General features: G+C 48.7%; 59 protein-coding genes, 2 tRNA genes, 1 other RNA gene, 1 pseudogene and 1 other annotated feature (1 of these 64 only partly in view). Of the genes and pseudogenes, 31 read left to right on the top strand and 32 right to left on the bottom strand.

Translation table 11 applies throughout. The features are described 5' to 3' along the window. A protein-coding gene (locus ACJHXB_RS15445; RefSeq protein ID WP_001088604.1) for a DNA-binding transcriptional regulator YciT crosses the window boundary here: on the top strand, positions 1–606 show its 3' portion. It extends 144 nt beyond the left edge of the window; 606 of the gene's 750 nt are visible here — the last part of the coding sequence; its start codon lies beyond the left edge, outside the window; the stop codon is at positions 604–606. Between the two features lie 268 nt (positions 607–874). Continuing rightward, entirely contained in the window at positions 875–1,093 is a 219-nt protein-coding gene (gene osmB / locus ACJHXB_RS15440) for an osmotically-inducible lipoprotein OsmB (RefSeq protein ID WP_000498253.1), read from the top strand. 125 nt (positions 1,094–1,218) lie between these two features. On the opposite strand, the gene yciH is transcribed toward osmB, so the two are convergent. From yciH to pgpB, 5 genes are all read right to left on the bottom strand, one after another. Next, positions 1,219–1,545, bottom strand: a complete 327-nt coding sequence (gene yciH, locus ACJHXB_RS15435) for a stress response translation initiation inhibitor YciH (RefSeq protein WP_001353236.1) — start codon at positions 1,543–1,545, stop codon at positions 1,219–1,221. Further along, positions 1,545–2,282 (bottom strand): orotidine-5'-phosphate decarboxylase, encoded by a 738-nt coding sequence (gene pyrF / locus ACJHXB_RS15430; protein WP_021501139.1) that lies wholly within the window; start codon positions 2,280–2,282, stop codon positions 1,545–1,547. The genes yciH and pyrF overlap by 1 nt, the downstream gene beginning before the upstream one ends. Before the next feature lie 191 nt (positions 2,283–2,473). After that, positions 2,474–3,643, bottom strand: coding sequence for a lipopolysaccharide assembly protein LapB (lapB, locus tag ACJHXB_RS15425; protein WP_410233510.1), 1,170 nt, complete (start codon positions 3,641–3,643; stop codon positions 2,474–2,476). A gap of 6 nt (positions 3,644–3,649) precedes the next feature. Then, the gene (lapA, locus tag ACJHXB_RS15420; protein WP_000876284.1) at positions 3,650–3,958 is read right to left on the bottom strand and encodes a lipopolysaccharide assembly protein LapA; all 309 of its coding nucleotides are present in this window, start codon (positions 3,956–3,958) and stop codon (positions 3,650–3,652) included. A gap of 148 nt (positions 3,959–4,106) precedes the next feature. Then, on the bottom strand, positions 4,107–4,871 hold the full coding sequence (pgpB, locus tag ACJHXB_RS15415; protein WP_001256550.1) for a phosphatidylglycerophosphatase B: 765 nt from the start codon (positions 4,869–4,871) through the stop codon (positions 4,107–4,109). Between the two features lie 169 nt (positions 4,872–5,040). On the opposite strand from pgpB, the gene ribA reads away from it, so the two are divergent. Then, positions 5,041–5,631, top strand: a complete 591-nt coding sequence (gene ribA, locus ACJHXB_RS15410) for a GTP cyclohydrolase II (RefSeq protein WP_001176295.1) — start codon at positions 5,041–5,043, stop codon at positions 5,629–5,631. Between the two features lie 63 nt (positions 5,632–5,694). Here the strand turns inward: ribA and acnA are convergent, their stop codons facing one another. The 6 genes from acnA to topA form a co-directional block, all read right to left on the bottom strand. After that, positions 5,695–8,370, bottom strand: a complete 2,676-nt coding sequence (gene acnA, locus ACJHXB_RS15405) for an aconitate hydratase AcnA (protein WP_000099525.1) — start codon at positions 8,368–8,370, stop codon at positions 5,695–5,697. A gap of 163 nt (positions 8,371–8,533) precedes the next feature. Further along, positions 8,534–8,629 carry a small membrane protein YmiC gene (gene ymiC / locus ACJHXB_RS15400; protein ID WP_001605341.1) on the bottom strand — a complete coding sequence of 32 codons (96 nt, stop codon included), beginning with the start codon at positions 8,627–8,629 and terminating at the stop codon, positions 8,534–8,536. Between the two features lie 113 nt (positions 8,630–8,742). After that, the gene (gene yciX / locus ACJHXB_RS15395) at positions 8,743–8,910 is read right to left on the bottom strand and encodes a protein YciX (protein ID WP_001469241.1); all 168 of its coding nucleotides are present in this window, start codon (positions 8,908–8,910) and stop codon (positions 8,743–8,745) included. Positions 8,911–8,912: 2 nt separating this feature from the next. Further along, positions 8,913–9,053 (bottom strand): YmiA family putative membrane protein, encoded by a 141-nt coding sequence (locus tag ACJHXB_RS15390; RefSeq protein WP_001300896.1) that lies wholly within the window; start codon positions 9,051–9,053, stop codon positions 8,913–8,915. 318 nt (positions 9,054–9,371) lie between these two features. After that, a complete protein-coding gene (gene cysB, locus ACJHXB_RS15385; protein WP_000776253.1) occupies positions 9,372–10,346 on the bottom strand; it encodes an HTH-type transcriptional regulator CysB in 975 nt (324 codons plus the stop codon). Between the two features lie 210 nt (positions 10,347–10,556). Continuing rightward, a complete protein-coding gene (topA, locus tag ACJHXB_RS15380) occupies positions 10,557–13,154 on the bottom strand; it encodes a type I DNA topoisomerase (protein WP_001295576.1) in 2,598 nt (865 codons plus the stop codon). Positions 13,155–13,533: 379 nt separating this feature from the next. Here topA and ACJHXB_RS15375 point away from each other — a divergent pair, with 379 nt between their 5' ends. Next, the gene (locus ACJHXB_RS15375) at positions 13,534–13,785 is read left to right on the top strand and encodes a YciN family protein (protein ID WP_001031530.1); all 252 of its coding nucleotides are present in this window, start codon (positions 13,534–13,536) and stop codon (positions 13,783–13,785) included. Positions 13,786–13,820: 35 nt separating this feature from the next. On the opposite strand, the gene sohB is transcribed toward ACJHXB_RS15375, so the two are convergent. Further along, complete coding sequence (sohB, locus tag ACJHXB_RS15370; RefSeq protein ID WP_000422045.1) at positions 13,821–14,870, bottom strand: protease SohB; 1,050 nt, start codon at positions 14,868–14,870, stop codon at positions 13,821–13,823. Positions 14,871–15,089: 219 nt separating this feature from the next. Between sohB and ACJHXB_RS15365 the strand changes: the two genes are divergently transcribed. Further along, entirely contained in the window at positions 15,090–15,848 is a 759-nt protein-coding gene (locus ACJHXB_RS15365) for a YciK family oxidoreductase (protein WP_000559277.1), read from the top strand. Continuing rightward, on the top strand, positions 15,845–16,435 hold the full coding sequence (cobO, locus tag ACJHXB_RS15360) for a cob(I)yrinic acid a,c-diamide adenosyltransferase (RefSeq protein ID WP_001278909.1): 591 nt from the start codon (positions 15,845–15,847) through the stop codon (positions 16,433–16,435). Before ACJHXB_RS15365 ends, cobO begins: the two co-directional genes overlap by 4 nt. Before the next feature lie 52 nt (positions 16,436–16,487). Here cobO and ACJHXB_RS15355 read toward each other — a convergent pair whose 3' ends face one another. From ACJHXB_RS15355 to rnm, 6 genes are all read right to left on the bottom strand, one after another. Beyond that, complete coding sequence (locus ACJHXB_RS15355) at positions 16,488–16,796, bottom strand: hypothetical protein (protein ID WP_001000714.1); 309 nt, start codon at positions 16,794–16,796, stop codon at positions 16,488–16,490. A gap of 12 nt (positions 16,797–16,808) precedes the next feature. Then, positions 16,809–17,831 (bottom strand): hypothetical protein, encoded by a 1,023-nt coding sequence (locus tag ACJHXB_RS15350; RefSeq protein WP_000622015.1) that lies wholly within the window; start codon positions 17,829–17,831, stop codon positions 16,809–16,811. Positions 17,832–18,000: 169 nt separating this feature from the next. After that, entirely contained in the window at positions 18,001–18,876 is an 876-nt protein-coding gene (gene rluB / locus ACJHXB_RS15345) for a 23S rRNA pseudouridine(2605) synthase RluB (RefSeq protein ID WP_001291206.1), read from the bottom strand. 210 nt (positions 18,877–19,086) lie between these two features. Then, positions 19,087–20,982, bottom strand: a complete 1,896-nt coding sequence (locus ACJHXB_RS15340; protein WP_001605340.1) for a DUF2207 domain-containing protein — start codon at positions 20,980–20,982, stop codon at positions 19,087–19,089. A gap of 27 nt (positions 20,983–21,009) precedes the next feature. Beyond that, complete coding sequence (locus ACJHXB_RS15335; RefSeq protein WP_001295575.1) at positions 21,010–21,630, bottom strand: L-threonylcarbamoyladenylate synthase; 621 nt, start codon at positions 21,628–21,630, stop codon at positions 21,010–21,012. Continuing rightward, complete coding sequence (gene rnm, locus ACJHXB_RS15330) at positions 21,627–22,508, bottom strand: RNase RNM (RefSeq protein ID WP_410233509.1); 882 nt, start codon at positions 22,506–22,508, stop codon at positions 21,627–21,629. Before rnm ends, ACJHXB_RS15335 begins: the two co-directional genes overlap by 4 nt. Before the next feature lie 137 nt (positions 22,509–22,645). Here rnm and trpL point away from each other — a divergent pair, with 137 nt between their 5' ends. The 9 genes from trpL (at position 22,646) to ACJHXB_RS15285 (ending at position 31,010) form a co-directional block, all read left to right on the top strand. Continuing rightward, a complete protein-coding gene (trpL, locus tag ACJHXB_RS15325) occupies positions 22,646–22,690 on the top strand; it encodes a trp operon leader peptide (protein WP_001700591.1) in 45 nt (14 codons plus the stop codon). Continuing rightward, positions 22,667–22,760 (top strand) — a sequence feature (Trp leader region). (Overlaps the previous gene by 24 nt.) Positions 22,761–22,781: 21 nt before the next feature. Continuing rightward, positions 22,782–24,344, top strand: coding sequence for an anthranilate synthase component I (gene trpE, locus ACJHXB_RS15320; RefSeq protein WP_001194614.1), 1,563 nt, complete (start codon positions 22,782–22,784; stop codon positions 24,342–24,344). Continuing rightward, entirely contained in the window at positions 24,344–25,939 is a 1,596-nt protein-coding gene (trpD, locus tag ACJHXB_RS15315) for a bifunctional anthranilate synthase glutamate amidotransferase component TrpG/anthranilate phosphoribosyltransferase TrpD (RefSeq protein WP_000763524.1), read from the top strand. The genes trpE and trpD overlap by 1 nt, the downstream gene beginning before the upstream one ends. Then, positions 25,940–27,301 carry a bifunctional indole-3-glycerol-phosphate synthase TrpC/phosphoribosylanthranilate isomerase TrpF gene (trpCF, locus tag ACJHXB_RS15310; protein WP_000983873.1) on the top strand — a complete coding sequence of 454 codons (1,362 nt, stop codon included), beginning with the start codon at positions 25,940–25,942 and terminating at the stop codon, positions 27,299–27,301. It begins immediately after the preceding gene. An 11-nt stretch (positions 27,302–27,312) separates the two neighbouring features. After that, positions 27,313–28,506, top strand: coding sequence for a tryptophan synthase subunit beta (trpB, locus tag ACJHXB_RS15305; protein WP_000209513.1), 1,194 nt, complete (start codon positions 27,313–27,315; stop codon positions 28,504–28,506). Continuing rightward, a complete protein-coding gene (gene trpA / locus ACJHXB_RS15300; protein ID WP_000443071.1) occupies positions 28,506–29,312 on the top strand; it encodes a tryptophan synthase subunit alpha in 807 nt (268 codons plus the stop codon). Before trpB ends, trpA begins: the two co-directional genes overlap by 1 nt. A gap of 380 nt (positions 29,313–29,692) precedes the next feature. After that, on the top strand, positions 29,693–29,872 hold the full coding sequence (locus ACJHXB_RS15295; RefSeq protein ID WP_000807651.1) for a general stress protein: 180 nt from the start codon (positions 29,693–29,695) through the stop codon (positions 29,870–29,872). 85 nt (positions 29,873–29,957) lie between these two features. Then, on the top strand, positions 29,958–30,458 hold the full coding sequence (locus tag ACJHXB_RS15290) for a ferritin-like domain-containing protein (protein WP_001056498.1): 501 nt from the start codon (positions 29,958–29,960) through the stop codon (positions 30,456–30,458). 45 nt (positions 30,459–30,503) lie between these two features. Next, the gene (locus ACJHXB_RS15285; RefSeq protein ID WP_034173126.1) at positions 30,504–31,010 is read left to right on the top strand and encodes a ferritin-like domain-containing protein; all 507 of its coding nucleotides are present in this window, start codon (positions 30,504–30,506) and stop codon (positions 31,008–31,010) included. Positions 31,011–31,069: 59 nt separating this feature from the next. On the opposite strand, the gene ompW is transcribed toward ACJHXB_RS15285, so the two are convergent. After that, positions 31,070–31,708 (bottom strand): outer membrane protein OmpW, encoded by a 639-nt coding sequence (ompW, locus tag ACJHXB_RS15280; RefSeq protein WP_000737226.1) that lies wholly within the window; start codon positions 31,706–31,708, stop codon positions 31,070–31,072. Positions 31,709–31,947: 239 nt separating this feature from the next. Between ompW and ACJHXB_RS15275 the strand changes: the two are divergent. The 4 genes and pseudogenes from ACJHXB_RS15275 to yciA all read left to right on the top strand — a co-directional run. Continuing rightward, a pseudogene (locus ACJHXB_RS15275) lies at positions 31,948–32,037 on the top strand (YkgJ family cysteine cluster protein); the annotation flags it as partial. Between the two features lie 27 nt (positions 32,038–32,064). After that, on the top strand, positions 32,065–32,808 hold the full coding sequence (locus tag ACJHXB_RS15270) for a YciC family protein (RefSeq protein WP_000028546.1): 744 nt from the start codon (positions 32,065–32,067) through the stop codon (positions 32,806–32,808). A gap of 29 nt (positions 32,809–32,837) precedes the next feature. Further along, positions 32,838–33,377, top strand: a complete 540-nt coding sequence (locus ACJHXB_RS15265) for a septation protein A (RefSeq protein WP_000808667.1) — start codon at positions 32,838–32,840, stop codon at positions 33,375–33,377. A 104-nt stretch (positions 33,378–33,481) separates the two neighbouring features. Continuing rightward, complete coding sequence (gene yciA, locus ACJHXB_RS15260; protein ID WP_000108160.1) at positions 33,482–33,880, top strand: acyl-CoA thioester hydrolase YciA; 399 nt, start codon at positions 33,482–33,484, stop codon at positions 33,878–33,880. 39 nt (positions 33,881–33,919) lie between these two features. Here the strand turns inward: yciA and tonB are convergent, their stop codons facing one another. Further along, the gene (gene tonB / locus ACJHXB_RS15255; RefSeq protein ID WP_000171276.1) at positions 33,920–34,639 is read right to left on the bottom strand and encodes a TonB system transport protein TonB; all 720 of its coding nucleotides are present in this window, start codon (positions 34,637–34,639) and stop codon (positions 33,920–33,922) included. Between the two features lie 223 nt (positions 34,640–34,862). Here tonB and ACJHXB_RS15250 point away from each other — a divergent pair, with 223 nt between their 5' ends. Continuing rightward, the gene (locus ACJHXB_RS15250) at positions 34,863–35,159 is read left to right on the top strand and encodes a YciI family protein (RefSeq protein ID WP_000967595.1); all 297 of its coding nucleotides are present in this window, start codon (positions 34,863–34,865) and stop codon (positions 35,157–35,159) included. Between the two features lie 300 nt (positions 35,160–35,459). Then, complete coding sequence (kch, locus tag ACJHXB_RS15245; protein WP_001306570.1) at positions 35,460–36,713, top strand: voltage-gated potassium channel protein; 1,254 nt, start codon at positions 35,460–35,462, stop codon at positions 36,711–36,713. 54 nt (positions 36,714–36,767) lie between these two features. On the opposite strand, the gene ACJHXB_RS15240 is transcribed toward kch, so the two are convergent. Then, positions 36,768–36,941, bottom strand: coding sequence for a YciY family protein (locus ACJHXB_RS15240; RefSeq protein ID WP_001309467.1), 174 nt, complete (start codon positions 36,939–36,941; stop codon positions 36,768–36,770). Positions 36,942–37,083: 142 nt separating this feature from the next. On the opposite strand from ACJHXB_RS15240, the gene cls reads away from it, so the two are divergent. Both cls and ACJHXB_RS15230 read left to right on the top strand, forming a co-directional pair. Beyond that, a complete protein-coding gene (cls, locus tag ACJHXB_RS15235) occupies positions 37,084–38,544 on the top strand; it encodes a cardiolipin synthase (protein ID WP_000214516.1) in 1,461 nt (486 codons plus the stop codon). Positions 38,545–38,578: 34 nt separating this feature from the next. Beyond that, positions 38,579–38,908: an HI1450 family dsDNA-mimic protein gene (locus tag ACJHXB_RS15230; RefSeq protein WP_000366959.1), complete on the top strand. Its 330-nt coding sequence runs from the start codon at positions 38,579–38,581 to the stop codon at positions 38,906–38,908. 52 nt (positions 38,909–38,960) lie between these two features. Here ACJHXB_RS15230 and oppF read toward each other — a convergent pair whose 3' ends face one another. The 5 genes from oppF to oppA all read right to left on the bottom strand — a co-directional run bounded on the left by oppF (position 38,961) and on the right by oppA (position 44,547). After that, complete coding sequence (oppF, locus tag ACJHXB_RS15225) at positions 38,961–39,965, bottom strand: murein tripeptide/oligopeptide ABC transporter ATP-binding protein OppF (protein WP_000994905.1); 1,005 nt, start codon at positions 39,963–39,965, stop codon at positions 38,961–38,963. After that, on the bottom strand, positions 39,962–40,975 hold the full coding sequence (oppD, locus tag ACJHXB_RS15220; RefSeq protein WP_000110954.1) for a murein tripeptide/oligopeptide ABC transporter ATP-binding protein OppD: 1,014 nt from the start codon (positions 40,973–40,975) through the stop codon (positions 39,962–39,964). The genes oppF and oppD overlap by 4 nt, the downstream gene beginning before the upstream one ends. A gap of 11 nt (positions 40,976–40,986) precedes the next feature. Beyond that, positions 40,987–41,895: an oligopeptide ABC transporter permease OppC gene (gene oppC / locus ACJHXB_RS15215; RefSeq protein ID WP_000979667.1), complete on the bottom strand. Its 909-nt coding sequence runs from the start codon at positions 41,893–41,895 to the stop codon at positions 40,987–40,989. 14 nt (positions 41,896–41,909) lie between these two features. Beyond that, positions 41,910–42,830 (bottom strand): oligopeptide ABC transporter permease OppB, encoded by a 921-nt coding sequence (oppB, locus tag ACJHXB_RS15210; protein WP_000911112.1) that lies wholly within the window; start codon positions 42,828–42,830, stop codon positions 41,910–41,912. An 85-nt stretch (positions 42,831–42,915) separates the two neighbouring features. Continuing rightward, entirely contained in the window at positions 42,916–44,547 is a 1,632-nt protein-coding gene (gene oppA / locus ACJHXB_RS15205) for an oligopeptide ABC transporter substrate-binding protein OppA (RefSeq protein WP_024185227.1), read from the bottom strand. 283 nt (positions 44,548–44,830) lie between these two features. Here oppA and ACJHXB_RS15200 point away from each other — a divergent pair, with 283 nt between their 5' ends. Continuing rightward, positions 44,831–45,127 carry a hypothetical protein gene (locus tag ACJHXB_RS15200; RefSeq protein ID WP_001211512.1) on the top strand — a complete coding sequence of 99 codons (297 nt, stop codon included), beginning with the start codon at positions 44,831–44,833 and terminating at the stop codon, positions 45,125–45,127. 157 nt (positions 45,128–45,284) lie between these two features. Here ACJHXB_RS15200 and ychE (ACJHXB_RS15195) read toward each other — a convergent pair whose 3' ends face one another. Together ychE (ACJHXB_RS15195) and ychE (ACJHXB_RS15190) are read right to left on the bottom strand one after the other, a co-directional pair. After that, a complete protein-coding gene (ychE, locus tag ACJHXB_RS15195) occupies positions 45,285–45,932 on the bottom strand; it encodes an NAAT family transporter YchE (protein WP_000616773.1) in 648 nt (215 codons plus the stop codon). Between the two features lie 30 nt (positions 45,933–45,962). Further along, positions 45,963–46,016 (bottom strand): protein YchT, encoded by a 54-nt coding sequence (gene ychE / locus ACJHXB_RS15190; protein ID WP_211180492.1) that lies wholly within the window; start codon positions 46,014–46,016, stop codon positions 45,963–45,965. A gap of 392 nt (positions 46,017–46,408) precedes the next feature. Here ychE (ACJHXB_RS15190) and adhE point away from each other — a divergent pair, with 392 nt between their 5' ends. Further along, a complete protein-coding gene (adhE, locus tag ACJHXB_RS15185) occupies positions 46,409–49,084 on the top strand; it encodes a bifunctional acetaldehyde-CoA/alcohol dehydrogenase (protein WP_000301651.1) in 2,676 nt (891 codons plus the stop codon). Between the two features lie 301 nt (positions 49,085–49,385). Here the strand turns inward: adhE and tdk are convergent, their stop codons facing one another. Then, positions 49,386–50,003: a thymidine kinase gene (gene tdk / locus ACJHXB_RS15180; protein ID WP_000068076.1), complete on the bottom strand. Its 618-nt coding sequence runs from the start codon at positions 50,001–50,003 to the stop codon at positions 49,386–49,388. 603 nt (positions 50,004–50,606) lie between these two features. Between tdk and hns the strand changes: the two genes are divergently transcribed. Continuing rightward, positions 50,607–51,020: a histone-like nucleoid-structuring protein H-NS gene (hns, locus tag ACJHXB_RS15175; protein WP_001287378.1), complete on the top strand. Its 414-nt coding sequence runs from the start codon at positions 50,607–50,609 to the stop codon at positions 51,018–51,020. Positions 51,021–51,163: 143 nt separating this feature from the next. On the opposite strand, the gene galU is transcribed toward hns, so the two are convergent. From galU to rssA, 3 genes are all read right to left on the bottom strand, one after another. After that, on the bottom strand, positions 51,164–52,072 hold the full coding sequence (gene galU, locus ACJHXB_RS15170) for a UTP--glucose-1-phosphate uridylyltransferase GalU (RefSeq protein ID WP_000718995.1): 909 nt from the start codon (positions 52,070–52,072) through the stop codon (positions 51,164–51,166). A 201-nt stretch (positions 52,073–52,273) separates the two neighbouring features. Then, positions 52,274–53,287, bottom strand: a complete 1,014-nt coding sequence (rssB, locus tag ACJHXB_RS15165) for a two-component system response regulator RssB (protein WP_000193447.1) — start codon at positions 53,285–53,287, stop codon at positions 52,274–52,276. A 91-nt stretch (positions 53,288–53,378) separates the two neighbouring features. Continuing rightward, positions 53,379–54,284, bottom strand: a complete 906-nt coding sequence (gene rssA / locus ACJHXB_RS15160; RefSeq protein WP_001226476.1) for a patatin-like phospholipase RssA — start codon at positions 54,282–54,284, stop codon at positions 53,379–53,381. A gap of 112 nt (positions 54,285–54,396) precedes the next feature. Between rssA and ACJHXB_RS15155 the strand changes: the two genes are divergently transcribed. The 5 genes from ACJHXB_RS15155 to ACJHXB_RS15135 form a co-directional block, all read left to right on the top strand. Further along, complete coding sequence (locus tag ACJHXB_RS15155) at positions 54,397–54,855, top strand: YchJ family protein (protein ID WP_001602321.1); 459 nt, start codon at positions 54,397–54,399, stop codon at positions 54,853–54,855. A gap of 49 nt (positions 54,856–54,904) precedes the next feature. After that, positions 54,905–55,747, top strand: a complete 843-nt coding sequence (gene purU / locus ACJHXB_RS15150) for a formyltetrahydrofolate deformylase (protein ID WP_000555849.1) — start codon at positions 54,905–54,907, stop codon at positions 55,745–55,747. Between the two features lie 159 nt (positions 55,748–55,906). Next, positions 55,907–55,991, top strand: a tRNA-Tyr gene (locus ACJHXB_RS15145). Positions 55,992–56,025: 34 nt separating this feature from the next. Further along, positions 56,026–56,110 (top strand) — tRNA-Tyr (locus tag ACJHXB_RS15140). A 46-nt stretch (positions 56,111–56,156) separates the two neighbouring features. Beyond that, positions 56,157–56,280: non-coding RNA, RtT sRNA (locus ACJHXB_RS15135), on the top strand; the annotation flags it as partial.

Below are 56,280 nucleotides of genomic sequence, written 5' to 3'. Positions count from 1 at the left end.
CGTGCACATGGTTTTGCAGTTTCGCTTGATAGTGATGACGTCGAAACCCGTATGATGAACAACTATACGCTGAAGCGTGAACTCGCCGAGTTTGCCGCGTCACTGGTTCAACCGGGCGAAACCATCTTTATCGAAAATGGCAGCAGCAATGCCCTGCTCGCCCGGACTCTGGGCGAGCAGAAGAAAAATGTCACGATCATCACGGTCAGCAGCTACATCGCGCATTTGCTGAAAGACGCGCCTTGTGAAGTCATTTTGCTCGGTGGCGTGTACCAGAAAAAAAGCGAAAGTATGGTTGGTCCTTTGACACGCCAGTGCATCCAACAGGTGCATTTCAGCAAAGCATTTATTGGGATTGATGGCTGGCAACCTGAAACTGGGTTTACCGGTCGCGATATGATGCGTACCGATGTGGTCAATGCCGTGCTGGAAAAAGAGTGCGAAGCGATAGTCCTGACTGACAGCTCGAAATTTGGTGCTGTACATTCATACTCCATCGGCCCCGTTGAGCGATTCAATCGCGTGATTACCGATTCGAAAATACGCGCCAGCGATCTGATGCATCTTGAGCACAGTAAACTCACCGTTCACGTCGTTGACATTTAACCATTTCCCTTCTCCACGGATGATTTGCTGTTTTGCAAATCATCCGCTCTAAGATGATTCCTGGTTGATAATTAAGACTATTTACCTGTTATTAACACTCTCAACATATAAAATTATTATCAGCGATATAACAGGAAGTCATTATCACCTGCGTGATATAACCCTGCGCGCGAGCGGATTTCACGGAATAATTTCACCAGGCTTATTCTTAGCTATTATAGTTATAGAGAGCGTACTTCCGTGAATCATAAATTCAGGAGAGAGTATTATGTTTGTAACGAGCAAAAAAATGACCGCGGCTGTTCTGGCAATTACCCTGGCAATGTCTCTGAGTGCCTGTTCTAACTGGTCTAAACGAGACCGTAACACCGCAATTGGCGCGGGTGCAGGTGCATTAGGCGGTGCAGTACTGACCGATGGCAGTACGCTGGGTACATTAGGTGGTGCAGCCGTCGGTGGTGTTATTGGTCACCAGGTCGGTAAATAATCGTAAATAAATGTCGATTATCGACTCGCAATTATAATACGCTTGATTCTGTTCAGTACGAAATAAGTGAATAATACACACAGTAAAATATTCTAAAGCCACGGATATATCCGTGGCTTTTTATGTTAACCACCGGCGAGTTTTACCTTCATCCCTTTCGCTTCAAGCAGTGATTTTAATAAATCGCGCTTATCACCCTGGATTTCAATAATTCCATCTTTAACTGCCCCACCGCAGCCGCATTTTTTCTTCAGTTCCGCTGCCAGTTTTGTCAGTTCGGCATCATCGAGATCGACACCGGTAATCAAGCAAACGCCCTTACCTTTACGTCCACTGGTCTGACGCTGAATACGCACCACACCGTCGCCTTTAGGGCGTACAGGGGCCGCTTTTGGCTCATCAATACGTCCGGTTTCCGTTGAGTAGACCAGACGGCTGTTGGAATCACTCATCATGCACTCCGCTGTAAAGAGGCGTTGATCGCTTTCAGCGTTTGCGCTGGATCTACCGATTGCGTTACCGGGCGACCAATCACCATATAATCAACACCAGCCGCCAACGCCTGTTCTGGCGTCATAATGCGGCGCTGGTCACCAGCTTCACTCCCCTGCGGACGAATGCCCGGTGTAACCAGTTTGAACTCCTGACCAAATACCTGTTTAAAGCGCACTGCTTCCTGAGCAGAACACACCACACCATCAAGGCCACATTTTTGCGTCAGTGCTGCCAGACGTTCTGCATAATCTGCAGGTGACAGTGTCATGCCAAGATCGGCCAGGTCGCTGGCTTCCATGCTGGTCAATACTGTCACAGCAATCAAAAGCGGTGCATCTTTGCCAAACGGAACCAGTGCCTCACGCGCTGCGGTCATCATACGCGCCCCTCCGGAGGCATGAACATTCACCATCCACACGCCTAAGTCAGCTGCAGCAGCGACAGCGTGCGCTGCAGTGTTGGGAATATCGTGAAATTTCAGGTCGAGGAAGATATCAAAACCACGCTGTTGAAGTTCGCGTACAAATTGAGGTCCAAACAGCGTAAACATCTCTTTGCCGACTTTCAGACGACAATCGCGTGGGTCGATCTTGTCGACAAAGGCCAGCGCGGCATCACGATTATGATAATCAAGGGCAACAACCACAGGAGAATTCGTAACAGCGCGGGAAGAAGATGAAGCAGTTAACGTCATGACCAGACCTTCTTGATGATGGGCACCGGAAGTGGCGCGAAACAGGTAAACGGCGAGCATTCTACCCGTGGAAATAAAAAATTAACAGTTGCGATTTCTCCCCTGGCAGGCTTTTCTGCGCCCGAGTTACCGGAGCACGATGGAACATCAATAATTAGTATGTTGTAACTAAAGTCGGATTTTTTTAAAAATTACAGGCCATCAAGACCGCGAATCGGTTTAATGGTTGACCAAGCCCGACAAGACGGACAATGCCAGTAGAGGGTGTATGCGGTAAAACCACATTTCTGGCAGCGATAACGAGGCTTACTACGCACCTTCTCGCCAACCATGTCACGCAGCACCATCAGACTCTCTTTGGCACGCCCTTTTTCCGCTTCATTTAAGTGGTAATTCATTAGCTTATGGAACACACGCATGGTCGGATGACGCTGAAGTTGACGCGTAATATAGACCTGTGCGGCCTCACTACCATCGCGCGCTTCGATGATATCCGCAAGCATCAGTTCAGCATCGGCACCGGTGTTCTCTTCCACCGCGCGCTGCAGGAACTCTGCCCATTCGGCAGTTTTACCCAACTGCTGGTAGCAGGTTTGCAGCATTTCCAGCGTTTCGCTGACCAGTTCTCTGTCCTGGGATATCACGCGTTGCAGACTTTCGACGGCTTTGGCGTATTCTCCTTTCGCCATAAATACGCGTCCCATCATGATGGATACGCGGGCGCTGTTTTTATCTGCCGCCGCACCTTTTTTTAACAAGGCCATGGCACGATCGAGATCGTCGCTGGCCATATGCTGTAGGGCTAACTCGCAGTAGAAATGAGCAATTTCGACGCGCTGATTATCTTTACCCAGCTTCACCAGGCGTTCGGCAACATCAATTGCTTTCTGCCACTCGCTGGTAGCCTGGTAGATTTGTAGCAACTGTTGCAGCGCGCCAATGCGGAAGTCAGTTTCATCGGTCAGTTGATTGAACATGTCTTCCGCGCGGTCGTATAACCCGGCGGCCATGTAATCACGCCCCAGTTGTTGAATCGCCAACAGACGCTGTTCATAGGTCAGCGAGGCGCTTTCCATTAGGGTCTGATGGATGCGAATAGCGCGATCAACTTCGCCACGCGAACGGAACAGGTTTCCGAGCGTAAGGTGGGCTTCAACAGTACCCGTATCCTCTTTAAGCATATCGAGAAACAGGTCTACCGCTTTATCCTGTTGATTACTAAGCAGAAAATTAACCCCCGCTACGTAATCACGCGACAAGCGGTTGGCTTCATCTTGCTTGTTTTGTTGCGCACTTCTGCGGCCCATATACCAGCCATAGGCAGCGGCTACAGGCAAAAGCAGAAACAACAACTCCAGCATAGAAAGTTATTCCTTCGCCGCTGACGAATGCGGCGCTACAGCCACGTCAGTCGCGGGTGAAAGCTGGTTTTCCAGTCGCTTTATTTTACGTTCAGCGCGCGCCAGGGAAACACGAACTCGCAGCCAGAACAGACCGCAAATCAGCCAACCGATAGCAAACCCCGCAGCAAACAATACCGCCAGCAATGTGGAAATACGGTACTCCCCTTGCGCTAACAGATAATTAAACGTCACCTGTTGATCGTTCTGCGCACCTAACGTGACCGAAATCACGAAGATCGCTAACACCAGTAAGAAAATGAGTAAATATTTCACATTACTTCCCGTTATGTGGTTAGAGCGAATAAATTATGGTCAACTTACCGCAATAGCCCTTTAAAGTACCATTTTCGCGCCGTCTGCGAAATGGCATCCACGCGCATTGTTGATGATTTAAGGGCTAAATTCGGAAAATCAACCAGCGTTAACTTTCTTGTTCCCGTTGTGCAATTTCGCGATTTTCTTCCGCAGGTGGTGTTAATGGCCCACAAATTCGTTGCGCAAGCCACGTTGCCACCGCCACCAGCGCCCACGAAATCAACGTAGCTACCACCAGATCGCGTGGCCAATGCATCCCGAGCAGCAGGCGGCTTCCCATGACTCCCGTTGCCCAGACCAACAAGATAGCAATGGTTAACGTTCGCCGACGCGGCCACAGCAAACCAACGGCCAGCAGCGCCCAACTGGCAGCAAACATCGTGTGACCGGAAGGAAAGGCAAACCCCGTCTCTTTCTGCCAGTGTGAACGCAAATATTGTGGGATATTTTTCTCTTCAGCCAACTGTTCTTTCACTAGATTTCCGCGTTCTGCTCGCTTTAAAGTGTAGAACTCATCAACCGGAATATGATGTGTTTTTTCCAGCCAGATAACAAAAGGTCGTGGTTCCTGGACTTTGTCTTTGATCCAGGATTTAACGCCTTGTCCCACAAGAATTGCCGCCGCCAGAATGGCAAATAACATAATGGCAGCCTTAATGCGAAAACGCAGACACCAGAGAAACCAACCGAATAAAATCAAATGTGTAATGACGCCCCAGGGCTGGGTGACAGTTTCAGTAACCCAAAAAGCCGCTTTTAGTAGCCAACTTTGTTCTCCAGGTTGCCAACGCCAGCCAGAAATCCATACGGCTACTGGCATAACAAGCAATAGTGCAGCTCCCACTGCGGTACGTCTGGCAATCGAACGCATGGCCTCTCCTTTTTGATAAGTCCCACAATCATAACTGAAAATGCCAGTTCCAGGAAAAATTGACAGATTTGTGCCATTCCGTGAACGATCGACGCGTCGTGATTAGGTGAACCCCTTCTCGTTATGGCAAAATAAGCCAATACAGAACCAGCATTATCTGGAGAATTTCATGCAGCTTAAACGTGTGGCAGAAGCCAAACTGCCAACCCCATGGGGCGATTTCCTGATGGTGGGATTTGAAGAACTGGCAACCGGACACGATCATGTCGCGCTAGTCTATGGCGATATTTCCGGGCATACCCCGGTACTTGCGCGCGTCCATTCCGAATGTCTGACCGGTGACGCCCTGTTCAGCTTGCGCTGCGATTGTGGCTTCCAGCTCGAAGCGGCACTGACGCAAATTGCCGAAGAAGGCCGTGGTATTTTGCTGTATCACCGTCAGGAAGGTCGTAACATTGGTCTGCTGAATAAAATCCGCGCTTATGCACTGCAGGATCAAGGTTACGATACTGTAGAGGCTAACCACCAGTTAGGCTTCGCCGCTGATGAGCGCGACTTCACTCTTTGCGCTGATATGTTCAAACTCCTTGGCGTCAATGAAGTCCGCTTGTTAACCAATAACCCGAAAAAAGTCGAAATTCTGACCGAAGCAGGGATTAATATTGTTGAACGCGTACCGTTGATTGTAGGTCGTAACCCCAATAACGAACATTATCTCGATACCAAAGCCGAGAAAATGGGTCATTTGCTGAACAAATAACCCTCTTGCATTGTGTAATTCATTTGCTTGCCGGAAGCAAAATAACCGGCAAGCAAATACTCGTTACTTCAACATATTACGAATGACATAATGCAAAATGCCGTCGTTCTGGTAGTAGGTCAACTCCGTCGCGGTGTCGATACGACAACGGCAGAGTACGACTTCCTGGCTACCATCCGCGCGCGTAAGCGTCACCGGAACCGTCGCGCCGGGTTGTAGATTTTGCAGATCGCCAATATCAATCTTCTCTTCCCCGGTTAGCCCTAACGTTTTACGCGTTACGCCTTGCGGAAATTCCAGCGGCAGGATGCCCATGCCAATTAAATTCGAACGGTGAATTCGTTCAAACGATTCGGCAATCACCACACGAATTCCAAGCAGACGCGGACCTTTTGCCGCCCAGTCACGGCTGGAGCCTGATCCATACTCTTTCCCGGCAATCACCGCCAGCGGCGTTTGCTCCTGCTTATAGCGCATCGCAGCATCATAAATAGAGACTACGTCGCTGTCAGGTAAATGCCGCGTCATCCCCCCTTCAACACCAGGCACCATTTCATTACGGATGCGAATATTGGCGAAGGTGCCGCGCATCATCACTTCATGGTTACCACGCCGCGAACCGTAGGAGTTAAAGTCTTTTCGCTCAACACCCCGGCCTTGTAGATATCGACCCGCTGGGCTGTCGGGCTTAATGCTGCCCGCCGGAGAAATGTGGTCAGTGGTAACCGAGTCCCCCAGCATTGCGAGGATCCGCGCACCGTGAATATCTTCCACAGGTGCTGGTGTTGCCTGCATTTCATCAAAGAAAGGCGATAAGCGAATATAGGTTGAATCTTCCTGCCAACCGTAGGTATCGGATCGTGCGACGTTAATTTCCTTCCACTCTGCTGTGCCTTCAAAAACTTCTGCGTACTCTTTGCGGAACATTTCTGTGGAGACTTGTTCTACCGCACGGGCAATTTCTTGTGCCGAGGGCCAGATATCTTTCAGATATACCGGGTCGCCTTTACGATCGTGACCAATAGGCTCAGAAGCGAGGTTAATATTCATATTTCCCGCCAGCGCATAGGCAACCACCAGCGGCGGCGAGGCCAGCCAGTTAGTTTTAACCAGCGGATGGATACGGCCTTCAAAGTTACGGTTGCCGGACAGCACCGCACCGACGGTTAAATCGCCTTTTTTGATTGCCGTTTCGATAGGATCGGGCAATGGACCAGAGTTACCAATACAGGTGGTACAACCGTATCCCACAAGGTTAAATCCCAGTTCATCGAGATACGGTGTCAGTTTCGCTTTTGCCAGATAATCAGAAACGACTTTCGAGCCTGGTGCCAGCGACGCTTTGACCCACGGTTGCCGCTTGAGGCCCAGAGTTACAGCTTTTTTCGCCAGCAAACCTGCGGCCATCAGCACACTTGGGTTAGAGGTGTTGGTGCACGACGTTATCGCAGCAATGACCACCGCGCCATCAGGTAACTGATACTGATGTCCGTTCATAACATAATCGACCGGCTGGCGATCTTTATGCGTGGCATTCACTTCCAGTTCGTTACTGGCGGCAAATGCTTTTGGTACATCGGGCAGTGCAACGCGATCCTGTGGGCGTTTTGGCCCTGCCAGGCTCGCTTCAACGTCATTCATATCCAGTTCTAACGTACTGGTAAAAATCGGTTCATCGCCCGGGTTACGCCACATGCCCTGCGCTTTGGCATATTTTTCGACCAACTCGACCTGATCTTCGCTGCGCCCGCTTAAACGCATGTAATCGAGGGTGACAGCATCGATTGGGAAGAAGCCACAGGTGGCACCATATTCTGGCGACATATTGGCAATGGTGGCGCGATCCGCCAGCGGTAGTGAATCCAGCCCATCACCATAAAATTCGACGAATTTCCCAACCACGCCATGTTTGCGCAGCATTTGGGTAACGGTGAGAACCAGGTCTGTGGCGGTAATACCTTCACGTAATTTTCCGGTGAGTTTAAAGCCCACTACGTCCGGGATAAGCATGGAAACCGGCTGTCCTAACATTGCGGCTTCGGCTTCGATCCCACCAACGCCCCACCCCAGCACGCCAAGGCCGTTGATCATGGTGGTGTGCGAGTCAGTACCAACGAGTGTATCCGGATAAGCAATCCATTCACCGTCCTGCAATTCGCTCCACACTGCTTTGCCGAGATATTCGAGGTTAACCTGATGGCAAATGCCTGTGCCTGGCGGCACGACGCTAAACCGACTGAACGCTTGCTTTCCCCATTTCAGGAACACATAACGTTCGTGGTTGCGCTCCATTTCCAGGCGTACGTTTTCTTCAAATGCCTCATCATCACCAAAACGATCGACGGTCACCGAGTGGTCAATGACCAGGTCGACCGGTGAGAGCGGGTTAACCTTTGCAGTATCGCCGCCGAGGCGTTTAACCGCTTCGCGCATTGCCGCCAGATCAACAACGGCAGGTACGCCGGTAAAGTCCTGCATCAGCACCCTTGCCGGGCGGTAGGCAATTTCACGGTCAGCATGGGCATTTTTCAGCCATCCCGCCAGCGCGTGGATATCCTCTTCGGTAACCGAGTTACCATCCTGCCAGCGCAGCAGGTTTTCGAGCAAAACTTTGAGTGACTTAGGCAGACGGGTGATATCGCCCAGTGATTTGGCAGCAAGCGGCAGGCTGTAGTAGTGGTAAGTTTTATCTTTGGCCTGCAACGTGTCCTTACTGGCTTCTCGTAGGGTTGACGACATAGCTCCTCCTTAATGACAGGGTTGCGAAGCCCTGATTCTCTTCAGGGTGAATATTAAAGATAACACAAACATCGCGTAACGATTTGATAACAACCCAAATTGATAAAAGAGGAGAAACCTTGTGGCAAAGCAAATGAAAACCCCGCCGCAGCGGGGTCAGGGATCAGTGAGTAATGATACAGAGGAATTCGGCCCAGAAGAACATCGACAGAGAAAACGCGCCCATCCAGGACCAATATTTCATATTTGTGTTGATCATAGGCTACACCTTTAACGGTTATTACTTTGTGTTGAGATAACTCAACCTGTTATTGCTGCGGTGTATTAAAAGCCCTTTAATTCATTAAAAATGGGTAATAAGAATGATGATAATTATTGTTTCGGCTGATCATCTTCAGCAAACAGTTCTATAAAGGCTTGCTGCTGCGTTGTTAGTTGCCAGTCGTCTGGAATAACGACGGAACATTCCCGTTTCGTTTCTGGTTCATTGTCACTATGCTGACATAATGGTGACGACTCCAGTTGCTCCTGACCGACCATAGTTATCCCCACACTTTCCAAATCAGCAGTGCGACAACCACCCAGAAAAGTGCAGAACCAAGAAATACCGCCAGCCAGGCTTTGCGTTTTAATTCAGGGTCCCGGCGGGGTTCCTGATTTCCAGAAGGCATTGCTAACCTCATATAATCGCCATCATTTATCAGCAAGACGTTGAACGATTGGTGTAATTAATCATACGATGAGACAAATCCTAAAGAAACTTTAGTCAAAAATCCAGCGAATTTACGAATCGTCTCCAGTGAATAATTCAATCTTTTGACCTGAAATAGATATTTGAAAACTCGAGTTTGCGAGGCGGGTAATTAGACACTACTTTACAGGTGATTTACCCTATAAATATGAGGGATAAAAATATTGTGCACGGTATACAAATAAGCAACAAAAGAGAATATATTCCGGCACCTTCGCTACATAAAAGGTGCCGAAAATAACGCAAGAAATTATTTTTCCGGCAGTTTTATATCTTTAAACATGACCTCAATTTCTTCATTAGAGCGTAATGCGACAGCCGCATCAACGACATCACGCGTTAAATGCGGTGCAAAACGCTGAATGAAATCATACATATAACTGCGCAAAAAAGTACTACGGCGAAAACCAATTTTGGTTGTACTGTGGCTGAAGATATCGTGAGCATCAACGCGCACAAGGTCCGGATCGGCGACCGGATCCACCGCCATGCTGGCAATGACCCCTACCCCCAGCCCTAACCGGACGTAAGTTTTAATGACGTCAGCATCCGTTGCCGTGAAGACGATACGTGGCGTTAACCCTGCGCGGTTAAAGGCAGTATCCAGTTCTGAACGTCCGGTAAAGCCGAAGGTATATGTCACCAACGGATATTGCGCCAGTTCTTCAATGGTAATGGCTTTTTTGCCTGCCAGCGGGTGATCCGGAGTGACTACAATAGCCCGATTCCAGTGGTAGCACGGTAACATCACTAAATCTTCATACAGATGTAGTGCTTCTGTGGCGATCGCGAAATCGGCATTGCCTTTAGAGACGGCATCAGCAATTTGCGTCGGCGAGCCCTGGTGCATATGCAAAGAAACGCGAGGATAACGCTCAATAAAGCCTTTGATGACGTTTGGTAACGCATAGCGTGCCTGGGTATGCGTGGTGGCGATATACAGCGAACCTTTATCCGGCCAGGTGTGCTCTCCGGCGACCGATTTTATGGCATCGACTTTCGACAGGACTTCACGAGCGATACGAATTATTTCTTGTCCTGCTGGCGTTACCTGCGTCAGGTGCTTGCCGCTTCGGGAAAAAATTTGAATGCCTAGCTCGTCTTCCAGCATTCTGACTTGTTTACTGATCCCGGGTTGTGATGTGTAAAGTCCTTCCGCCGTTGATGAGACATTCAGGTTATGATTGACCACCTCAACAATATAGCGAAGTTGTTGTAATTTCATGTTAAACCATCCACTTAGACGCCATCAGAACATCGTTTTTTCGTCACACCAGGCGGCGTGACTAATACGATTTAATAATAAAAAAGGTGCTAACTATAACCACTATATCATTTATAGCCTTAGTGTATAGGTGTGAAGAAAAAATAATATGCAATAAAAAAGGGCCGCTTTCGCGACCCTTTGTTTATAAAAACCTGACAGAATTAAAGGTTATTTTTTCCCTTCAACCCATTTGCCATCAACATAAAATGCTGACCAGCCAGTCGCCTTTCCGTCTTTTTCCGAAGAGACATATTGCTGTTTGGTTTTACGGCTAAAGCGAACCATGGTCTTATTACCTTCCGGATCCTGCTGTGGCGCATCGGCCAGATAACGCAGTTTTTCCGGCAGACGGTCGCGGAAGCGATAAAGCTCTTCCACCAGTGGCGCACGTGTTTCACGCGATTTCGGGAAGGTATTGGCCGCCAGGAACACACCGGCAGCACCGTCACGCAGCACGAAATAGGCATCTGATTTTTCGCACGGCAGCTCCGGTAATGGCACCGGATCTTCCTTCGGTGGTGCCACTTCGCCGTTACGTAAAATCTTACGTGTGTTTTTACACTCTTCGTTAGTGCAGGCCATGTATTTACCGAAACGCCCCATTTTCAGGTGCATTTCAGAGCCACATTTTTCACACTCAACGATCGGGCCGTCATAACCTTTAATGCGGAATTCGCCCTCTTCGATCTCGTAACCGTCGCAGGTTGGGTTATTACCACAGACATGCAACTTACGTTTCGGATCGATGAGATAGCTGTCCATCGCCGTGCCGCATTTCGGGCAACGACGTTTTGCGCGCAGCGCGTTGGTTTCAGCGTCTTCGCCTTCCAGCACGTTCAGCACTTCGTTTTCCGGCACCAGGTTAATGGTGGTTTTGCAACGCTCTTTCGGCGGCAGCGCATAACCAGAACAGCCAAGGAATACCCCGGTGCTCGCTGTGCGAATCCCCATTTTGCGACCACAAGTCGGGCAGTCAATGCTGGTCAGAACCATCTGGTTCGGGCGCATACCACCCTCTTCCGGATCTTTTTCAGCTTTATCTAACTGCTGGGTGAAATCCGAGAAGAAGTGATCCAGTACAGCTTTCCACTCTGCTTCGTGATTTGCCACCTGGTCGAGGCTGTTTTCCATCTGCGCGGTAAAGTCGTAGTTCATTAACTCACGGAAATTTTCTTCCAGGCGATCGGTGACAATTTCACCCATTTTTTCCGCGTAGAAACGACGATTTTCTACTCGCACATAGCCACGATCCTGAATGGTCGAAATGATCGATGCATAGGTAGACGGACGACCGATACCGCGTTTTTCCAGCTCTTTAACCAGCGATGCTTCACTAAAACGGGCTGGCGGCTTGGTAAAGTGCTGGGCTGGTGTCAGTTCAACGAGTGTCAAAGCATCGCCTTTATCGACTGCCGGTAAGATACGATCTTCATCGCCTTTACGCAGTGCAGGCATCACTTTCGTCCAGCCATCAAAGCGCAAAATACGACCGCGTGCTTTCAGGCGGAAATCGCCCGCACCAACGGTCAGCGTCGTGGAGTCATATTTCGCTGGGGTCATCTGGCAGGCAACGAACTGACGCCAGATTAACTGGTACAGTTTCTGCGCATCTGCTTCCATATCCTTCAGCGATTCCGCCATCACATTGACGTCAGAAGGACGAATCGCTTCGTGTGCTTCCTGTGAGTTTTCTTTGCTGGCGTACTGATTCGGACTTTCCGGCAGATATTTCTTACCAAAATTATCGCTGATATAACCGCGAACCATATTTACCGCGTCCTGACTCAGGTTGGTGGAGTCGGTACGCATGTATGTGATATAGCCAGCTTCATACAAACGCTGCGCCATCATCATGGTTTTTTTCACGCCAAAACCAAGACGGGTGCTGGCAGCTTGTTGCAGCGTAGAGGTAATAAAAGGAGCGCCAGGTTTACTGGTTGTCGGTTTGTCTTCACGTTCCAGCACGCTGTAGCGCGCTTTTTCCAGCAGACTTACCGCAGCCTGAGTTTGTTCTTTGTTGACCGGACGGAACGGTTTGTCGTTCTGATGAGTCACCTGCAACGCCAACGCTTCACCAGATGGCGTGGTCGTGCTGGCATCGACTTCCCAGAACTCTTCCGGTACGAACGCTTTAATTTCACGCTCACGCTCGACCACCAGGCGGACCGCCACCGACTGCACACGACCGGCAGACAGACCACGAGCGATCTTTTTCCACAGCAGCGGCGAAACCATATACCCCACCACGCGGTCCATAAAGCGACGCGCCTGCTGGGCATTAACACGATCAATATTCAGCTCACCTGGTTTGTTAAATGCCTGGCGGATCGCGTTTTTAGTAATTTCGTTAAACACCACTCGGCTATAGCGCGCATCATCACCACCAATCACTTCCCGCAGGTGCCATGCAATGGCTTCCCCTTCGCGGTCAAGGTCGGTTGCGAGATAGATGTGGTCGGCTTTTTCAGCCAGTTGTTTCAGTTCAGAGACGACCTTCTCTTTACCAGGCAACACTTCATAGTGCGCCTCCCAATTGTGCCACGGGTCAACCCCCATACGGTTGACGAGAGCGCCACGTTCATCCTTTTTAGGCTTTTTAGCCGTCTTGGTGGAGGTAGAGTCGGCACTCTTTTTGGCAGCTGAGCCACTGGTCGGCAAATCGCGGATGTGACCGACGCTGGATTTCACCACGTAGTCACTACCCAGATACTTGTTGATCGTTTTGGCTTTTGCCGGGGACTCAACGATGACAAGAGCTTTACCCATATTCACCTTACCTAATTTGATTCTTCCAGGAATGCGTCGCACGTTGATAAACCTTCCACTGGCAACGAGTTACCGATATGGACTCGCTCTCTGCGGATATCAACCCCTTGTCGTGACTCTGTTCACGAAAATTCAGGTGACTGAGTTAACAGGTCTTGGCCTACAGGCGCTATAGCACGACGGAATTTTGGTCGAATGTCAAGCAAATCTATTGCCAGATTGACGAAAGCGTCACACTGTACCTGATAAAATCCGATACGCAACTTTATTAGCATGCAAAATCCAAAGTTGCCAGTAAGGCGCTCTTGCCACCAGCGTGGTATATTTGTCTGCAAGCCATGCCTGGCGTAGACTAATGTCCTTGTTTAAGGAGTAAATAATGAACAAAGAGACACAACCCATCGACCGCGAAACGCTGTTGAAAGAGGCCAACAAAATCATTCGTGAGCATGAGGATACGCTCGCAGGGATTGAAGCCACCGGCGTCACGCAGCGTAATGGCGTGCTGGTATTTACCGGCGACTACTTTTTAGATGAACAAGGATTGCCAACAGCCAAAAGCACCGCGGTGTTTAATATGTTCAAACACCTGGCCCATGTGCTTTCAGAAAAATATCACCTGGTTGATTAAAGCAAAACGCGAGGTCTTAGCCTCGCGTTTGTCTTTTACATCAATGGCTTTTGACCCCGCTGCCACCAGCGTAGCAACAATCGATCGGCGCTCTCTGCCGCGCTGCCGGTGAATCGGTCAATGAGTCGTTTACGCTGCATATAGCGTACATTGACCACTTCACGGCCTTCCATCAGGCTAAGAATAACTTCATCACTGGTGTTGATTTCATCAACCAGGCCTTTCTCTACCGCCTGTTGTCCGTACCAGTGTTCACCCGTTGCCACCTGTTCAATATCCAGAGACGGACGCATACGCTTCACAAAATCTTTAAATAACTGATGCGTTTCGTTCAGCTCTTCGCGGAATTTCTCCCGCCCTTCTTCGGTGTTTTCACCCAGCAAGGTCAGCGTGCGCTTATACTGCCCAGCGGTGTGCAGTTCGATATCAATATCTTTGCTTTTCAGGAAGCGGTTAAAGTTGGGCATTTGTGCCACCACGCCAATGGAACCCACAATAGCAAACGGTGCGGAAACAATTTTGTCCGCCACACAGGCCATCATGTAACCGCCGCTGGCAGCGACTTTGTCTACCGTAACAGTTAAAGGAATGTTTTTATCACGCAGACGCTGCAGCTGCGAAGCCGCCAACCCGTAACCATGCACCATGCCACCAGGGCTTTCCAGACGTAGCACAACCTGATCCTGCGGTTTAAATGCTGCGAGTACCGCCGTTATCTCTTCACGTAGCGAGTTCACTTCATGGGCGTCCATGCTGCCTTTAAAATCCAGCACCCAGACGCGAGGTTTACTGTCAGTTGCCACCTCGCCCAGTTTGGCTTTCGCTTTTGCTGCTTTCGCTTCTTGCTTGTGCTTTTTCTTCTGCGCTTTGTGCCACTGTTTTTGCTGATGTGAGTCCATCAGCGCCGCGGCCAGTTCTTCTTTCATCTCCTTATACTGTTCGCTGAGATTGTTGACCCGTAACTCGCCACGCTGGCGTTTATTACGTTGAGCAACATTGACAATAATGGCGGCAATCGCCGCAATCGCTAGCACAACGGTAACGATTTTCGCCAAAAACAAACCATATTCAGACAACAATTCCACGAGTCCCCACCTTGGTTAAACAACGCTTTGGCTCACAGTTTACAACAGGCATGTTAAGCCGTCTCGCAGAGATGTTATTGCAGCGAAAGTATGACAAAGTATCCATTTTGCGGTGTTATCGCCCCAGGCTGATTGAAATGCCCTTCTGTTTCAGGCATAAAGCCCCAAAGTCATAAAGTACACTGGCAGCGCGACAGACAACGTCGTTGAGGAGTAGCCATGCATTACCAGCCAAAACAAGATTTACTCAATGATCGCATTATCCTGGTGACGGGAGCCAGCGATGGTATTGGTCGTGAAGCCGCGATGACGTATGCACGCTATGGTGCGACAGTGATTCTGTTGGGCCGTAATGAAGAAAAATTACGTCAGGTAGCCAGCCACATAAACGAAGAAACTGGGCGTCAGCCACAGTGGTTTATTCTCGATTTGCTGACCTGCACGTCCGAAGATTGCCAACAACTGGCACAGCGCATTGCCGTTAATTATCCGCGCCTGGATGGTGTTTTGCATAATGCCGGATTGCTCGGCGATGTTTGCCCAATGAGCGAACAAAATCCGCAGGTCTGGCAGGACGTCATGCAGGTCAACGTTAATGCCACCTTTATGCTCACCCAGGCACTGCTTCCTTTATTACTCAAATCGGACGCGGGTTCACTGGTCTTTACTTCATCAAGCGTTGGACGTCAGGGGCGTGCAAACTGGGGCGCATATGCAGCGTCGAAATTTGCCACCGAAGGGATGATGCAGGTACTGGCCGATGAATATCAGCAGCGCCTGCGCGTCAACTGCATTAACCCAGGCGGTACGCGCACCGCAATGCGTGCCAGCGCCTTCCCGACCGAAGATCCACAGAAACTTAAAACACCCGCTGATATCATGCCGCTCTACCTCTGGCTGATGGGTGATGACAGCCGCCGTAAAACCGGCATGACCTTTGACGCCCAACCGGGCCGTAAACCAGGAATTTCCCAATGAGTGATGAACGCTACCAACAGCGTCAGCAGCGAGTGAAAGAAAAAGTAGATGCCCGTGTGGCTCAGTCCCAGGATGAACGCGGTATTATCATCGTCTTTACCGGCAATGGAAAAGGCAAAACCACCGCGGCATTTGGTACGGCAACTCGTGCAGTAGGCCATGGCAAAAATGTGGGTATCGTGCAGTTTATTAAAGGCACCTGGCCTAATGGCGAGCGCAATCTACTGGAGCCACATGGCGTTGAGTTTCAGGTGATGGCAACGGGCTTTACCTGGGATACACAAAATCGCGAATCTGATACCGCGGCCTGCCGTGAAGTCTGGCAACATGCCAAACGAATGCTGGCCGATCCTTCACTGGATATGGTTTTGCTCGATGAGCTAACTTATATGGTGGCGTATGACTATTTGCCACTGGAAGAAGTGGTGCAGGCGTTAAATGAACGTCCACATCAACAGACGGTGATTATCACGGGTCGTGGTTGTCATCGGGATATTCTTGAATTGGCGGATACGGTGAGTGAATTACGCCCCGTGAAACATGCGTTTGATGCCGGTGTTAAGGCGCAAATAGGGATTGATTATTAAGAGAAAGCACCTCAAAAGATCGCCTCTTGAGGTGCTTTAATCATAATTATATTCAAGCGGCAATAGCAAAACTCAGAATCCGTTTTATCTCATTCAAATGTCCCGGATATGCTTCATGATTCTCAGCGTCAACATCTTCAATAAATAATATCAGTTCAGTAATTAACGCATTGGCATCTTCATAACTGATTGCGCTTAACTCTGGCGAAGTTTCAGTACCGTAGTTAATCGTCAGATTGTTCATCACCGTGAGGATAAGGATAAAATATTTATGACAAACCTTGCATGTGGTTTGGTTGCCCAGAGTATTATACAGCATATCAAGTAATGCCAGTATTCTACGGTTTTGTACATCGTTCATAAAATGCCCCTCCTATAACATTATTCCGCTGGCAATAAGTAATTTCGCCAGCCCCTCAGACGCCTTTAACCCACTAATGACCTGTGCGCGTAATATTTCATTTAATCTTTTTTGTTCAGCCGCTGTGCGTATTTTATTAGTGTATAAATCCTTAAGGTGATTTCCCTCGTCAAGAAATGAGTTCAGTGCTTGTATTGCTGGAATAGCTGGATCTGCTGCACGAAGACGTGTTTCATTAATACTGATAATCGCAGCCAGGAATTCTTGTCTGCTCTTCAATGTCTTAAATTCATTACCTCCTCCTTTTTTTAAGGAGGCATTGTAATAAACGAGATTATTATGTACCGTCGCAAAGGTATTTCTTCCAGTTTGTTTACCTTTTGTCGCGATATCGTTTCGTATATCAGTTAGATCATTTTTTATTCTTTGCCAATGTTTATTTACCGTACTACCTATATTCCCTGCGCTTACCCTTGTATTATACAACCCATTGAAATAAACCACTAAATCTTTAACCGCTGCTGCAGATTTTGTTAATGTTCCACCACCATTGATGCCCAGAAGTGCCCCCGCATTATTCGCGTGATCCAGAGCTTGTTTAAGCAATATGAACTGTTTGCTGTCTTTAACATCTAAATCCTCATTCAAAAGTTCGACATAAGAACTCATACTGCTAATGATTTCCATAGAAGCCAGCAATCTTTCTTTTTCAGTAGCGACTATCTTTGTAGTAAAAAGATCTTCTTGAGATTTTTTGTGCTTATCTCCAGGTTGCTGACATAATGACTCATCACTGGTACTGTTTTCAATAACTACCTCATAATCTGGTCGAGGTGCACACTCCGGATTAGTCGCATAAAAATTAACAAGGAAGTTTTCACGAGAAGCATAGTATTGTTTAAAGAAACTTGCATTCGCCGCCACCGCCTTGTTACCCGCAGTAATAACAGTTTCGGCTTGTTCATTTTTCAATGCATCGGTTGCACAACCTGAAAGCATTAACAGCGATAGAAATATTCCACTATATCTAATCATAACCCACCTCTTGACGTTGAGTTTATCTCAGATAATTAAATAGTAACGTGGCTATTTCTGGGTATTATTCATAAGCAAGTATGAAATTAAATTAAAATACTGCGACTATTTATCATGCTTCAAATGAAGAAAAGGCCCCGCAGGGCCTTTATTTTATACTTATCTTAAATTAACCGTTATTATTACGTCCGCCAGAACGGCGACCACCGCTCACCTGGCTATGACGTTTCACCGCACGACGAATCTGATTCGCCTTCATACGACGACGGTCTTTTTCTACGGCAACTTTAGAGCTGGTTTCTGGCGGTAGCTCCACCAGTTCGCGCAGATAGTTAGTCTGGGCGAGGTCCAGCTCCGTCCAGCCACCGCGTGGCAGACCTTTTGGCAGTGGGATATCACCGTAACGAACACGAATCAGGCGGCTTACCTGCACACCAACCGCTTCCCAAAGACGACGAACTTCACGGTTACGGCCTTCGGTCAGAGTAACGTTGTACCACTGGTTGATCCCTTCGCCGCCGCTGAACTTGATGGTTTTAAAGGCTGCCGGACCATCTTCCAACTGCACGCCACGACTCAAATCACGCAGTTTCGCGTCGTCAACCTGACCAAATACACGCACGGCATATTCACGTTCAACTTCACGGCTTGGGTGCATTAAACGGTTTGCCAGTTCACCATCGGTGGTGAACAGCAGCAGACCACAGGTATTAACGTCCAGGCGACCCACGGCAATCCAGCGTGCGCCACGCAGTTTTGGCAGACGGTCAAACACCGTTGGACGTCCTTCCGGATCGTTACGGGTACACAACTCACCTTCCGGTTTGTAATAGGCCAGAACGCGACAAATTTGTTCAGCGGACTCACGTACCGAAATCAGGTGACCATCGATACGGATTTTCAATCCAGGGGTAATTTCAACACGATCGCCGAGTTTAGCAATTTTGCCATCAACACTCACACGACCGGCTTCAATAATAGATTCGATTTCACGGCGAGAACCGTGGCCGGCACGCGCCAGCACTTTCTGTAGCTTTTCGCTCATAGAGCTTCCTTTTGGTGTCGCCTTCCCAGGCGTCTGATATGCTTTTGTGCAACAGTGAGTCAGAACTTACATCTGACTCACTGATAGTAAAGTCTGTTTGAACTCTTCAGGCCTTAAGTAAACGACTCGACGTTTATCGGCCTGGCTTTGAGGCGCAACATACTACACTATCTTTATGGTTAAAGCTTGTTTCGATTAACGTCGATTTGGTTACCAACCACCACCGCCTCCGCCACCCGCACCGCCGCCAGCACCACCACCGGAATAGCTCCGCCCCAACAAACTGGTATAGGCCCCGCAACTCAGGTGCGTCTGCAATGAGAATAAAACACCACTACGGGCAATTTCCGGGGCGCTAACAGCCGCTGTGAGTGATGGGGTGATACGTGCTGCCCATTCTCTGCCAAGGTTTGCCGAGACCGCCCAACCTAACAACGCGTAATCCAGTTTCCGTGTTTCCCCTTTCCGCCGCCGCCCACTGTGTGTTGCCGCCTCTTTACGCGCAAGATAGTTAACGATAGCTTCACCGTGGGCATAACGTTGCTGCCCAGTTTGGGTAAACTTTGGCAGAAAAATATACCCCATGCCAGTGAGATAACCGGTCAGGAAAACAGCGCTAAAATAACCCGCTGGCATATACCAGTAAAAGAATACATCTCCGACATTGATATAGAGAGAATAAAAGGCCACGCCTGAACAAATCAGCGGTAAAAACAAAGTGATGATTACACGATTAACGCAAGGCTTGTCATCATCGCGGGCAAATAAAAGCTCAAGGGAACAAAATAAAAAAGGAAGAAACCAGCAGATCATAATAAACATATCGCCCACCAGACTCATTCCTGCCCAGCCTACGGGACTCAGGTTACCGTAGAGAATGACCGCCAATATTGCCATTCCGCCCCATTGCAAAAACGCATCAGGTCGGTAAAACGAAGACTTTTTACGCGGCAGATAAAATTTCTGCATCCGTAAAAATGCCCTGCGTAACACTCTGTTGCGTCTCCCCGTAAGAACGACCTTATCGCCTTTACGAAATAACGCTTCCAGTAATAACTGCTCTGCGGGCAGTAATACCGCATTATTTCTGGTCGCGCCTTCATTAACACGAATCAGGATTTGCTGGTTCTTGTCATACTGATCTTCCAGATGAATTTTGCCTTTCACAATCAGATTTACGATATCGGCACAAAAACCTTTATCGTCGTAAACCAGCTTCGCATCGAGACGTAACATGCCGGGCGTGTAATCTGGCGGAATGACATCGGTTTCAATCACATCTACCGGCGTAAATTGCGGCCTGCGCTTCCAGAGATATAACCATCCACAAACCATGAGCAGACACGGAAACCAAATTAACAACGATGACGTGGAGGGTAAAAGAAGATGGCTGAAAATATTCGTCGTTTGTAGAGCCGGGGCATTGCTAAGTAAAGCGTGAGGCCAGCGATAGAGGACCGTGAAGTCTTCACGATAAAACGGATCGCGGGATTCAATTCTTCCGTCCTCAAGGATGCGGCCATTTCGATATGTGTCGCCCTCTTCTCCGGTAAAGAGATCAATTTCGCTAAATGGATTACCCGCAATATTAGAGATCTGGAGAGAAAATCGGGTCTTATAAATTTCAAACGGCCACTTGTTACCGGTCACGTTCCAGATTAACAGATCAGAATCTCCCTCACGCAGGAAAGCATTTTTAACCTGATAATGAATTTGATAATGATAGTCACCTTGAGGCAAGAAACGTTGTTTATCGCCCACGACAATACTCATTAAACCGATATGCCAGTCAAGATGCCAGGGTTCAGGAACACCATCACGGGTGACGCCAACAATATGATAGTTCAGCAGTGCAGCGTCACCATCAGGCTGCATCCATAGTCGTGGTAAATCACGATAAAATCCGTGCTTAATCTGCTGATTTCGCGCCTGAAAATGAATGTTCTCTTTGATGTCGAGCACCCCATCCAGTTGCAGGGTGGCTTCAACATCAAAGAGCGAGATCCCTTCTTCATAAGAAGGGATCTCCGTGTTTTCTGCATAACTTAGAGATGATACAAACAGCCCTGCTATCAACAGCAAAATGCAGCGAAACTTCCCTGCCATAGTCTTCCATCCGTGGAACGCAATTTGTTATAAGAAAGGCTTCACATCACCTACGCCTTCACGCACCACGACCGGCGTATCATCAGTAAGATCAATAACCGTTGTTGGTTTCTGCCCGAGATAGCCGCCGTGAATAATCAAGTCCACCTGTTTTTCCAGACGGTCTTTAATTTCTTCCGGATCGGATTCGGTAAATTCGCTACCTGGCAGCATCAGTGATGTGGAAAGCATCGGTTCGCCCAATGCTTCAAGCAGCGCCTGCGCAATCGGGTTAGAAGGCACACGCATACCGATGGTTTTGCGTTTTTCCTGCAACAGACGGCGTGGCACTTCCTTCGTCCCCTTCAGGATGAAGGTATAGTTGCCCGGCGTGTTGTTTTTCATTAAACGAAACGCAACGTTATCGACAAATGAATAGGTCGAGAGTTCAGAAAGATCGCGACACATCAGGGTAAAGTTGTGACCGTCCGGCAGCTGGCGAATTCGACAAATACGCTCCATGGCGTTTTTATCTTCAATTTTACAGCCGAGCGCATAGCCGGAATCGGTTGGATAAACAATCACCCCGCCTTTACGCACGATCTCCACCGCCTGGTTGATCAGACGTTGCTGCGGATTATCAGGATGAATATAAAAAAACTGGCTCATAATTCCCTCTCTGTGGTGTTCTGCGGCTGTTCCCATAGCTGCCAGACGCCTTCAACGCCTGCGGGCAGCCAGAGTTTACGACCCAGTTCGATCCACGGGCATGGCTGATGAAAATCAGATCCTTGTGATGCCCATAAATGATGCTGACGCGCAAGTGTCGCCAGCTGGGTGCGTTCATTGGGCGATTGCTGGCACTGCGCGACTTCCATCGCGTCGCCGTGGTGTTCGGCAAAATGCGCAACCAATCTTTTCAGCCATTTAGCACTAAGATTGTACCGCCCAGGATGAGCTAGCACCGCCTTACCGCCAGAATGATGAATGACATCAATAGCTTGTTCTATTGTACACCACTGTGGCGGAACGTATCCGGTTTTCCCGCGCGCCAGATATTTTTTAAAGACATCCGCCATTGAACTGGCTTTGCCGCACTCCACAAGGAAACGCGCAAAATGACCGCGCGTCACCGCACCGCCCTGCGCCAGTCGTTGCGCGCCTTCCAGTGCCCCAGGTATTTGCGCTTTTTCAAGTCTTTCGGCAATCAGCTGCGCCCGCTGATTGCGCCGTTCTGTCTGCTGCGCGAGGAACTCACACATTAGCGGATGAGTAATATCAATATTCAGCCCGACAATATGAATTTCATGATTTTCCCAGACCGTGGAGATTTCCACGCCGGGAATAAGATTCAGCGCCAGTCCCGAACGTGAAATTTCCTCTCTTGCTGGTGAGATTGCAGCTGTGGTGTCATGGTCGGTGATCGCCAGGGTGCCGACGTGCATCTCGACTGCACGGTGCACCAATGCTTCTGGCGTCAGGCAGCCATCGGAAGCTGTGGTATGGCTGTGCAGGTCGTAAATCACTGCGTAATTCGTGTCGCTCAAGGCGCACTCCCGTTCTGGATAATGTTTTTTGCGCCGACATCATAACGGTTCTGGCAAATATTCTGAAATGAGCTGTTGACAATTAATCATCGAACTAGTTAACTAGTACGCAAGTTCACGTAAAAAGGGTATCGACAATGAAAGCAATTTTCGTACTGAAAGGTTGGTGGCGCACTTCCTGAAACGGGCAGTGTATTCACCATGCGTAAAGCAATCAGATACCCAGCCCGCCTAATGAGCGGGCTTTTTTTTGAACAAAATTAGAGAATAACAATGCAAACACAAAAACCGACTCTCGAACTGCTAACCTGCGAAGGCGCTTATCGCGACAACCCGACTGCGCTTTTTCACCAGTTGTGTGGGCATCGTCCAGCAACGCTGCTGCTGGAATCCGCAGATATCGACAGCAAAGATGATTTAAAAAGTCTGCTGCTGATAGACAGTGCGCTGCGCATTACAGCATTAGGTGACACTGTCACAATTCAGGCACTTTCCGGCAATGGCGAAGCCCTGCTGGCACTACTGGATAACGCCCTGCCTGCGGGTGTGGAAAGTGAACAATCACCAAACTGCCGTGTGCTGCGCTTCCCCCCTGTCAGTCCACTGCTGGATGAAGACGCCCGCTTATGCTCCCTTTCGGTTTTTGACGCTTTCCGCTTATTGCAGAATCTGTTGAATGTACCGAGGGAAGAGCGAGAAGCAATGTTCTTCGGCGGCCTGTTCTCTTATGACCTTGTGGCGGGATTTGAAGATTTACCACAACTGGCAGCGGAAAATAACTGTCCTGATTTCTGTTTTTATCTCGCTGAAACGCTGATGGTGATTGACCATCAGAAAAAAAGCACCCGCATTCAGGCCAGTCTTTTTGCTCCGAATGAAGAAGAAAAACAACGTCTCACTGCTCGCCTGAACGATCTTCGCCAGCAACTGACTGAAACCGCGCCACCGCTGCCGGTGGTTTCCGTGCCGCATATGCGTTGTGAATGTAACCAGAGCGATGAAGAGTTCGGTGGCGTAGTGCGTTTGTTGCAAAAAGCGATTCGCGCCGGAGAAATTTTCCAGGTCGTACCATCTCGCCGTTTCTCTCTGCCCTGCCCGTCACCGCTGGCGGCCTATTACGTGCTGAAAAAGAGTAATCCCAGCCCGTACATGTTTTTTATGCAGGATAATGATTTCACCCTGTTTGGCGCGTCGCCGGAAAGTTCGCTCAAGTATGACGCCACCAGCCGCCAGATTGAGATCTACCCCATTGCCGGAACACGTCCACGCGGTCGTCGTGCCGATGGTTCACTGGACAGAGACCTCGACAGCCGCATCGAACTGGAAATGCGTACCGATCATAAAGAGCTTTCTGAACATCTGATGCTGGTGGATCTCGCCCGTAATGATCTGGCACGCATTTGCACCCCCGGCAGCCGCTACGTCGCCGATCTCACCAAAGTTGACCGTTACTCTTACGTGATGCACCTGGTCTCCCGCGTGGTCGGTGAGCTGCGCCACGATCTCGACGCCCTGCACGCTTACCGCGCCTGTATGAATATGGGGACGTTAAGCGGTGCACCGAAAGTACGCGCTATGCAGTTAATTGCCGAGGCGGAAGGTCGTCGCCGCGGCAGCTACGGCGGCGCGGTAGGTTATTTCACCGCGCATGGCGATCTCGACACCTGCATTGTGATCCGCTCGGCACTGGTGGAAAACGGTATCGCCACCGTGCAAGCCGGTGCTGGCGTGGTACTTGATTCTGTTCCGCAGTCGGAAGCCGACGAAACCCGTAATAAAGCCCGCGCTGTACTGCGCGCTATTGCCACCGCGCATCATGCACAGGAGACTTTCTGATGGCTGACATTCTGCTGCTCGATAATATCGACTCTTTTACTTACAACCTGGCAGATCAGTTGCGCAGCAATGGGCATAACGTGGTGATTTACCGCAACCATATTCCGGCGCAGACCTTAATTGAACGCCTGGCGACAATGAGCAATCCGGTGCTGATGCTTTCTCCTGGCCCCGGTGTGCCAAGCGAAGCCGGTTGTATGCCAGAACTCCTCACCCGCCTGCGCGGCAAGCTGCCAATTATTGGCATTTGCCTCGGTCATCAGGCGATTGTCGAAGCTTATGGGGGGTATGTCGGTCAGGCGGGCGAAATTCTTCACGGTAAAGCCTCCAGCATTGAACATGACGGTCAGGCGATGTTTGCCGGATTAACAAACCCGCTGCCAGTGGCGCGTTATCACTCGCTGGTTGGCAGTAACATTCCGGCCGGTTTAACCATCAACGCCCATTTTAATGGCATGGTGATGGCGGTGCGTCACGATGCAGATCGCGTTTGTGGATTCCAGTTCCATCCGGAATCCATTCTTACTACCCAGGGCGCTCGCCTGCTGGAACAAACATTGGCCTGGGCGCAGCAGAAACTGGAACCGACTAACACGCTGCAACCGATTCTGGAAAAACTGTATCAGGCGCAGACGCTTAGCCAGCAAGAAAGCCACCAGCTGTTTTCAGCGGTGGTGCGTGGCGAGCTGAAGCCAGAACAGCTCGCGGCGGCTCTGGTAAGCATGAAAATTCGTGGCGAGCACCCGAACGAAATCGCCGGGGCAGCAACTGCCCTTCTGGAAAATGCTGCGCCGTTCCCGCGCCCTGATTATCTGTTTGCCGATATCGTCGGTACCGGTGGTGACGGCAGTAACAGTATCAATATTTCTACCGCCAGTGCGTTTGTCGCCGCGGCCTGTGGGCTGAAAGTGGCGAAACACGGCAACCGTAGCGTCTCCAGTAAATCCGGTTCGTCGGATCTGCTGGCGGCATTCGGTATTAATCTTGATATGAACGCCGATAAATCGCGCCAGGCGCTGGATGAGTTAGGCGTCTGTTTCCTCTTTGCGCCGAAATATCACACCGGATTCCGCCACGCGATGCCGGTTCGCCAGCAACTGAAAACCCGCACCCTGTTCAACGTGTTGGGGCCATTGATTAACCCGGCACATCCGCCACTGGCATTAATTGGTGTCTACAGCCCGGAACTGGTGCTGCCGATTGCCGAAACTTTGCGCGTGCTGGGGTATCAACGCGCGGCGGTGGTGCACAGCGGCGGGATGGATGAAGTTTCATTACACGCGCCGACAATCGTTGCCGAACTGCATGACGGCGAAATTAAGAGCTATCAATTGACCGCTGAAGATTTTGGCCTGACACCCTACCACCAGGAGCAACTGGCAGGCGGAACACCGGAAGAAAACCGTGACATTTTAACACGCTTGTTACAAGGTAAAGGCGACGCCGCCCATGAAGCAGCCGTCGCGGCGAACGTCGCCATGTTAATGCGCCTGCATGGCCATGAAGATCTGCAAGCCAATGCGCAAACCGTTCTTGAGGTACTGCGTAGTGGTTCCGCTTACGACAGAGTCACCGCACTGGCGGCACGAGGGTAAATGATGCAAACCGTTTTAGCGAAAATCGTCGCAGACAAGGCGATTTGGGTAGAAGCCCGCAAACAGCAGCAACCGCTGGCCAGTTTTCAGAATGAGGTTCAGCCGAGCACGCGACATTTTTATGATGCGCTACAGGGTGCACGCACGGCGTTTATTCTGGAGTGTAAAAAAGCGTCACCGTCAAAAGGCGTGATCCGCGATGATTTTGATCCGGCACGCATTGCAACCGTTTACAGAAATTATGCTTCGGCAATTTCGGTGCTGACCGATGAGAAATATTTCCAGGGGAGCTTTGATTTCCTCCCCATCGTCAGCCAAATCGCCCCCCAGCCGATTTTATGTAAAGACTTTATTATCGACCCTTACCAGATCTATCTGGCGCGCTATTACCAGGCCGATGCCTGCTTATTAATGCTGTCGGTGCTGGACGATGAACAATATCGCCAGCTTGCCGCCGTCGCCCACAGTCTGGAGATGGGTGTGCTGACCGAAGTCAGTAATGAAGAGGAACTGGAGCGCGCCATTGCATTGGGGGCAAAGGTCGTTGGCATTAACAACCGCGACCTGCGCGATTTGTCGATTGATCTCAACCGTACCCGCGAGCTTGCGCCGAAACTGGGGCACAACGTGACGGTAATCAGCGAATCCGGCATCAATACTTACGCTCAGGTGCGCGAGTTAAGCCACTTCGCTAACGGTTTTCTGATTGGTTCGGCGTTGATGGCCCATGACGATTTGAACGCCGCCGTGCGCCGGGTGTTGCTGGGTGAGAATAAAGTATGTGGCCTGACGCGTGGGCAAGATGCTAAAGCAGCTTATGACGCGGGCGCGATTTACGGTGGGTTGATTTTTGTTGCGACATCACCGCGTTGCGTCAACGTTGAACAGGCGCAGGAAGTGATGGCTGCGGCACCGTTGCAGTATGTTGGCGTGTTCCGCAATCACGATATTGCCGATGTGGTGGACAAAGCTAAGGTGTTATCGCTGGCGGCAGTGCAACTGCATGGTAATGAAGATCAGCTGTATATCGATACGCTGCGTGAAGCTCTGCCAGCACACGTTGCCATCTGGAAAGCATTAAGCGTCGGTGAAACCCTGCCCGCCCGCGAGCTTCAGCACGTTGATAAATATGTTTTAGACAACGGCCAGGGTGGAAGCGGTCAACGTTTCGACTGGTCACTGTTAAACGGCCAATCGCTTGGCAACGTTCTGCTGGCGGGGGGCTTAGGCGCAGATAACTGCGTGGAAGCGGCACAAACCGGCTGCGCCGGACTTGATTTTAATTCTGCTGTAGAGTCGCAACCGGGCATCAAAGACGCACGTCTTTTGGCCTCGGTTTTCCAGACGCTGCGCGCATATTAAGGAAAGGAACAATGACAACATTACTTAACCCGTATTTTGGTGAGTTTGGCGGCATGTACGTGCCACAAATCCTGATGCCTGCTCTGCGCCAGCTGGAAGAAGCTTTTGTCAGCGCGCAAAAAGATCCTGAATTTCAGGCCCAGTTCAACGACCTGCTGAAAAACTATGCCGGGCGTCCAACCGCACTCACCAAATGCCAGAACATCACGGCTGGCACTAACACCACGCTGTATCTCAAGCGCGAAGATTTGCTGCACGGCGGCGCGCATAAAACTAACCAGGTGCTCGGTCAGGCTTTACTGGCGAAGCGGATGGGTAAAACCGAAATCATCGCCGAAACCGGTGCCGGTCAGCATGGCGTGGCGTCGGCCCTTGCCAGCGCCCTGCTCGGCCTGAAATGTCGCATTTATATGGGTGCCAAAGACGTCGAGCGCCAGTCGCCTAACGTTTTTCGTATGCGCTTAATGGGTGCGGAAGTGATCCCGGTGCATAGCGGTTCCGCGACGCTGAAAGATGCCTGTAATGAGGCGCTACGCGACTGGTCCGGCAGTTATGAAACCGCTCACTATATGCTGGGCACCGCGGCTGGCCCGCATCCTTACCCGACCATTGTGCGTGAGTTTCAGCGAATGATTGGCGAAGAAACGAAAGCGCAGATTCTGGAAAGAGAAGGTCGCCTGCCGGATGCGGTTATCGCCTGTGTTGGCGGCGGTTCGAATGCCATCGGCATGTTTGCTGATTTTATCAACGAAACCGACGTCGGCCTGATTGGTGTCGAACCAGGCGGTCACGGTATCGAAACTGGCGAGCACGGCGCACCGTTAAAACACGGTCGCGTGGGCATCTATTTCGGTATGAAAGCGCCGATGATGCAAACCGAAGATGGACAGATTGAAGAATCTTACTCCATCTCCGCCGGACTGGATTTCCCGTCTGTCGGCCCACAACACGCGTATCTTAACAGCACTGGACGCGCTGATTACGTGTCAATTACCGATGATGAAGCACTGGAAGCCTTCAAAACGCTGTGCCTGCACGAAGGGATCATCCCGGCGCTAGAATCCTCCCACGCCCTGGCCCATGCGCTGAAAATGATGCGCGAAAACCCGGAAAAAGAGCAGCTACTGGTGGTTAACCTTTCCGGTCGCGGCGATAAAGACATCTTCACCGTTCACGATATTTTGAAAGCACGAGGGGAAATCTGATGGAACGCTACGAATCTCTGTTTGCCCAGTTGAAGGAGCGCAAAGAAGGCGCATTCGTTCCTTTCGTCACGCTCGGTGATCCGGGCATTGAGCAGTCGCTGAAAATTATCGACACGCTAATTGAAGCCGGTGCTGACGCGCTGGAGTTAGGTATCCCCTTCTCCGACCCACTGGCGGATGGCCCGACGATTCAAAACGCCACACTGCGTGCCTTTGCGGCAGGTGTGACCCCGGCACAGTGCTTTGAGATGCTGGCACTGATTCGCCAGAAGCACCCGACCATTCCCATCGGCCTTTTGATGTATGCCAACCTGGTGTTTAACAAAGGCATTGATGAGTTTTATGCCCAGTGCGAGAAAGTCGGCGTCGATTCGGTGCTGGTTGCCGATGTGCCAGTGGAAGAGTCCGCTCCCTTCCGCCAGGCCGCGTTGCGTCATAATGTCGCACCTATCTTTATTTGCCCGCCGAATGCCGACGATGATTTGCTGCGCCAGATAGCCTCCTACGGTCGTGGATACACCTATTTATTGTCACGTGCGGGCGTGACCGGCGCAGAAAACCGCGCCGCGTTACCCCTCAATCATCTGGTCACGAAGCTGAAAGAATACAATGCTGCGCCTCCATTGCAGGGCTTTGGTATTTCCGCCCCGGATCAGGTAAAAGCAGCGATTGATGCAGGAGCTGCGGGCGCGATTTCTGGTTCGGCCATCGTTAAAATCATCGAGCAACATATTAATGAGCCAGAGAAAATGCTGGCGGCACTGAAAGCTTTTGTACAACCGATGAAAGCGGCGACGCGCAGTTAATCCCACAGCCGCCAGTTCCGCTGGCGGCATTTTAACTTTCTTTAACGAAGCTGGAAAAATCCTAAATTCATTTATTATTTATCTTTTTACCGTTTCGCTTACCCCTGTCGAAAGTCAACTTACGTCTTTTTTCCGCCCAACAGTAATATAATCAAACAAATTAATCCCGCAACATAACACCAGTAAAATCAATAATTTTCTCTAAGTCACTTATTCCTCAGGCAATTGTTAATATATCCAGAATGTTCCTCATAATATATTTTCCCTCTTTCTTCTCGTTGCGCTTAATTTGACTAATTTTCATTAGCGACTAATTTTAATGAGTGTCGACACACAACACTCATATTAATGAAACAATGCAACGCAACGGGAGAAATAACATGGCCGAACATCGTGGTGGTTCAGGAAATTTCGCCGAAGACCGTGAAAAGGCATCCGACGCTGGCCGTAAAGGCGGTCAGCATAGCGGCGGTAATTTTAAAAATGATCCGCAACGCGCATCTGAAGCGGGTAAAAAAGGCGGTCAACAAAGCGGTGGTAATAAATCAGGAAAATCCTGATTCACCGTTAATTATTAATATCAGTTGATAAAGATAATTGCATCTGCGGGCCGTATGGCTCGCAGTGATTTCACTGGAGAAAAATATGAATATGAAGACCATTGAAGATGTCTTTATTCACCTGCTTTCAGATACCTACAGCGCAGAAAAACAATTAACCCGGGCACTGGCAAAACTCGCAAGAGCAACATCAAACGAAAAATTAAGTCAGGCTTTTCATGCGCACCTCGAGGAAACACATGGACAGATTGAACGTATTGATCAAGTTGTGGAATCTGAATCGAATCTGAAAATTAAGCGCATGAAATGTGTGGCAATGGAAGGTCTCATTGAAGAAGCTAATGAGGTCATCGAAAGTACCTTGAAAAACGAAGTACGTGATGCCGCACTGATTGCCGCTGCACAGAAAGTCGAGCACTATGAGATCGCCAGTTACGGGATCTTAGCGACGCTGGCTGAACAATTAGGTTACCGTAAAGCAGCGAAACTTCTGAAAGAAACTCTTGAAGAAGAAAAGGCCACCGACATCAAACTGACTGATCTGGCACTTAATAACGTAAATAAGAAAGCCGAAAATAAAGCCTGAAATATGAACTTTAACTTTTAGTCATTTTATAAAGAGGACATTTTCATGAATCGTATTGAACATTATCATGACTGGTTACGTGACGCCCACGCAATGGAAAAGCAAGCCGAATCTATGCTTGAATCCATGGCTAGTCGTATAGATAATTATCCTGAACTACGCGCTCGTATTGAACAACATCTTAGTGAAACCAAAAACCAGATTGTTCAACTGGAAACTATTCTTGATCGTAATGACATTTCACGTTCAGTCATTAAAGATTCCATGAGTAAAATGGCTGCGCTTGGGCAGTCAATCGGTGGTATATTCCCTTCTGATGAAATAGTCAAAGGCTCTATTAGCGGATATGTCTTCGAGAAATTTGAAATCGCCTGTTACACCTCACTATTAGCAGCAGCAAAAAATGCCGGTGATACAGCTTCAATTCCAACCATCGAAGCGATTTTAAATGAGGAAAAAGAAATGGCCGACTGGCTGATTCAGCATATTCCGCAAACAACTGAGAAATTTTTAATTCGCTCTGAAACTGATGGCGTAGAAGCGAAGAAATAATACCCTTTATGCCATGTCCTTATTGACCCCGTATATTACGGGGTCGTTTTTGTGCGGAATTAAAAACGATATCCTGCTGAGAACATAAACACCCACGGATCGAGGCGTACGCTATCGTGTTGCTGTGCACCGCCCAGTTTATAATTGGCGGTGGTATCGATATCCATGTACCACACTGACATGTTAACCAACCAGTCACGGTTAATCAGATAATCAACCCCCACCTGCCCGGCAGCTCCCCAGGAATCTTTCAGACTGAGATCGGAAAGCCCCGCCTCTTTGCCATGATCGTTAAATCCATTATCAAAGAAGGTGGTGTAGTTGATGCCTGCCCCAACATAAGGACGGAATTTGCTGCTGGCATCACCAAAATACCACTGCGCCATCAGTGTTGGCGGCAGATGATGAACGGTTGCAATATCGCCGGTCGCCCTGGTGCCGATTTTATGGCGGAACGGCGTCGCTGCCAGTAATTCCACACCAATGTTGTCGGTCGCCATATAAGTAAACGTCAGGCCCAGTTGAGTGTTATTGGTCACGCTGAATCCACCCAGACTTCCTAACGTACCACCAGCACCTTCTGTTGGACGTACGGTTGCAGAACCTGCACGCATAAAAAATTCGCCTGCTTCATGCGCAAAGGCACTGCCAGAGAGAAGAGTTGTTACTGCCAAAGCCGCCACTGTTAACTTTTTCATATCCGCTCCGTCGTTATGGTTATAAAAACGTGACGAATATACCTACATTGGAGTAACAAATGATCCTACATAGATCACATTACATATGATAATTCACCCTTTATTGATCTGGATTAATTTAGAAGTTGCATTGAAAATCCTGGTTAATGTGATTTAAATCAATTTTTAAATATTTTCGCTACGCAAATATTAACTCGCTCGCCACTTGCAGCGGTTTGCCCACGCCTGAAGGCCAGCAATTACCTCCGCTTTACAAAGATATGCTTTTCCATACAAGACCTGATGCTGCCACCCGAGGCTTAACCAGGGTACAATTGCCCGCTAATTAACACCTGCATAAAACTCAAGGAGAGTGCATGTCTATCACGGCGCAGTCCGTATACCGTGACACCGGAAATTTCTTCCGTAATCAATTTATGACCATTCTGTTGGTATCGTTGCTATGTGCGTTTATCACAGTGGTGTTAGGGCATGTTTTCTCACCCAGTGATGCACAGCTTGCGCAGCTCAATGACGGCGTGCCCGTTAGCGGCAGTAGTGGGTTGTTCGACCTGGTTCAGAATATGTCACCGGAACAGCAACAAATTTTGCTGCAGGCTTCAGCGGCGTCCACTTTTTCAGGATTAATCGGTAACGCCATTCTCGCCGGAGGCGTAATATTAATTATCCAGCTGGTGTCTGCGGGTCAGAGAGTCAGTGCGCTTCGAGCTATTGGTGCCAGTGCGCCGATATTGCCAAAGTTATTTATTCTGATTTTTCTGACTACCCTTTTAGTACAGATTGGCATCATGCTGGTGGTCGTTCCGGGAATTATCATGGCCATTTTACTGGCTCTGGCACCGGTGATGTTGGTACAGGACAAAATGGGCGTTTTTGCCTCGATGCGTAGCAGTATGCGGCTGACTTGGGCGAATATGCGTCTGGTGGCACCCGCAGTACTGAGCTGGTTGCTGGCAAAGACACTGTTGCTGCTTTTTGCCTCTTCTTTTGCCGCATTAACCCCGGAAATTGGTGCCGTACTGGCGAACACCTTGAGCAACCTGATTTCAGCCGTACTGCTCATCTATCTGTTCCGCCTGTATATGTTGATTCGCCAATAACCTTAAGCATTTGATTACGGAATCGTAAAATGAAGCAGTTTCTTGATTTTTTACCGCTGGTTGTCTTTTTCGCGTTTTACAAGATTTATGACATCTATGCGGCTACTGCGGCGCTGATCGTCGCCACGGCGATTGTGCTTATATATAGCTGGGTTCGCTTTCGTAAGGTTGAGAAGATGGCCCTGATCACTTTTGTTCTGGTGGTCGTCTTCGGTGGCTTGACGCTGTTCTTCCACAATGATGAGTTTATTAAATGGAAGGTTACAGTCATTTATGCTCTGTTTGCGGGAGCCCTGTTAGTCAGCCAATGGGTGATGAAAAAGCCGCTAATTCAGCGGATGCTGGGTAAAGAACTCACGCTGCCGCAACCGGTATGGTCGAAGCTGAATCTGGCCTGGGCTGTTTTCTTTATCCTTTGCGGTCTGGCAAACATCTACATCGCATTCTGGCTGCCGCAAAATATTTGGGTCAACTTTAAAGTCTTTGGCCTGACCGCCCTTACCTTAATCTTCACATTGTTAAGCGGTATCTATATCTACCGCCACATGCCGCAGGAAGATAAATCCTAACCAGACTGCCAGTCCTTCGGGGCTGGCGCTGTATCTCCTCTGTTCTCCTCAGGAAAATCATAGTAGCATCGCGCCTGTGATTTTCCTTTTAAGTCGGTTTTACCATGTCTACAACACATAACGTCCCTCAGGGCGATCTTGTTTTACGTACTTTAGCCATGCCCGCCGATACCAATGCCAATGGTGACATCTTTGGTGGTTGGTTAATGTCACAAATGGATATTGGCGGCGCTATTCTGGCGAAAGAAATTGCCCACGGTCGCGTAGTGACCGTGCGGGTTGAAGGAATGACTTTCTTACGGCCGGTTGCGGTCGGCGATGTGGTGTGCTGCTATGCACGCTGTGTCCAGAAAGGGACGACATCGGTCAGCATTAATATTGAAGTGTGGGTGAAAAAAGTCGCGTCTGAACCCATCGGGCAACGCTATAAAGCGACAGAAGCATTATTTAAGTATGTCGCGGTTGATCCTGAAGGAAAACCTCGCGCCTTACCTGTTGAGTAATAGTCAAAAGCCTCCGGTCGGAGGCTTTTGACTTTATGCTTACTGAATTTCGGTGGTGCCGTTAATTTTAAACAGGATATTCACCACAATCCCACTGCCTGGCTTACCCGGCTCATAACGCCATCTGCGCATCGCATTTTTCACCTCACGCTCAAACATATTCGCAGGCTTGGCTGAGAGGATTTGTACGTTATCCACGCGACCATCCGGCGTGACGTCAAATTTAACTTTAACCTGCCCTTCAATGCGCAATGCCTGTGCTCGTGCCGGATACTGCGGCTGATTACGGCTTAATGCGCGTGGTCCTGAAGCCACACTGGTAACCGGCTTGCTGGTTGCAGCCGTTGCTGTACTTGATGTCGGGCGTGCCGGTGCCGTATTTTCAAACGGTGATGCCGGACGCGACTCTACGGGTTTGACATCGCGTTTTGGCTGCTCCTGTACCTTTTTCACCGGCTTCGGTTTTGGCTTAGGTTTCGGCTTCGGCTTTTCAATGACCACCGGTGCTTCTTTTGGCGGTTCGGGGATCGGCTCAGGTTCCGGTTCTGGCTCTACCACCGGCTCCGGTGGCGGCTGAACGGCTTGTGGCGGTTCGAGATCCGCAGGCGCAACCATCGTGACAGAAATTGGCTGCGCAGGCGCAGGTAGTTCAATAACCTGATGTACCGAGGTATAGAGCAGACCCGCCACAACAGCACCATGAATGCAGACCGAAAGTAACGTCGGCCAGGGGAAGCGGCGAGGTAAATCAAGGGTCATTGAAGTCATAATCATTTCAGTAGAAAAACCAGGTCTCGATTTTAAATGCAAATAGCAATCATATTCAATAAGGCAAGACGATCAGGATCAGTGAAAATGTCATTTTTGGCGTAATTGACCTTACTTTATGCATGGTCTTAACAAAGACATCATCTTTCCGTTGCAGATCTTCGCCCTTTCAAATAACGTACTTTACAACTTTCCCGAACAAGGAGTTGTGCCCGTGTTGTATGTTATTTACGCTCAAGACAAAGCTGATAGCCTCGAAAAACGCCTTTCCGTTCGTCCGGCACATTTAGCACGTTTACAGTTACTGCATGATGAAGGTCGTTTGTTGACAGCTGGTCCAATGCCAGCGGTAGACAGTAACGATCCAGGGGCTGCGGGATTTACTGGCTCAACCGTTATTGCTGAATTTGAATCGCTGGAAGCAGCTCAGGCCTGGGCCGATGCTGACCCGTACGTAGCGGCAGGAGTCTATGAACACGTTTCAGTGAAACCATTTAAGAAAGTGTTCTGAATAGAGATTCAATATTTAAGGGCACGGTTTTTGCAACCGTGTTCTTGTTTGGCCTTTCCTTATAGGTCGGTCAGTGCATTCACCCCCACAAGCAGATAATAACTTTATCTGTATTTCTTTATATGATGTGAGCATATTCAGGAAAAATGCCCTTTCCTGACGCAGAGTTGCTCACTCAAAACCTTTGATTACTGCGGATAAAGTCATCTACTATTGTTTAACACATTCACGTGCCGCATGTATGTTCAGAAAATGTGCACGTTGAGATAATTAAACAAAATTGTGGTTACAGAGGTATCAGTGAGTCACTGGGCTACATTCAAACAAACAGCAACAAATTTATGGGTGACCCTACGGCACGACATTCTCGCGCTGGCCGTCTTTTTAAATGGATTGCTTATTTTTAAAACAATCTATGGTATGTCGGTCAATTTGCTTGATATTTTCCATATCAAAGCATTTTCAGAGTTGGATCTCTCCTTGCTGGCAAACGCCCCACTATTTATGCTCGGCGTCTTTCTTGTCCTGAACTCCATTGGCTTACTGTTCCGGGCAAAGCTCGCATGGGCAATCAGTATCATTTTGTTGTTGATAGCGCTAATTTACACCCTGCATTTTTATCCCTGGCTGAAATTTAGTATTGGATTTTGCATTTTTACGCTGGTGTTTTTGCTGATACTGCGCAAAGACTTCTCCCACAGTAGCGCCGCAGCCGGGACAATTTTCGCATTTATTAGTTTCACGACGTTACTGTTTTACTCCACCTACGGTGCGCTTTATTTAAGCGAAGGTTTTAATCCGCGAATAGAAAGTTTGATGACCGCGTTCTATTTTTCGATAGAAACCATGTCAACCGTCGGCTATGGCGATATTGTCCCTGTTTCTGAATCAGCACGATTGTTCACTATTTCGGTCATTATTTCCGGCATTACCGTTTTTGCCACCTCTATGACCTCAATTTTTGGTCCGCTTATCCGCGGGGGATTCAACAAACTTGTAAAAGGAAACAATCATACAATGCATCGTAAAGATCATTTTATTGTTTGCGGACATTCGATTCTCGCCATCAATACGATCCTGCAACTGAATCAACGCGGACAAAACGTAACGGTTATCAGCAACTTGCCTGAAGATGATATCAAGCAACTTGAGCAACGCTTAGGCGATAACGCTGATGTTATCCCCGGTGACAGTAATGACAGTTCAGTATTAAAGAAAGCGGGAATCGATCGATGCCGGGCCATTCTGGCGCTGAGTGATAACGATGCAGATAACGCGTTTGTTGTACTCTCGGCAAAAGATATGAGCAGTGATGTCAAAACAGTTCTCGCCGTCAGTGATAGCAAAAACCTGAATAAGATTAAGATGGTACATCCGGATATCATTCTCTCACCGCAACTGTTTGGCAGCGAAATTCTGGCGCGAGTTTTAAATGGTGAAGAGATTAATAATGATATGCTCGTTTCAATGTTGTTGAACTCCGGTCATGGTATTTTCAGCGATAACGATGAACAAGAAACGAAAGCTGACAATAAAGAATCGGCGCAAAAATAGACTTTAAAGACGGAAGAGTAAACTTATTGGGCACCGCAATGGTGCCCAGTACATTTAGATATTGTAGATCGCAAACAATAACGAGTTACGCTGTTTGTTTAGAATGCACTTCCTGATGCTGTGGATACGCATATTTCGGCGCGACTGCCCCTCAAGCCAACGCGATTTACGTCGGCTAGCCTGACGCTGCATGCGCCAGCGCCCCACTTCCGTTCTACTCCGCTTCATGTTAACTACTCTATGCAATAACAGAATGGTCATTATACCCCCACCCCCGACGCTGACCAGTGCTTTTCCCGCGTTTTTATTTGCCAGATGAATCCATATGCGTAAACTCATAACAATGCGCTTTCAAAAGGATTTCTAATCTATGACAACCGTTTATACGTTGGTGAGTTGGTTGGCCATTCTGGGATACTGGTTGCTCATTGCAGGCGTAACTTTACGCATTCTAATGAAACGACGCGCAGTTCCCTCCGCGATGGCCTGGCTGTTGATTATTTACATTCTGCCGTTAGTCGGAATTATTGCCTATCTTGCCGTTGGCGAGCTCCATTTAGGCAAACGCCGCGCTGAGCGCGCCAGAGCGATGTGGCCTTCCACCGCAAAATGGCTTAACGACCTTAAAGCCTGTAAGCATATCTTCGCCGAAGAAAATAGCAGTGTCGCTGCGCCATTATTCAAGCTTTGCGAGCGTCGTCAGGGGATCGCAGGGGTCAAAGGGAATCAGCTGCAACTGATGACCGAGTCAGATGATGTGATGCAGGCGTTAATCCGCGACATCCAGCTCGCGCGCCATAATATTGAGATGGTGTTTTATATCTGGCAGCCCGGCGGCATGGCGGACCAGGTGGCTGAATCATTAATGGCCGCTGCGCGACGCGGCATTCACTGCCGATTGATGCTCGACTCCGCCGGGAGTGTGGCTTTTTTCCGCAGCCCCTGGCCCGAGCTAATGCGTAATGCCGGTATTGAAGTGGTCGAAGCCTTAAAGGTCAATCTGATGCGTGTGTTTTTACGCCGTATGGACCTGCGCCAACATCGCAAGATGATCATGATCGATAATTACATCGCGTACACCGGCAGCATGAATATGGTCGACCCTCGCTACTTCAAACAGGATGCGGGTGTAGGGCAATGGATTGATCTGATGGCGCGTATGGAAGGTCCCATCGCCACCGCGATGGGGATTATTTATTCCTGCGACTGGGAGATTGAAACCGGGAAACGTATTCTGCCACCACCACCAGATGTCAATATTATGCCGTTTGAACAGGCCAGCGGTCACACCATTCACACAATTGCTTCTGGCCCTGGCTTTCCGGAAGATCTCATTCACCAGGCATTATTGACTGCGGCTTATTCGGCGCGTGAATATTTGATCATGACAACGCCCTACTTTGTGCCCAGCGATGATTTACTTCATGCGATTTGCACGGCGGCGCAGCGCGGGGTGGATGTCAGTATTATCCTTCCGCGAAAAAATGACTCGATGCTGGTCGGCTGGGCCAGTCGCGCATTCTTTACGGAACTGCTGGCTGCTGGGGTTAAAATTTATCAGTTTGAAGGCGGGTTACTGCATACCAAGAGCGTGCTGGTCGATGGTGAACTAAGTCTGGTTGGCACCGTTAACCTTGATATGCGGAGTCTGTGGCTAAATTTCGAGATTACCCTGGCAATCGACGATAAAGGGTTTGGTGCAGACCTCGCCGCCGTTCAGGACGATTATATTTCGCGTTCTCGTCTGCTCGATGCCCGTTTATGGCTAAAACGTCCATTATGGCAACGTGTCGCCGAGCGACTGTTTTACTTCTTCAGCCCGTTGCTGTAAAACGTCGCCAACAGAGGTTAAACAGGTAGTGACTATGGATATGGATCTAAACAATCGCCTGACTGAAGATGAAACACTTGAGCAGGCCTACGATATTTTTCTCGAACTGGCTGCCGACAATCTCGATCCAGCTGATGTTCTGCTGTTCAATCTTCAGTTTGAAGAGCGCGGCGGCGCGGAGTTATTCGATCCGGCGGAAGACTGGCAGGAACATGTTGATTTCGATTTGAACCCGGACTTTTTTGCCGAAGTGGTGATTGGTCTGGCGGACAGTGAAGATGGTGAAATCAACGATGTTTTCGCGCGCATTCTGTTATGCCGCGAAAAAGATCACAAACTTTGCCATATCATCTGGCGGGAATAAATAATCGCTTTTGGCGTGAAAAAGGGCTGACAACTGTCAGCCCTTATTGTGTTTAAAGCGGATCGACTTTCAGGCAAGAAACAGCGTGTCTGAAACTCCCCTCCAGCACAGGACGTGTTTTGGCACACTCCGGACCGGCAATCGGGCAACGGGTACGGAAAACACAACCGGAAGGCGGGTTGATCGGCGACGGTAATTCCCCTTCCAGTAACTGGATGGTTTTGTTCTTCTCCAGATCCGGATCAGGTATGGGGACTGCCGACATCAATGCCCTGGTGTAAGGATGTAGCGGATTGTGATAGACCTCATCATAGGTCCCCAGTTCTACCGCATGGCCGAGATACATCACCAGCACACGATCGGAAATGTGTTTTACCACGGCCAGGTCGTGAGCGATAAAAATTAATGACAATCCCATCTCGCGTTGCAGCTGCTGGAGCAGGTTGACCACCTGCGCCTGAATTGACACGTCCAGCGCCGACACCGGCTCATCACAGATAATCAGCTTCGGTTCAAGAATAAGAGCACGAGCAATCCCGATACGCTGGCACTGCCCACCAGAGAACTCATGCGGATAGCGGTTAATCAGGTTAGGCAATAACCCGACTTTCAGCATCATCGCCTTCACGCGCTCGCGAACTTCCTGGCGTGACATTTTCGGATGATAGGTACGCAGCGGTTCAGCGATAATCTCGCCGATGGTCATACGCGGGTTAAGCGATGCCAATGGATCCTGGAAAATCATCTGAATATCACTGCGAACGGCACGCCATTCATCGGGCTTCATGCCCAGCAACTCTTTACCTAACCAGGCAACATGACCGTCGGTCGCCTTGACCAAACCAATGATGGCGCGAGCAAAGGTGGACTTACCGCATCCCGATTCCCCTACCACACCTAATGTTTCCCCTTCATACAGGCGAAGAGTGACACCATCGACGGCTTTGAGCGTTTTCGGCGGTTGCCAGAACCACTGTTTGCCATCTTTGATTTCAAAGTGCACTTTCAGATCGGCGATTTCGAGGAGGACTTTTCTTCCTTCGGTTACAGCATTCATAACAGTTCCTCCACCGGTTTAAAGCAAGCACGCAGACGGCCAGGCGTAAACTCTTCCAGCGGCGGTGCGCTACTACAAATTTCCATCGCATGCGGACAACGTGGCTGGAACGGGCAACCTTTCGGTAATCGCAACAGGTTTGGCGGATTACCCGGGATGGTCAACATTGTTTCACCTTCCGCATCGAGACGCGGCACCGCGTTGAGTAAACCGATAGAATAAGGATGAACGGGTTGATAAAAGACATCGCGCGCGTTGCCATATTCCATCGTGCGCCCGGCGTACATTACCAGCACTTTGTCGCAGATCCCCGCAACCACGCCAAGATCGTGGGTGATCATAATGATGGCGGTATTAAATTCCCGCTTCAGTTCATTCAATAGCGTCATGATCTGCGCCTGTACGGTGACGTCCAGCGCAGTAGTGGGTTCATCCGCAATCAGCAGCTTAGGTCGACATAGCAATGCCATCGCAATCATAACTCGCTGACGCATGCCGCCAGAAAATTCGTGCGGGTACATTTTCATGCGTTTACGCGCTTCCGGCATTTTTACCGCATCGAGCATCCGCACCGACTCTTCAAACGCCTCAGCTTTGCTCATGTTCTTATGCAGCATCAGCACTTCCATCAACTGCTCACCGACGCGCATATAGGGATTCAACGAAGTCATTGGGTCCTGAAAAATCATTGAGATTTGTTCAGCGCGCAGTTTATTGAGTTCACGCTCTGGCAAATTGAGGATTTCACGCCCATTGAAGGTTGCCGATCCGCCAATACGTCCGTTGGCAGCCAACAGGCCCATCAACGCAAATGCAGTTTGCGATTTACCCGAACCAGACTCACCTACAATGCCCAGCGTTTCTCCGGCACGTAGGGAAAAATTCAAATCATTGACCGCCGTGACGTCGCCGTCCGGGGTACTAAAGGTGACACGCAAATCTTTCACGTTCAGAAGTGCGTCAGCCTGTTGTTGTGCGAGCGGCACAGTTGCAGTTTCAATTACGCTCATGGCTGCACTCCTTAACGATCTTTCGGGTCGAGGGCATCACGCAAGCCATCGCCGATAAAGTTGAAACAAAACAGTGTCACCACGAGGAATCCCGCTGGGAACAACAATAACCATGGAGAGACTTCCATCGAGTTCGCGCCATCACTCAGCAATGCACCCCAGCTGCTTAACGGCTCTTGCGTACCCAACCCCAGGAAGCTAAGGAAAGATTCAAAGAGGATCATGCTGGGCACCAGAAGTGATGCGTAGACCACCACCACACCGAGTACATTCGGCACAATGTGGCGAATAACAATGCCCGACGTCGATACACCGCCAACTTGTGCCGCCTCAATAAACTCTTTACGCTTCAGACTCAGGGTTTGCCCACGCACAATACGAGCCATATCCAGCCAGGAAACCATGCCAATCGCCACGAAAATCAGCAGGATGTTTTGACCGAAAAAGGTCACCAGCAAAATGACGAAGAACATGAATGGGAAGGAGTTGAGGATTTCCAGCAGACGCATCATTACCGAATCCACTTTACCGCCCAGATAACCGGAAAGCGAACCATAAAGTGTCCCGACGACCACAGCCACCAGTGCCGCAGCAACACCGACCATGAGTGAGATACGCCCGCCAATCGCAACACGCACAAGCAGGTCGCGACCGGATGAGTCAGTACCAAAGTAGTGACCGGACTCCATATCCGGGGCACTGGACATCATCGCCCAGTCAGTATCGTCATAGGCAAACTGCGAAAGCATCGGTGCCAGGATTACAAATAACGCGATCAGCACCAGCACTATCAGACTGACAACCGCCGCACGGTTATGCATAAAACGTCGACGTGCGTCCTGCCACAAGCTGCGCCCTTCGACCTCCAGCTTTTCACTGAAATTTTCCAGCGTCTCGCTGTTTTTCTTACTTAACATCATCGCGAGCTCCAGTATCAGTAACGGATTTTCGGGTCGATAACCGCATATAGCACATCGACAATGGCATTAAACAAAATGGTTAACGCACCAACCAGGATAGTCAGGCTTAACACTAAGGAATAGTCACGGTTCAATGCGCCATTAACGAACAGTTGCCCAATCCCCGGCAAACCATAAATGGTTTCGATAACCATAGAACCGGTAATAATGCCGACAAATGCGGGGCCCATATAGGAGAGCACGGGTAACAGAGCAGGTTTTAATGCGTGGCGTAAAATGATCCGCCGCATAGGTAACCCTTTCGCCCGGGCAGTACGAATAAAGTTGGAGTGTAAAACCTCAATCATAGAGCCACGGGTAATACGCGCAATACTGGCGATATAGGCGAGTGACAACGCCACCATCGGCAATATCATGAATTTAAGCGCCCCACCATTCCAGCCACCGCCCGGCAGCCAATGCAAAATGATCGCAAATATCATGACTAATAATGGCGCAACCACAAAACTGGGGATAACAACCCCGGTCATTGCCAGCCCCATCACGGTATAGTCCCATTTGGTGTTTTGTTTTAATGCGGCAATAACGCCAGCACTAACACCCAGTATTACCGCAAGGAAAAATGCTGCGGCTCCCAGTTTGGCAGAAACGGGAAAACTGGATGCAACCAGGTCGTTGACCGAATAATCTTTATATTTAAACGATGGACCGAAATCGCCATGCGCCAGTTGTTTCAGGTAGCTGAAATACTGTGTCATGATCGGATCATTAAGATGATATTTCGCTTCGATATTGGCCATCACTTCCGGCGGTAAAGTACGTTCGCCGGTAAAAGGGCTTCCCGGCGCGAGGCGCATCATAAAGAACGAAATAGTAATAAGAATAAATAGCGTCGGAATCGCTTCCAGACAGCGACGTAGAATAAATTTTAACATTGCCCTACCTTCTGGCCTGTGCCTTCTGTAATGCGATAAAAATCAGACACCGTGGAGCAGGACACGCCTGCCCCACGTATTGCCATTAGTGCTTCACAATGTACATATTCCGGGTGTAGGTATTATCCAGCGGATCTTTGCCGGTATAGCCACCAACCCACGGTTTCACCAGACGCGCATTCACGTAGTAATAAACAGGAACAATGGCCGAATCCTTATCCAGCTGTTGTTCTGCTTTAGTGTACAGAGCTGTGCGCTGCGCCTCGTCAGTCGCTTTCAGCGTTTCCGCCATAATGCTGTCAAAGGCCGGGCTCTTATAATGCGCGGTATTCATCGAGCTGTTCGACAGCATGGTGTTCAGGAAGGAAGTTGGTTCGTTGTAGTCTGCACACCAGCCTGCACGGGCCACATCAAAAGTGCCCTGGTGACGGGTGTCGAGAAATGTTTTCCACTCCTGGTTAACCAGTTTGACGTTTACACCAATGTTTTTCTTCCACAATGAAGAGGCAGCAATCGCCAGCTTTTTATGCAGATCGGAGGTGTTATACAACAGGTTGATGGTTAACGGTTTGTCTGCGGTATAACCCGCTTCAGCCAGCAGTTTTTTCGCTTCTTCGTTACGTTTTTCCTGGCTCCAGCCAAACCATTCCGGCTGAGTCAATTTTGCGCCATCAGTATACGGTGGAGTGTAACCATAGGCGGGCATGTCGCCCTGCGCTTTCACTTTATTAACAATGATATCGCGGTCCATACCCAGTTTCAGTGCGGTACGCACACGTACATCGTTAAATGGCGGTTTCTGGTTGTTAATTTCGTAATAATAAGTGCACAGGTATGGATCAACGTGAACTTCGTCCGGGATCTCTTTTTTCAGCTTCTGGAACAATTCGATCGGCATGTTGTTATAAGTCATGTCGATTTCACCACTACGGTAGCGATTGACATCGGTAACTTCAGAAGCAATAGGCAAATAGGTTACCTGGTTAATAACGGTTTTCGTGTTGTTCCAGTAGGTCGGGCTGCGTTCAAGAACGATTCGTTCGTTTACGACCCAATCTTTTAAGGTATAGGCACCGTTGGTGACGATATTACCAGGCTGGGTCCATTTTTCGCCGAATTTCTCGATAGCGGCTTTTGGCACCGGTGAAGTTGATGGGTGAACAAGTAATTTATAGAAGTACGGAACGGGTTCACTTAAGGTGACTTCTAGTGTGTGATCATCAATAGCTTTCACGCCGAGATCGGTAATCGGTTTTTTCCCTTCAAGAATTTCATCAATACCGGCGATATGCCCATATTGCAGATAACTGGCATACGGAGAAGCAGTGTTCGGATCAACAGAACGTTGCCAGCTATACACAAAGTCTTGTGCTGTGACTGGCGTGCCATCAGACCATTTCGCATCTTTACGCAAATGGAAGGTCCAGACTTTCGCGTCTTTATTATCCCAGGATTCAGCGACGCCAGGTTCCGGATGGCCGTCAAGATCGCTAACCAGTAAGCCTTCAAACAGGTCTCGGCTGATATTAGACTCCGGAACACCTTCAATTTTGTGCGGATCTAATGACTGAACTTCTGAACCATTGTTACGTACCAGCGTTTGTTTTTCCGCCAGTGTGACGCCTGCGGGTACATCAGCTGCCAGCGCGACATTCCCTGCCATAAGCGCAGCCAAAACGCCAGCTGCTACTAAACTTCTCTTGGTGATGTTGGTCATTGTTTTTTGGACTCCCTCATTATAATTACTGGTATTAACCAGCATGTGTAATCCCGGATTGGGACCCTGCACAGGCTCGGAGACTTTCTGCTGTCAGGTTACTTTATCGTTACGTATTACTATCACCGACTTTATTTATTCTGGTGATTCAGACGATCACCTTATGTCGATTCGTACTGTGTCTCCCCTGTCGAGACACATTATTCTTTCGCGACGCTCTTTAATTGTTAATTATTCTCATTACCAATAAAGAATCGTCTGGCGGTTGCCCGGAAAGTACCAAATGCGCTTCTTACTCGCCAATACATTTTGCAAAATTGTTAAGCAATTCTCTTTTATTGACCGTATCAGAATCTATAGCTTGCATCCATGTCTTAACAAACATCTTTTAATTCAATCAAATAGAGATTGGTTAAGCATGTCTCTCTTTTCTGATTACAGTTCCAGTAGTGAAATGCACAATAATTTAACAATTGATTATTATTTAGCACTTTCCTCTACCAAAGGCAGTGGAATTACTAATATCATTTCAATTATTCTTCAGCAAGCCCAGGATTATGATGTGGCGAAAATAACATGATGGTGAGGAGAAGCAGTTAAGGAAATCCTTATAACTAACTGTAATTTGAGAAGAATATTTTTACCTATTCCTTTTGCTTTTGATAACTGCGCGGGTACAAAGTAAAAATAATGACGAAGTAAACGGAGCATGGCAGCTCCGTTTCATTTGAAAGGAATTAATTAAGCAGGCCGGGGAAAATCCCCTTAATACCAGTAACGATAAATTCAATCCCCAATGCCATCAGCAATAGCCCCATAATACGCGTGATCACGTTGATGCCGGTTTGGCGTAAAACCCGTACCAGCCACGGTGCCATGCGGAACAATCCCCAGCAACATAAAGCGAACAATGCAATAGCCACAAAGAAACCAAACAGATAGCTAATGCTGTGATAACGCGTACCCCAGACGATGGTAGAACTGATCGCCCCTGGCCCCGCCATCAACGGCAACGCCAGTGGCACCACACCAATGCTTTCACGTACCGCGGTTTCTGATTTTTCTTGCTTGTTCTGTTTATCCTCGCCAAGCTTGCCGCTGATCATCGACATCGCTATCGTCACCACCAGGATGCCCCCGGCGATACGGAACGAATCAATTGATATACCAAAAAGTTGCAGAATCGTGTCGCCGAGAAAAAGCGAGATCCACAAGATAATAGCCACAGACAGGTTGGCTGTAAGGTTCGTTTTGTTTCGCGCTGCCGCTGTCTGATAACTGGTCATGCTGATAAAGACGGGAATAATCCCTACCGGGTTGACCAGCGCAAATAACCCGATGAAAAATTTGAAGTAAACGGGAAAATCAAAAAGGGTCTGAATCACGGTTAGCTCCGAAGCAAAAGCCGGATAATGTTAGCCATAAATAAGGTTAAAAAGACGCGCTGACAATACGCCTTTTGACAGCATTTTTCACCTCCTAACTACTTAAAATTGCTATCATTCGTTATTGTTATCTAGTTGTGCAAAACATGATAATGTAGCCAACAAATCATACTACAATTTATTAACTGTTAGCTATAATGGCGAAAAGCGATGCTGAAAGGTGTCAGCTTTGCAAAAATTTGATTTGGATCACGTAATCAGTACCCAGAAGTGAGTAATCTTGCTTACGCCACCTGGAAGTGACGCATTAGAGATAATAACTCTAATGTTTAAACTCTTTTAGTAAATCACAGTGAGTGTGAGCGCGAGTAAGCTTTTGATTTTCATCGGTTAAGCAAATCATCACCGCACTGACTATACTCTCGTATTCGAGCAGATGATTTACTAAAAAAGTTTAACATTATCAGGAGAGCATTATGGCTGTTACTAATGTCGCTGAACTTAACGCACTCGTAGAGCGTGTAAAAAAAGCCCAGCGTGAATATGCCAGTTTCACTCAAGAGCAAGTAGACAAAATCTTCCGCGCCGCCGCTCTGGCTGCTGCAGATGCTCGAATCCCACTCGCGAAAATGGCCGTTGCCGAATCCGGCATGGGTATCGTCGAAGATAAAGTGATCAAAAACCACTTTGCTTCTGAATATATCTATAACGCCTATAAAGATGAAAAAACCTGTGGTGTTCTGTCTGAAGACGACACTTTTGGTACCATCACTATCGCTGAACCAATCGGTATTATTTGCGGTATCGTTCCGACCACTAACCCGACTTCAACTGCTATCTTCAAATCGCTGATCAGCCTGAAGACCCGTAACGCCATTATCTTCTCCCCGCACCCGCGTGCAAAAGATGCAACCAACAAAGCGGCTGATATCGTTCTGCAGGCTGCTATCGCTGCCGGTGCTCCGAAAGATCTGATCGGCTGGATCGATCAACCTTCTGTTGAACTGTCTAACGCACTGATGCACCACCCAGACATCAACCTGATCCTCGCGACTGGTGGTCCGGGCATGGTTAAAGCCGCATACAGCTCCGGTAAACCAGCTATCGGTGTAGGCGCGGGTAACACGCCAGTTGTTATCGATGAAACTGCTGATATCAAACGTGCAGTTGCATCTGTGCTGATGTCCAAAACCTTCGACAACGGCGTAATATGTGCGTCTGAACAGTCTGTTGTTGTTGTTGACTCTGTTTATGACGCAGTACGTGAACGTTTCGCAACCCACGGCGGCTATCTGTTGCAGGGTAAAGAGCTGAAAGCTGTTCAGGATGTTATCCTGAAAAACGGTGCGCTGAACGCGGCTATCGTTGGTCAGCCAGCCTATAAAATTGCTGAACTGGCAGGCTTCTCTGTACCAGAAAACACCAAGATTCTGATCGGTGAAGTGACCGTTGTTGATGAAAGCGAACCGTTCGCACATGAAAAACTGTCCCCAACTCTGGCAATGTACCGCGCTAAAGATTTCGAAGACGCGGTAGAAAAAGCAGAGAAACTGGTAGCTATGGGCGGTATCGGTCATACCTCTTGCCTGTACACTGACCAGGATAACCAACCGGCTCGCGTTTCTTACTTCGGTCAGAAAATGAAAACGGCTCGTATCCTGATTAACACCCCGGCTTCTCAGGGTGGTATCGGTGACCTGTATAACTTCAAACTCGCACCTTCCCTGACTCTGGGTTGTGGTTCCTGGGGTGGTAACTCCATCTCTGAAAACGTTGGTCCGAAACACCTGATCAACAAGAAAACCGTTGCTAAGCGAGCTGAAAACATGTTGTGGCACAAACTTCCGAAATCTATCTACTTCCGCCGTGGCTCTCTGCCAATCGCGCTGGATGAAGTGATTACTGATGGCCACAAACGTGCGCTCATCGTGACTGACCGCTTCCTGTTCAACAATGGTTATGCTGATCAGATCACTTCCGTACTGAAAGCAGCAGGCGTTGAAACTGAAGTCTTCTTCGAAGTAGAAGCTGACCCGACCCTGAGCATCGTTCGTAAAGGTGCAGAACTGGCAAACTCCTTCAAACCAGACGTGATTATCGCGCTGGGTGGTGGTTCCCCGATGGACGCCGCGAAGATCATGTGGGTCATGTACGAACATCCGGAAACTCACTTCGAAGAACTGGCGCTGCGCTTTATGGATATCCGTAAACGTATCTACAAGTTCCCGAAAATGGGCGTGAAAGCGAAAATGATCGCTGTCACCACCACTTCTGGTACAGGTTCTGAAGTCACTCCGTTTGCGGTTGTAACTGACGACGCTACTGGTCAGAAATATCCGCTGGCAGACTATGCGCTGACCCCGGATATGGCGATTGTCGATGCCAACCTGGTTATGGACATGCCGAAGTCCCTGTGTGCTTTCGGTGGTCTGGACGCAGTAACTCACGCCATGGAAGCTTATGTTTCTGTACTGGCATCTGAGTTCTCTGATGGTCAGGCTCTGCAGGCGCTGAAACTGCTGAAAGAATATCTGCCAGCGTCCTACCACGAAGGATCTAAAAATCCGGTAGCGCGTGAACGTGTTCACAGTGCAGCAACTATCGCGGGTATCGCGTTTGCGAACGCCTTCCTGGGTGTATGTCACTCAATGGCGCACAAACTGGGTTCCCAGTTCCATATTCCGCACGGTCTGGCAAACGCCCTGCTGATTTGTAACGTTATTCGCTACAACGCGAATGACAACCCGACCAAGCAGACTGCATTCAGCCAGTATGACCGTCCGCAGGCTCGCCGTCGTTATGCTGAAATTGCTGACCACCTGGGTCTGAGCGCACCGGGCGACCGTACTGCTGCTAAGATCGAGAAACTGCTGGCATGGCTGGAAACGCTGAAAGCTGAACTGGGTATTCCGAAATCTATCCGTGAAGCTGGCGTTCAGGAAGCAGACTTCCTGGCGAATGTGGATAAACTGTCTGAAGATGCATTCGATGACCAGTGCACCGGTGCTAACCCGCGTTACCCACTGATCTCCGAGCTGAAACAGATTCTGCTGGATACCTACTACGGTCGTGATTATGTAGAAGGTGAAACTGCAGCGAAAAAAGAAGCCGCTCCGGCTAAAGCTGAGAAAAAAGCGAAGAAATCCGCTTAATCAGTAGCGCTGTCTGGCAACATAAACGGTCCCTTCTGGGGCCGTTTTTTTGTTTTACCCAAAGCAACTTTCCCATAAACCGACAGCATTTGCCTTCATCATATTTACGGCGATGTATAACGCCTACACACAGCGATATTGTACTTTACAGGTCACAAGTCAACGTCACTGTAAAGCGCTCTGTGAGGGGTATAGTAGCGTTAAAGAACTGTCGAGAAGGGTATATACACCGGATGAAGTGAGTAAAACGAACTGACAGGATAAAAGCGCCCTGCTCACCCTGTCAGTAAAGAAATTCTTATTAATCGTGGCGATGCCTTTCCTGAATAGCCGTTAATGAGCCGACTTCTAACGCCTCTTTATAGTGTTTACGGCATACAGAAACGTAGCGTTCATTACCACCAATAACCACCTGCTCACCTTCGTTATAAGGTCTGCCTGCTTGATCAAGACGCAGCACCATGCTTGCTTTGCGGCCACAAAAACAGATGGTTTTTAATTCAACCAGTTTGTCGGACCATGCCAGTAAGTATTGGCTGCCAATAAATAACTCACCTCGAAAATCGGTACGTAAACCATAACAAAGTACGGGTATATCGAGTTGATCGACAACCTCCGATAATTCATATACTTGTTGTCTGGTTAAAAACTGGCATTCATCAACCAGTACGCAATGAATTGCCTGCTGTTCATGTTCCGCACGAATCTCATCAAATAATGATGAATTTTGGTTAAATAATTTTGCAGGCGATGACAAACCTATACGCGAACTGACTTTCCCGGCACCAAAGCGATCGTCAATTTCTGCCGTATATACGACAGTGCGCATGCCGCGTTCCTGGTAATTGTATGAAGATTGCAACAATGCTGTAGACTTACCCGCATTCATTGCGGAATAGTAGAAATATAGCTGTGCCATCAGCCACAGGCCCTCAATGATATGAATTAAAGTTGGCTGGAGTTTATCATAATTCGTCAGTTTTTCAGCTCAACAGTATGCATAGAAGTAGTATATGCGTTCTCCCTTACGAAGCCTTGCATAATCCTTCTGAGCTATCATTACAACTGCCTCGCTTGTTATAAGCGGGTAAATGACTGCTGGTAACTATTCACAATCTTTAACCTGTTGTGCAAGTAATAGCCCTCTGTTGACCTCCTGGAGATAGTGCAATACTAAGTCCCTGCTCTTATTGCGACTGTTCTACTTTTCATCATTCGCTTAATAGGGAATTCTCGTAAACACGACTAATACAGAAGACTGAAAGGTCGTCAGCCTACGATAATCTCCCCATAAAATGTGACATGAATCAGGAAGTTTTAACCTCACGTGCTGCGAAATCATCGGCGCAAATAGGGCTATATGCCGCGTCTTTTCTGGCTAATTTTATGAAAAGATATTTATTGGCGGCACAAAATAAAGAACAATTTTGAATTCCTTACATTCCTGGCTATTGCACAACTGAATTTAAGGCTCTATTATTACCTCAACAAACCACCCCAATATAAGTTTGAGATTACTACAATGAGCGAAGCACTTAAAATTCTGAACAACATCCGTACTCTTCGTGCGCAGGCAAGAGAATGTACACTTGAAACGCTGGAAGAAATGCTGGAAAAATTAGAAGTTGTTGTTAACGAACGTCGCGAAGAAGAAAGCGCGGCTGCTGCTGAAGTTGAAGAGCGCACTCGTAAACTGCAGCAATATCGCGAAATGCTGATCGCTGACGGTATTGACCCGAACGAACTGCTGAATAGCCTTGCTGCCGTTAAATCTGGCACCAAAGCTAAACGTGCTCAGCGTCCGGCAAAATATAGCTACGTTGACGAAAACGGCGAAACTAAAACCTGGACTGGCCAGGGCCGTACTCCAGCTGTAATCAAAAAAGCAATGGATGAGCAAGGTAAATCCCTCGACGATTTCCTGATCAAGCAATAATCTTTTGTAGATTACACTTGCTTAAAATCCCGCCATCGGCGGGATTTTTTATTGTCCGGTTTAAGTCAATTTAATAAGAATAAGCTATAAAAAAACGGCGTCGATTGCTCAACGCCGTTTCGTGGATAACACCGATACGGATGTTACTTCTTAATGCCCATCTCTTCTTCAAGCCAGGCTTTAAATTCCGTACCAAGGGTGTTATGACGAATACCGTATTCAACGAAGGCCTGCATGTAACCTAATTTATTACCACAGTCATGGCTCTTCCCTTTCATATGATAGGCTTCCACCGTTTCTTTTTCGATCAGCATATCAATTGCGTCGGTGAGCTGAATTTCATCACCAGCTCCCGGAGGGGTTTTTGCCAGCAACGGCCAAATATCCGCGCTAAGTACGTAACGACCCACAATAGCGAGATTAGACGGCGCAACATCCGCTTTTGGTTTTTCAACCACGCCAACCATAGGTACGCTTTCACCCGGCGCTAATTCAACGCCTTTGCAATCCACAACGCCATATGCGGTCACATCAGCAACCGGTTCAACCATGATCTGGCTATGACCCGTTTCATCAAAGCGGCGGATCATCTCTGCCAGGTTATCCTGTGACAAATCGGATTCATATTCATCCAGAATAACGTCAGGCAAAATAACAGCCACAGGTTCATCACCCACTACCGGGTGAGCACACAATACCGCATGTCCCAGGCCTTTCGCCAGCCCCTGACGAACTTGCATAATAGTCACGTGCGGCGGACAAATAGACTGCACTTCATCAAGCAGTTGACGTTTTACACGTTTTTCCAGCATTGCTTCCAGTTCAAAACTGGTATCAAAGTGGTTTTCAATCGAGTTTTTAGATGAGTGAGTAACCAGCACAATTTCAGTAATGCCAGCCGCAATACATTCATTCACGACGTATTGAATTAATGGCTTATCGACAAGTGGCAGCATCTCTTTCGGGATGGCTTTCGTCGCCGGCAACATCCTGGTTCCTAATCCCGCAACGGGGATAACGGCTTTTTTGACTTTCGTATTAATGGCAGCCATTTAAATTCTCCTGGACTGTTCGTGTTTTGAACGTGTTCATATTTCTGTATCGCATCCCAGTATATCAGCACCCCGAAGGGGCTAAGTTCTGAAAAGGAGGCGAGTTAGCATAATTAAGACAATTACTTATACGAATGGCGACGATAGTACCACCAGCCGACATTAGCTGGTAATGCAAATTTAGCCCGCGTTATCGTTTGCTCATTCTGCAGACAACATCAAGCGAAGCCGACCACCGGTTCCCCATATTTGGCATTGCCAGGCATCGCATCGCTGGCTCAATTGATTCAAATAAGCGTTACCTAAAGTGCCTAACGGAACACCATTACTGATTTGCACCTGGTGTTCGCCGGTATTTAACGTCGCATTCAGCCCCGCAGAAACCAGAATGAGATTTTTCAGTTCGCGATGATAATAGCCAACTAATAGCGGAAACTGCCCCGGCAGATTGGCCTGACGGAGTAAATGGTTTACCTGCTTCAATAACGCGCCCAACTCTGGCAACCGTTGATTTTGATGTGCAAGCTGTTCCTGTAATAATCCGTTAAACAATGCGCGTAATAACAAGGCAGCAAGTACGCCATTATGTCCAGCTCGGGTGACATCAAGGCAATAAAATGCCAGATCGTTTTCCGAAAGTGCGGCAATATCAAGCACCAGGCCGGGTTTGTCCGCGGCAACCAATTGACGATAATTAACCCGGCAATGGGAAATCACCTGCTGAACCGGCGGTTGCAATTCCTGTAATAATTTCGCCGCTGCGGCAGGGTTATCAACCATTGCATCCCAGTCGCGAAAAAGCCTTTCCTCTTCCTCAACGCGGGAATTAAACATGCTGGGATAGAGACAGGCAAAAACCATCTCGCGCAAGCGATTCAGATCTTTAACTGGTTTCAGCAAAACATCTTCAACGCCCAGACGTAACGCTTTGGCAATATCTGCCATATTTTCAGTGGCAGATATCACCAGAACTGGGGTCTGGTCGCCTCTGTTACGTATATGCTCCAGCAGTTTAAGCCCGTTCATTCGTGGCATCGCGATATCACATATCATCAGGTCTGGAGTGAAACCTCCCAGCAACTCAAGGGCATCCACCCCATCAGCCGCCAGTACCGTTGTCGCTCCCAATGAGGAAAACCACGAATCCAGAAGCGAGCGAAATACCTGCTCATCTTCAACAATGAGAATCTGTTTTCCGACCAATGGCTGCGTCATGTTCTCTCCCCTGACTGGCTTTACTCAATAGTGGCATGCTATTGCCACCTGCGCCTGTCAGAATTAACTTAAGTGTAGATAAAAATTCTGGTCAAATGTTGGTGCGTACCAACGGCAAAAGTTCGTCCATTTTCTTTTCCACTGCCAGCTGCCCGGCCGCAATGGCAGCGTGCGCGCGATGGAAATCAAGCGTAGATATTTGCGGGCAAACAGGTTGAATCAGAATATCGGGCGGATCACCTGCCATGCGGTTCCTTTTAAGGCGGTTCTCCAGCACCTGGATAGAAGTGGTCATAATCTCTGTTGCCGTTGGCGCTGTCACCGCCCGACGTGTCGTTATGCTGCCCAACCTTTCTTTCAGACGCGCATGCCACGGCAGAGAATCACCATTCTCGCTATTTTCTTCACTGACATTAAAGGAGAGCAGATCTTGTTGCATCAAATGAGCATCGTGCTGCAGGTCGACCGCTATCACAATATCAGCACCCAATGCACGCGTGAGCGAAATAGGAATTGGGTTAACTACAGCCCCATCAACCAGCCAGTAGCCGTTATGCGCAACGGGTGCCATGAGTCCTGGAATACTGCATGATGCGCGAATAGCAAGATGGAGATCGCCTTCAGTAAACCATAATTCACGCCCCGTACTTAAATTGGTGGCAACAGCCGCGAAGCGACGGGAACAATTTTCGATCTCTGTTTCCGGCATTATTTCGCGATATTGATTGAAGACACGCTCGCCGCGCAGTAACCCACCGCGCTGCCAGGAGAGATCCATCAGGCGTAAAACATCCCAATAACTGAAAGAGGTTACCCAATCTTCCAGCGCAGATAATCGATCGCATGCATAGGCCGCGCCCACCAGCGAACCAATTGAACATCCTGCAACGATATCAATTTCAATACCCACTTTTTTTAGCGCATTAATAACGCCAATATGCGACCAACCTCTCGCCGCGCCAGATCCCAGCGCCAGCCCTATTTTTATCTTTCTCATTATTCCCGCAAGATTCCCCTGGAATGCAATCGTAGCAACATCGCTACTGCTCGGTTAACATAGTGCTACTCAGGCGGTTAATACGCCGTTATTGTTTCCAGGGAGATTATTTGTGTCTCAGCTTTGTCCCTGTGGTAGTGCTGTCGAGTATAGCCTATGTTGCCACCCTTATGTGTCTGGTGAAAAGGTTGCACCTGATCCAGAACATCTCATGCGTTCGCGTTACTGCGCTTTTGTGATGCAAGACGCAGATTATTTAATAAAGACCTGGCATCCATCTTGTGGAGCGGCGGCGTTACGTGCCGAATTGATTGCCGGATTTGCGCATACTGAATGGTTGGGATTGACCGTATTTGAACATTGTTGGCAGGACGGCGACAATATCGGATTTGTCAGTTTTGTTGCGCGATTTACCGAAGGTGGCAAAACAGGTGCAATCATTGAACGTTCGCGATTTTTGAAAGAAAACGGTCAATGGTACTATATTGACGGTACACGTCCGCAGTTTGGCCGCAACGATCCCTGCCCTTGTGGTTCAGGTAAAAAATTTAAAAAGTGCTGCGGCCAATAATGGTTGACGGTACGGTTTAGCAAACACTCTCAACAAGGTTTTTCCAGCAATGCATTCACTCCAACGTAAAGTTCTGCGTACTATTTGTCCGGACCAAAAAGGTCTGATCGCACGTATTACCAATATTTGCTACAAGCACGAGTTAAATATCGTACAGAACAATGAATTTGTTGATCACCGTACCGGGCGCTTTTTTATGCGCACGGAACTGGAAGGAATTTTTAATGATTCCACCCTGCTGGCGGATCTCGACAGCGCATTGCCAGAAGGCTCCGTACGTGAGCTGAATCCTGCCGGTCGTCGCCGGATAGTGATTCTGGTCACTAAAGAGGCGCATTGCCTTGGCGATTTGTTGATGAAAGCCAATTACGGCGGCCTGGATGTCGAAATCGCGGCAGTTATTGGTAACCACGATACTTTACGTTCTCTGGTTGAGCGTTTTGATATTCCGTTTGAGCTGGTAAGCCATGAAGGGTTAAGCCGCAACGAGCACGATCAAAAGATGGCGGATGCCATTGATGCTTATCAGCCTGACTACGTGGTGCTGGCGAAGTATATGCGGGTATTAACGCCAGAATTTGTGGCACGCTTCCCGAATAAGATCATCAATATTCACCATTCATTCCTGCCAGCGTTTATCGGCGCACGTCCTTATCACCAGGCCTATGAACGTGGCGTGAAGATTATTGGCGCAACCGCTCACTATGTGAATGACAATCTTGACGAAGGTCCAATCATCATGCAGGACGTTATTCATGTCGATCATACCTACACAGCTGAAGATATGATGCGCGCAGGTCGTGACGTCGAGAAAAACGTCTTAAGTCGCGCGCTCTACAAAGTACTAGCGCAGCGCGTCTTTGTTTACGGTAATCGGACGATTATTCTTTAATCGCCAGCAAAAATAACTGGTTACCTTTAATCCGTTACGGATGAAAATTACGCAACCAGTTCATTTTTCTCAACGTAACACTTTACAGCGGCGCGTCATTTGATATGATGCGCCCCGCTTCCCGATAAGGGAGCAGGCCAGTAAAAAGCATTACCCCGTGGTGGGGTTCCCGAGCGGCCAAAGGGAGCAGACTGTAAATCTGCCGTCATCGACTTCGAAGGTTCGAATCCTTCCCCCACCACCATCTCAAGCATTACCTCAAAATTTGAATTACCCCTGGTGGGGTTCCCGAGCGGCCAAAGGGAGCAGACTGTAAATCTGCCGTCATCGACTTCGAAGGTTCGAATCCTTCCCCCACCACCATCACTTTCAAAAGTCCGTGAACTCTCAAACGAATCCGCGATTAAATATTCTGCCCATGCGGGGAAGGATGAGAAGCTTCGACCAAGGTTCGACTCGAGCGCCAGCGAGAGAGCGTGGCCGCAGGCAACGACCCGAAGGGCGAAGCGCGCAGCGCTGAGTAATCCTTCCCC

It is taken from the genome of Escherichia sp. WS3227_2 (assembly GCF_046486495.1).
Taxonomy (GTDB): Bacteria; Pseudomonadota; Gammaproteobacteria; order Enterobacterales; family Enterobacteriaceae; genus Escherichia; species Escherichia coli.
Note: the sequence above shows the minus strand (reverse complement) of the source record. Positions and strands in the feature narration are given on the sequence as shown.

What these genes read in the sequence shown, in the direction of transcription:
- ompW (WP_000737226.1), bottom strand. Translation starts at nt 31,708, where the DNA reads ATGAAAAAGTTAACAGTGGCGGCTTTGGCAGTAACAACTCTTCTCTCT.
- ACJHXB_RS15285 (WP_034173126.1), top strand. Translation starts at nt 30,504, where the DNA reads ATGAATCGTATTGAACATTATCATGACTGGTTACGTGACGCCCACGCA.
- tonB (WP_000171276.1), bottom strand. Translation starts at nt 34,639, where the DNA reads ATGACCCTTGATTTACCTCGCCGCTTCCCCTGGCCGACGTTACTTTCG.
- ACJHXB_RS15290 (WP_001056498.1), top strand. Translation starts at nt 29,958, where the DNA reads ATGAATATGAAGACCATTGAAGATGTCTTTATTCACCTGCTTTCAGAT.
- rluB (WP_001291206.1), bottom strand. Translation starts at nt 18,876, where the DNA reads ATGAGCGAAAAGCTACAGAAAGTGCTGGCGCGTGCCGGCCACGGTTCT.
- cysB (WP_000776253.1), bottom strand. Translation starts at nt 10,346, where the DNA reads ATGAAATTACAACAACTTCGCTATATTGTTGAGGTGGTCAATCATAAC.
- trpA (WP_000443071.1), top strand. Translation starts at nt 28,506, where the DNA reads ATGGAACGCTACGAATCTCTGTTTGCCCAGTTGAAGGAGCGCAAAGAA.
- ACJHXB_RS15340 (WP_001605340.1), bottom strand. Translation starts at nt 20,982, where the DNA reads ATGGCAGGGAAGTTTCGCTGCATTTTGCTGTTGATAGCAGGGCTGTTT.
- trpD (WP_000763524.1), top strand. Translation starts at nt 24,344, where the DNA reads ATGGCTGACATTCTGCTGCTCGATAATATCGACTCTTTTACTTACAAC.
- tdk (WP_000068076.1), bottom strand. Translation starts at nt 50,003, where the DNA reads ATGGCACAGCTATATTTCTACTATTCCGCAATGAATGCGGGTAAGTCT.
- pgpB (WP_001256550.1), bottom strand. Translation starts at nt 4,871, where the DNA reads ATGCGTTCGATTGCCAGACGTACCGCAGTGGGAGCTGCACTATTGCTT.
- rssB (WP_000193447.1), bottom strand. Translation starts at nt 53,287, where the DNA reads ATGACGCAGCCATTGGTCGGAAAACAGATTCTCATTGTTGAAGATGAG.
- trpCF (WP_000983873.1), top strand. Translation starts at nt 25,940, where the DNA reads ATGATGCAAACCGTTTTAGCGAAAATCGTCGCAGACAAGGCGATTTGG.
- lapB (WP_410233510.1), bottom strand. Translation starts at nt 3,643, where the DNA reads ATGCTGGAGTTGTTGTTTCTGCTTTTGCCTGTAGCCGCTGCCTATGGC.
- osmB (WP_000498253.1), top strand. Translation starts at nt 875, where the DNA reads ATGTTTGTAACGAGCAAAAAAATGACCGCGGCTGTTCTGGCAATTACC.
- oppB (WP_000911112.1), bottom strand. Translation starts at nt 42,830, where the DNA reads ATGTTAAAATTTATTCTACGTCGCTGTCTGGAAGCGATTCCGACGCTA.
- ACJHXB_RS15230 (WP_000366959.1), top strand. Translation starts at nt 38,579, where the DNA reads ATGGATATGGATCTAAACAATCGCCTGACTGAAGATGAAACACTTGAG.
- ACJHXB_RS15355 (WP_001000714.1), bottom strand. Translation starts at nt 16,796, where the DNA reads ATGAACGATGTACAAAACCGTAGAATACTGGCATTACTTGATATGCTG.
- ACJHXB_RS15265 (WP_000808667.1), top strand. Translation starts at nt 32,838, where the DNA reads ATGAAGCAGTTTCTTGATTTTTTACCGCTGGTTGTCTTTTTCGCGTTT.
- ACJHXB_RS15270 (WP_000028546.1), top strand. Translation starts at nt 32,065, where the DNA reads ATGTCTATCACGGCGCAGTCCGTATACCGTGACACCGGAAATTTCTTC.
- ACJHXB_RS15365 (WP_000559277.1), top strand. Translation starts at nt 15,090, where the DNA reads ATGCATTACCAGCCAAAACAAGATTTACTCAATGATCGCATTATCCTG.
- ACJHXB_RS15335 (WP_001295575.1), bottom strand. Translation starts at nt 21,630, where the DNA reads ATGAGCCAGTTTTTTTATATTCATCCTGATAATCCGCAGCAACGTCTG.
- ACJHXB_RS15350 (WP_000622015.1), bottom strand. Translation starts at nt 17,831, where the DNA reads ATGATTAGATATAGTGGAATATTTCTATCGCTGTTAATGCTTTCAGGT.
- ACJHXB_RS15295 (WP_000807651.1), top strand. Translation starts at nt 29,693, where the DNA reads ATGGCCGAACATCGTGGTGGTTCAGGAAATTTCGCCGAAGACCGTGAA.
- ACJHXB_RS15200 (WP_001211512.1), top strand. Translation starts at nt 44,831, where the DNA reads ATGCGCTTCTTACTCGCCAATACATTTTGCAAAATTGTTAAGCAATTC.
- ACJHXB_RS15240 (WP_001309467.1), bottom strand. Translation starts at nt 36,941, where the DNA reads ATGAAGCGGAGTAGAACGGAAGTGGGGCGCTGGCGCATGCAGCGTCAG.
- ACJHXB_RS15390 (WP_001300896.1), bottom strand. Translation starts at nt 9,053, where the DNA reads ATGAGGTTAGCAATGCCTTCTGGAAATCAGGAACCCCGCCGGGACCCT.
- trpE (WP_001194614.1), top strand. Translation starts at nt 22,782, where the DNA reads ATGCAAACACAAAAACCGACTCTCGAACTGCTAACCTGCGAAGGCGCT.
- ribA (WP_001176295.1), top strand. Translation starts at nt 5,041, where the DNA reads ATGCAGCTTAAACGTGTGGCAGAAGCCAAACTGCCAACCCCATGGGGC.
- yciX (WP_001469241.1), bottom strand. Translation starts at nt 8,910, where the DNA reads ATGGTCGGTCAGGAGCAACTGGAGTCGTCACCATTATGTCAGCATAGT.
- oppC (WP_000979667.1), bottom strand. Translation starts at nt 41,895, where the DNA reads ATGATGTTAAGTAAGAAAAACAGCGAGACGCTGGAAAATTTCAGTGAA.
- yciA (WP_000108160.1), top strand. Translation starts at nt 33,482, where the DNA reads ATGTCTACAACACATAACGTCCCTCAGGGCGATCTTGTTTTACGTACT.
- ACJHXB_RS15375 (WP_001031530.1), top strand. Translation starts at nt 13,534, where the DNA reads ATGAACAAAGAGACACAACCCATCGACCGCGAAACGCTGTTGAAAGAG.
- galU (WP_000718995.1), bottom strand. Translation starts at nt 52,072, where the DNA reads ATGGCTGCCATTAATACGAAAGTCAAAAAAGCCGTTATCCCCGTTGCG.
- oppF (WP_000994905.1), bottom strand. Translation starts at nt 39,965, where the DNA reads ATGAATGCTGTAACCGAAGGAAGAAAAGTCCTCCTCGAAATCGCCGAT.
- topA (WP_001295576.1), bottom strand. Translation starts at nt 13,154, where the DNA reads ATGGGTAAAGCTCTTGTCATCGTTGAGTCCCCGGCAAAAGCCAAAACG.
- acnA (WP_000099525.1), bottom strand. Translation starts at nt 8,370, where the DNA reads ATGTCGTCAACCCTACGAGAAGCCAGTAAGGACACGTTGCAGGCCAAA.
- cobO (WP_001278909.1), top strand. Translation starts at nt 15,845, where the DNA reads ATGAGTGATGAACGCTACCAACAGCGTCAGCAGCGAGTGAAAGAAAAA.
- oppD (WP_000110954.1), bottom strand. Translation starts at nt 40,975, where the DNA reads ATGAGCGTAATTGAAACTGCAACTGTGCCGCTCGCACAACAACAGGCT.
- yciH (WP_001353236.1), bottom strand. Translation starts at nt 1,545, where the DNA reads ATGAGTGATTCCAACAGCCGTCTGGTCTACTCAACGGAAACCGGACGT.
- ymiC (WP_001605341.1), bottom strand. Translation starts at nt 8,629, where the DNA reads ATGATCAACACAAATATGAAATATTGGTCCTGGATGGGCGCGTTTTCT.
- adhE (WP_000301651.1), top strand. Translation starts at nt 46,409, where the DNA reads ATGGCTGTTACTAATGTCGCTGAACTTAACGCACTCGTAGAGCGTGTA.
- cls (WP_000214516.1), top strand. Translation starts at nt 37,084, where the DNA reads ATGACAACCGTTTATACGTTGGTGAGTTGGTTGGCCATTCTGGGATAC.
- purU (WP_000555849.1), top strand. Translation starts at nt 54,905, where the DNA reads ATGCATTCACTCCAACGTAAAGTTCTGCGTACTATTTGTCCGGACCAA.
- trpB (WP_000209513.1), top strand. Translation starts at nt 27,313, where the DNA reads ATGACAACATTACTTAACCCGTATTTTGGTGAGTTTGGCGGCATGTAC.
- oppA (WP_024185227.1), bottom strand. Translation starts at nt 44,547, where the DNA reads ATGACCAACATCACCAAGAGAAGTTTAGTAGCAGCTGGCGTTTTGGCT.
- rssA (WP_001226476.1), bottom strand. Translation starts at nt 54,284, where the DNA reads ATGAGAAAGATAAAAATAGGGCTGGCGCTGGGATCTGGCGCGGCGAGA.
- hns (WP_001287378.1), top strand. Translation starts at nt 50,607, where the DNA reads ATGAGCGAAGCACTTAAAATTCTGAACAACATCCGTACTCTTCGTGCG.
- pyrF (WP_021501139.1), bottom strand. Translation starts at nt 2,282, where the DNA reads ATGACGTTAACTGCTTCATCTTCTTCCCGCGCTGTTACGAATTCTCCT.